The following is a 56,482-nucleotide window of genomic DNA, read 5'->3' as shown; positions in this document are numbered from 1 at the left end:
CCGCGTTCCCGATCCGCGCGCGCTCGTCCACGCACGGGCCCCACGGCCGGTCCCCGTCCTGGGTCAGCGTGACCCGCGCGCCCTGCTCCTCCAGCAGCGCGCGGGCCCGGCGTGCCACGTCGAGGGTGAAACTCCCCTCGGCGTACCCGGCGTCGGTCGAGGTGCCCGTCGTATCGCACTCCTTGCGGCCGTTGCCCACGTCCACCTGTCGGCCGATCTCGGTGGCGTGCAGCCGGTTGCCGTTGTTGTGGCCGGGGTCGAGGACCACGACCTTCCCGCTGAGCGGACCGGAGAGCGCGGGCCGCGCGGCCGGGGCGGAGGCACCCGCCCCGCTGCCGGCCGGCGAGGGCGCGCCCTTCCCGTCGGTCCCGGGGGAGGGGCGGGCGCTGGAGCTGCCGGAGGGGGCGGGATCGGTGGCCCCCTCGTCCTCGCCGCCGGGGCCGACCACCCCGTAGACGATCCATCCGGCGAGCGCGGCGGGCACCACGACGGCCGCCACCGTCGCCAGGCGCCGGACCGTGGAGGAACGCTGCCGGGGTGGGGGGTCCTGGGGGAAGCCCGGATAGTCGTACGACACGACCGCGATGCTAGTGCCTCGGGCGGTGTTCGCCCCGTCGCGGCGCCCCCGGTACGCACGCGCGCCGCACCGCCCGAAAACCCGGGCGCGTCCAGTACGGGAGCTTCCGGCCCGGCACCTCTCCCGGCTCCCGGCCGAGGGGCCCCCAGAGAGCACGTACCGGACGCTGCTCCCTGCCGGTCGACCGTCGCCCGCCCCGAGGACACCGCCGCGCACGTGGCGTCGCCGGTTTCCGGCCGCCCGGCCGCCCGGCCGGACGGGCCGGTGGACGTCGTCCTCACGTTGACCTCTTGTGCGGGGCGCCCAGAAGCCACCGGGGCCCTTGGTCAGGAGCCGGGTGACGAGCCGCTCCAGCGCGACGGGCGCGAGCGGTGGGACCCGCCGTCCCGGTGAAGAGGCCGGCTTTCCCCCGCCGTCCGCGCCGGTGCGGCACGCGTACTCGTGGTCGCCGGTCCGCCGCGGGGACGCACCCGCCTCCGTCGCGCCTTTCCGCCACCTCGTCGGGAAAATGGTGTGCAGCCCCTCGGATTCTCCAAGTACGGTGCTGCGCATGGGTTCTCTGTGACACTCCCCGCGCGGCCGCGTTGAGCCCGGCTCCGCCGTCGCGCGCTCTCCTCCGTGCTTCCGCTCCTCCTGTGCTGCCGTCTGCCCGGCGTGCCACGGAGTGTTTCCGGCGGGCGCGGACGTCGTCCATTCACCCGCGCCGATCGGCCCGGCCGAGAACAGGGGACTCGATGCTCACCGCACAGCTATCTCTTCAGAACGTCACCCGCCGCTACGACGATCACGTCGTGCTGGACGACGTGTCCTTCAGCGTCAAGCCGGGTGAGCGGGCCGGTGTGATCGGCGACAACGGAGCCGGAAAGTCCACCCTCCTGCGACTGATCGCCGGGCAGGACCGGCCCGACGACGGTGAACTCACCGTGATCGCACCGGGCGGCACGGGCTTTCTTGCCCAGTCGTCGGCCCTGCCGCCCGAGGCCACCGTTCAGGCCGCAGTGGATGAGGCCCTCGCCGACCTGCGTGCACTCGAAGCGGGGATGCGCCAGGCCGAAGCCGGACTCACGGGCCTGGCGGGGGCGCAGCTCACCGCCGCGCTGGCTGCCTACGCCGGTCTGGTCGCCCAGTACGAGGCGCGCGCCGGCTACGAGGCCGATGCCCGGGTGGACATCGCCCTGCGCGGGCTCGGCCTGCCGGGTCTGGCCCGGGACCGGACCCTGGGCACGCTGTCGGGCGGTGAGCGAGCACGGCTGGCGCTGGCCGCGACCTTGGCGTCCCAGCCGGAGCTGTTACTGCTGGACGAGCCGACCAATGACCTGGACGACCAGGCGGTGGGCTGGCTGGAGGCACACCTGCGGGCGCATCGCGGCACGGTGCTCGCGGTCACCCACGACCGCGTGTTCCTGGAACGGGTCACCACCACGATCCTGGAGGTGGGCGAGGGCAAGGTGACGCGTCACGGCGACGGTTACCACGGCTACCTCGCCGCCAAGGCCGCTGAGCGACGGCGCCGTACGCAGGAGTACGCGGACTGGTGCGCGGAGCTGGCCCGCCATCAGGAGCTGGCCGCGACGAACGTGGCACGGCTGGAGGCGATCCCGCGCAAGGCGCCGCTTTCCGTGTTCGGCCACGGCGGCTTCCGTGCCCGCGGCCGTGGTCACGGGGCGATGGTCCGTATCCGCAACGCGAAGGAGCGTGTCGGGAGGCTGACGGGCGATCCTGTCGCGCCGCCGCCCGAACCGCTGGTGTTCGCCGCCCGGATGGCCACCGCCGACGGTCGGACGTCGCAGGCCGCGGCGGAACTCACCGGAATCCGCGTCGAGGGCCGGCTGCATGTGCCGTCGCTGCGGATCGGCGGCGCGGAACGGCTGTTGGTCACCGGGCCCAACGGGGCGGGCAAGACAACGCTCATGCGGGTGCTGGCGGGTGAACTGCGGCCCGATGAGGGGGCGGTGCGCACGCGGGGCCGGGTCGGGCACTTGAGACAGGAGGAGACACCCTGGCCGCCCGGCCTGACCGTCCCCCAGGCGTTCGCTCACGGCCGCGGGGGCGAACTGGACGAGCACACTGAGCAGCTGCTGTCCCTCGGCCTGTTCGGCCCGGCCGACCTGCACCTGAAAGTAGGCGAACTGTCCTACGGACAGAGGCGCCGGATCGAACTGGCCCGCCTCGTCAGCGAGCCCGTCGACCTGTTGCTGCTGGACGAGCCCACCAACCACCTCTCCCCGGTCCTGGTCGAAGAACTGGAAGGAGCCCTGGCCTGTTACCGAGGCGCGGTCGTCGTCGTCACCCACGACCGCCGGATGCGAACCCGCTTCACCGGCAGGCACGTGGAACTGAACGCCGGCCACGTCGCACAGTTCCAGGAGACCGCGGCGGGCTGAAGCCCACAGGCCACCGGCGGCATCGGGGCATCGGGGTATCGGGGCGACCGGCCCCTGGTCGCGCGCGGTGCACGACACCTCGGCGCCCACGGCAGCGGCACCGACGCCCCGCCGGCCGCTGCCCCCACGCGGCGCGCGTCCTGGGCGACGGCACGCCCGACACCCTCACCACCGCGCCGAGCAGCCGTCGGGGCCCGGCGGCACGCATCGGCTGTCCGGCAGCGATGCGGTCGTCCGTGGAACGAAAGCGACGGCGGCGAGGCCGCGGGCACCGTAGCGCCGAGCGGCTTCGGCGACGTCGCCCCGCCCCCGGGGGGCACCATCCCGGACCGGCGAGGTGATCGAGGCAGATCACTTCTCCGCTATCAAGGATCAGGCGGCAGAGACCGCCGCGCGCCTTCGGCTCTGGCTCGATTCGCTCAAGGACCGTACCGTCCAGCATTTCGATGTAAAAGGAGCAGTCGAATGCGTGAGACGTGAATGCGTGAGACGTGAATGCGGGAGACGTAAACACGTGACACGTGAATGTGGTCAGCCGTCAGGGAGTCAGCCATCGGGGCATGGCCCCAACAGGCAAGTCAAGACTTACCTTTGGGGAGCTGTGCTCGTATGGTGTGGGTCGAGTCGAAGGAGCTTCTTGTTGTCGAAAAGAAATGATTCCGCTGTGCGTGCGGTTGCGTCGGAGCAGGATTATGTGTCCTCGTTGTACGCGTTGCTCACCGAGCGGATTTCCGAGGCGCGAGCACAGAGGGCGAGTGTGCTGAGGGCCCCGGCCGGCGGCGCCGGTGAGACATACGAGAGGGAAATCGCCGCCGAACGTCTGGCCAAGGAGATCGGCCGGCTGGAGGGCGCCGAAAAAGGGCTGGTCTTCGGACGCGTCGACTGGACGGACGGCACCACCCTGCGCATCGGGCGGATCGGACTGCACACGGAGGAGGACGACCTGCCGCTGCTCGTGGACTGGCGCGCGAAGGCGGCGCGGCCCTTCTACGAGGCGACACCGGTCCACCCCATGGGCCTGCGGCGCCGCAGGCATCTGCGCGTCGAGGACCGCACCGTCGTCTCGGTGAGCGACGAACTGCTGGACGGGACCGCCCCGGCCCACGAGGACGTCGTGGGGGACGGCCCGCTGACCGAGGCCCTGACGGCCGGGCGCACGGGCAAGATGCACGCCGCCGTCGCGACGCTGCAGGCCGAGCAGGACGAGATCGTCCGCTCCCCCCACCGAGGGGTGACCGTGGTGCAGGGCGGGCCCGGCACCGGTAAGACGGTCGTCGCCCTGCACCGGGCGGCCTACGTCCTGTACGCCTTTCCGCGCGCCGCGGAGGAGGGAGTCCTGGTAGTGGGGCCGAACGCCCGGTTCCTCGACTACATCTCCCAGGTCCTCCCCTCACTCGGAGAGAACGACGTGGTCCTGGCGACCTGCCAGGAACTAGCCGGAGTGTCCTCGGAGGCGTTGGACCCCCTCGACACGGCACGTCTCAAGGGCGGTTCCGGCCTCGCCGACGCCCTGGCGGGCCTGCTGCGCACCCACCAGGCCCCGGCCGGCGACTTCACCGTGCGGGTCGGTCGGGAAGCGGTCCACCTGTCCGGGACCGAAGTGGCCGCGGCACGCGTCGCCGCCGTGGCGGCCGTACCGGGGCACAACCCCGCGCGCCAGGTCTTCAAGGAGCTCCTGGCCGATGCCGTCGCCGATGCGATGCGGCGGGACATGGGCGACGTCCTGGAGCGGATCGACGCCGACACCGAGAAGATGACGGGCCTGAACCTCGACCGGTTCACGGGAGCCGCCCAGCGCCGTGCCGAAGGCGCGGCCGACCCGGAACCGGCCCACGCACTGGACCTGGACGCCGTCCGGGCCGACCTCCTCGACGACACCGGCGTCGACCGGGCGGTCGAGGCGCTGTGGCCGCGGCTCCTGCCGGGCGGCCTCGTTAAAGAGCTGCTGACGAACGCCGGCGCTCTCGCCGAGCACCTGCCCGGCATGACCGAGCAGGAGCGGTCCCTGCTGTTGCGCGGTCCGGACGACCCGTGGACCGCGGCCGACGTCCCGCTGCTGGACGAGGCGGCGAGCCTGGTCGAGGGTCCGCCCGAGCGGACGTACGGGCACGTCGTCGTCGACGAGGCGCAGGAACTGACCGCCATGCAGTGGCGGATGATCGTCCGCCGCTGCCCCGCACGAGCGATGACACTGGTGGGAGACTTCGCCCAGGCAGGCCCGCTCACGACAGCACGCGACTGGACGCAGGCGCTGAGTCCCCACGTCGGACCGCGGTTCACCCTGCACAACCTGACCGTCAGCTACCGCACCACCCAGGAGATCCTGGAGAGCGTCCAGGACCTGCTCAAGCGGATCGCTCCGGATCAGAAACCCACACGGTCACTGCGAAGCGGCGAGAGCCCGCGCTCCGTGGCCACGTCTGAGGACGGGGCGGTCACCGCCGTCGTCCGGGAACTCCGCGCGCAGAGCACCGCGCACCCGGACGAGCTTCTGGCGGTGATCTGCGCGGACACCAGGGTGGGCGAGCTGACGGCCCGGGGCGTCGGGCACCACGCACGCGTCGTGCCGGCGTCCGAAGCGCGCGGCCTGGAGTTCGACGGGGTCGTCGTCATGAACCCCGAGGAGATCGTCACGGCCCGCCCCGGTGGGGAGAGGGACCTGTACGTGGCCCTGACCCGGGCCACCAAACGCCTCTGCTCCGTCACCGCTCAGCCCGCCCAGCGGCTCCACGCCCGCGTCGCCACCGAGGGCGCCTCCGGCGGTCACAGCAGCCGGTCGACGAGCCCGTCGGTCTAGTCCGGAGTGGGTTCTACGCCGGACAGGGCGCGGATGTTGGTCGGGGCGAGGCCGACGTCCGGCACGTCGAGCGCGGCGGGGGACTCTTGCCGCGTTCGACGGCGCGGTCGAGCACGGGCCGCGTTCGCCGGACGAGTGTGCCGCGCGGGCCGGCACGTGCCTGCTTGCCCGGCCGGCCTCGCTGACCGGCGCTGGTGAGGGCGCTGTGGGGCGGGCCCGACGCTCCCGCACCACATGTTCGCCGGGCGACAGCCACCACGGTTCCGGCTCCGGGCCACGACGAGGCACCGGCCCATCCGCGGCAGCGGCCGCACACCGGAAAAGGACGGCCCCCGGGCGCAGGACAGCGTGCCCGCCCCGGACACGCCCGGCCTCCCGCGCGGACGTCACGCCCCGGGACGGCCGGCCCCGGCCGCTGGTCAGGCCGCCGGGGCCGCCGCGCGGCGGCGCAGGACGCGCAGCGAGTCGACCGTGCGCACCTCGTCGAACTCCCCGGACTCCACCGCCCGCCGCCAGATCCGGTACGGGGCCTGGCCGCCGTCCGCCGGATCGGGGAAGACGTCGTGGATCACGAGCAGCCCGCCCCCGGCGAGCTTCGGGGACCAGCCCTCGTAGTCGGCGCTCGCGTGCGCGTCGGTGTGGCCGCCGTCGACGAAGACCAGCCCGAGCGGCTGCCCCCACAGGGCCGCGACTCGCGGGGAGCGGCCGACGACCGCCACGACGTGCTCCTCCAGACCCGCGCGGTACAGCGTGCGGCGGAACCGCGGCAGCGTGTCCATCACGCCCAGTTCCTCGTCCACCGTCCGCGGGTCGTGGTACTCCCAGCCGGGCTGCTGCTCCTCGCTGCCCCGGTGGTGGTCCACCGTCACCACGCTCACCCCGGCGGCCCGCGCCGCGTCCGCGAGCAGCAGCGTGGAGCGCCCGCAGTACGTACCGATCTCCAGCAGCGGCAGCCCGAGCGCCCCCGCCTCGACGGCCGCCGCGTACAGCGCGAGCCCCTCGTGGCGCGGCATGAACCCCTGCGCGGCCTCGAAGGCGGCGAGCACCTCGGGAGAGGGCTGGGGCGAGGGCTCGGGGGAGGGGGACGACTGGGGCTCGGGCATCTCGGGCATGCGGTCTCTCTTCTCCACGCCACGCCGCGCGGGGCGGCGTGCCGGTGTGCACGGTGATCGGTACGCCGCATCGTGTCCTACGGCGCCCGGTGTCCGCGCGCCGGGGCCCAACCCGCGCACCCGCCCCGCCTCAGCCGCTGCCGACCGGCTCCGCCCGGTCGCGCCGGTCCCGCAGCGGCGCCAGGACGAGCGGTACGACGCAGGTCGCGCCACCCCCCTCGTACGACACGGCGGCGGCGCGCGGGGTGTGGCCGCCGGCCCGGCAGGCCACGACGTACGGACCCGGGACGAAGGCCGGCAGGGCGTAGCGGCCCTCCGCGTCGGTCGTGGTGAGCCCCGCCTGCCGGCCGCGCCGGTCGATGAGCGTCACCGTCGCGCGCGCCATCGGGGTGCCCCGCGCGCTGCGCACCCGGCCGCGGAAGCCGCTGAAACCGTCCGGGATCAGCGCCTCGTCCGCCCGCGCCGCCGACGCCGTGACCAGCGTCAGCCGGGCCGCCTTCGCCGCGCCGGGCAGGAACGCGGCGAGGACCATCCCGCCGAGCACCGCGCACGCCGCGATCACGAAGGAGGTGCGGACAGCGCCGAGCGAGGGCACCGTCGTACCCCCCGAGACCACCGTCATGTGGGCGAGCACCATGCCGATCACGGCGCTGGAGACCGAGGTGCCGATGGACCGCATGAGGCTGTTGAGGCCGTTCGCCGCGCCCGTGTCCTCGGGGGGCACGGCCGCGATGATGAGGGCGGGCAGCGAGGAGTAGGCGAGACCGATGCCCCCGCCGACCAGGACCGAGATCAGCACGGTCTGCCACGGGGTGTCCAGCAGCCCGAGTCCCGCGCCGTACCCGACCGCGATGACGCCGAGGCCCAGCAGGAGCGAGACCTTCGGCCCGCGTTTCGCGGCGATCCGGGCGTACAGCGGGGCCGTCAGCATCATCGTCAGCCCCAGCGGCGCCACGCACAGCCCCGCCACGACCATGGAGCGGCCGAGCCCGTAACCGGTCGACTCGGGCAACTGGAGAAGCTGCGGCAGTACGAGGGAGATCGCGTAGAAGGCGACCCCGACCATGACCGAGGCCAGGTTCGTCAGCAGCACCTCCCGGCGCGCCGAGGTCCGCAGGTCCACCAGCGGGGCGCTCAGGCGCAGTTCCGACCAGCCCCAGCCCAGCAGGATCAGGACGGCGGCGGCGAACAGCCCGAGCGTGCGGCCCGAACCCCAGCCCCACTCGCCGCCCTTGGTGACCGGAAGCAGCAGACACACCAGGCCCAGCGTCAGCCCGAGCGCGCCCGGCAGGTCGAACCGTCCCTCGGCGCGCAGCGCGGGCTCCGGTACGCACAGCAGCGTCAGCACGATCGAGAGCAGGCCGAGACCGGCGGCGCACAGGAACAGGGCGTGCCAGTCGGCGTGCTGGGCGACGAGCGCCGCGCCCGGCAGCGCGAGACCACCGCCGACCCCGATCGAGGAACTCATGAGCGCCATCGCCGAACCGAGCCGTTCGCGGGGCAGCTCGTCGCGCATGATCCCGATGCCGAGCGGGATCGCGCCCATCGCGAAGCCCTGGAGGGCCCGGCCCACGATCATCACGGCCAGCGAGCCGGTGAACGCGCACACGAGGGAGCCGCACACCATCACGGCGAGGCTCAGCAGCAGCATCCGCCGCTTCCCGTACAGGTCGCCGAGCCGCCCCATCACGGGGGTGGCGACCGCGCCCGCGAGCAGCGTCGAGGTCATGACCCAGGTGGCGTCGGCCGGGGCCGCGCCGAGGAGCGCGGGCAGGTCCTTGATGACGGGCACGAGCAGGGTCTGCATGACGGCCACCGCGATACCGGCGAAGGCGAGGGCCGCGACGGTGGCACCGGGGCGGGGACGCGGCCGTGCGGCGGCCCGTCCGGATATCCGGGGCGGGTCCTGGCGGGACGCGTCGGGCGAGGGCGAGGGCTGCGACATCTGAGGGGGCCTCCCGGGGGTGAACGGCCACGGCGGGCCGCCCCCGGCCGGTCGCGCCGGAGGGCGGCGATAGATGCGGAGTGAAAGCGGTTCGGTACGGAGCGTAGGGCCCCGTGGCGGGGAAGGCGGGGGGCGATCTTGGTCGCACGGAAGCGGGAGGGGCGTTCAGCGAGGCCGGCCGTGCGCCCCCTGAGGCCGGTTGTCGCCCCTCGGTGGCGGCTTGTCGTCGCCTGAGACCGGTCGTGCGGCGCGCGAGGGGCGCACGGACGGGGTGGACGAGGCGGGACGGCTCACGACGGACGGACGACGGCACGCGCGGTGCGTGGCGCGGAGGGGGCGGAGGGCGCGGGTGGGGCGGACGGCACCCGGTGGGCGTGGTGCCGGGGGGCCTGTCGCGGGCGCGGGGCCGCGCTCCCGGCCCGCCGTCCCGGCGCCGCGTCCCCGGAGCCCCGCGCGAGTCCCGCCTCAAGGGGCGGGGCGTCAGCCGTCGGGGCGTCAGCGGCCCGGGCACCACCGTCGAGGCCGTCGACGGCCTCGGCGGCCGCCGCATCAATGGCCGTGCGCTCGCCCCCCGCTCCCTGCGAGCATGGCGCCCATGCGTACCCCAGTCGAGCAGCGTCGAGGCCCGTCCGCCGTGGTGCACCGTCTGCGCCGTGCCACCCCCGCGTGGGCGGTGGTGCTCGCCGCGTGCGCGGGGCAGTTCCTCGTCGTGCTCGACGTGTCGGTCGTCAACGTCGCCCTGCCGTCGATGCGCGCGGGTCTGGGGCTGAGCGTCACCGGGCTCCAGTGGGTCGTCAACGCCTACTCGATCGCCTTCGCCGGTTTCATGCTGCTCGGCGGCCGGGCCGGGGACCTCTTCGGGCACAAGCGCATGTTCCTGGCGGGCCTCGGCCTGTTCACGCTCGCCTCGCTGGCCGGCGGACTCGCCCAGGCCGAGTGGCAGTTGCTGGCCGGCCGCGCCGTGCAGGGCCTGGGCGCCGCCGTGCTCGCCCCCTCCACGCTGACGCTGCTGCTGGCCGCCGTCCCCGAGGGGCCCGCGCGCGGCCGGACCGTCGCCACGTGGGCGGCCGTGGGCGCCGGTGGCGGGGCGGCGGGCGGACTCGTCGGCGGCGTGCTGACCGACGCGCTCTCCTGGCGCTGGGTCCTGCTCATCAACGTGCCCGTCGGGGTGCTCGTGCTGACCGCCGCCGCCCTGTGCCTGCGGGAGAGCGGACCGAGGGACCCGCGCCGCCTCGACCTGACGGGCGCCGTCCTGGTCACGGGCGGTCTCGCCGTCCTCGCGTACGGCATCGTGCAGACCGAGGCGGCCGGCTGGACCTCCACCCGGACCCTGGTGCCCCTGCTGGGCGGGCTCGCCCTGCTGCTCCTGTTCGTGCTCGTCGAGAACCGCGCGAAGGTGCCGCTCGTGCCGCTCGCCCTGTTCCGGCCGCGTTCCGTGTGGTCGGCGAACACCGGGATGTTCGTCTCGGGCGGCGCCATGGCCAGCATGTGGTTCCTGATGACGCTGTACGTCCAGAACGTCCTCGGCTACACCCCGCTGGAGGCCGGGGTCGCGCTCATCCCCAGTTCGCTCGCCGTCGTCCTCGGCTCGAAGGCCGCCCCGTGGGTCATGCGCCGCCTCGGCCTGCGCACCACCGTCGTCCTCGGACTCGTCCTCGCGGCCGGCGGGTTCCTGTGGCAGTCCACGATGTCCGCGCGGGGGGACTACGTCCACGACGTCCTCGGGCCCGGCATCCTCATGATGCTCGGCGCGGGACTCACCACCACCCCGCTCGCGACGCTCGCCACGACGGGGGCCGCACCCGAGGACGCCGGACTCGTGTCCGGGCTCGTCAACACCTCCCGCACGATGGGCGCCGCCCTCGGGCTCGCCGTCCTCTCCACCGTCGCCGCCGCCCGCACCGCCAACGGCACGGACCCGCAGGCGCTCAACTCCGGCTACGCGCTGGCCTTCCGGGTCAGCGGCTGCGTCCTCGTCGGCGCCGTCCTGCTCCTGCTGCTGACCCTGCCGAGGCCGCCGCGCCCGGCGCCCGTGGCCGAGGCCGCCGTCGCGTCACCGGCGCCGGGGGACTGAAACACCTTCCGGGCCGCCCCGCTGCGCCCGCGTCACAGCCAGCCGCGCCGGGGCGCCTTTCGTACGGCCTCCGTCCGGTTGCGGGTGCCGGTCTCGCCGCTTCCCGAGGACAGGTTGCGCACCGTCGACTCCGGCAGCCGCGGCCGCAGGGCCGTGCCCGCGACCGCCGCGCTGCCGGTGGCCGCTTTGAGCGCCTGCGTCTCGCGCGGGTCAGCGGACCGGGGCCCGCGCTCAGCGCCGCCGCCGGGCCCCGCCTCGTGTCGTCGTCATGCCCCGACCCCAAGGACCGGGCCCGCTCCGCCAGTGGAGGCGCTTGTACGGTCTGCGGCAGGACAGATGTCACGGGTGCCCCCTGGCGGCACACCGGCCGCCCCGGCGCCCCGTGACGGTGCACGCCGAGGAGCCGCCCGCCATGCCTTCCCCCGTCGACCCCGGCCGCGTCCTCGCCGCCGCGCCCCGCGAGCGCACCGCCCACTGGGAGCACAAGGACGTCCTGCTCTACCACCTCGGACTCGGCGCCGGGCCCGGCCAGCCGCACTGGACCCTGGAGGACCGGCTGCGGGTCCTGCCCTCCTTCGCGACCGTCGCCGGCGGGGCCGACGTCCTCGGCGCGCTCGACGTCCCCGGCCTCGACCTCGACCTCGCCCGCGTCCTGCACGGTTCCCAGGCCGTCGAGATCCACCGGCCGCTGCCCCCCGCCGGGACGGCCCGCACCCGCACCCGGATCACCGAGGTCCACGACAAGGGCTCGGCCGCCGTGTTCGGCGTGGTCACCGAGGCCGCCGACGCCACCGGACCGCTGTGGACGGCCCGCTCCCGGCTCTTCGCCCGCTCAGCCGGCGGCTTCGGCGGCGAACGCGGCCCCGCCCACCTCCCCGCCCCGCCCCCGCCGCGCGCGCCCGAGGCCGTGCGGACCCTCCCCGTACGGGAGGACGCGGCGCTCCTGTACCGGCTCTGCGGCGACTGGAACCCGCTGCACTCCGACCCCGCGTACGCCGCCCGCGCCGGGTTCGGCCGCCCCGTCCTCCAGGGCCTGTGCACCTACGGCATGACCCTGCGCTCCCTCGTCGACACCCTGCTCGCGGGCCGGCCCGAACGCGTACGGCGCTACGCGGCGCGCTTCACCGGCGTCGTGTACCCGGGGGACCACCTGAGCGTGCGGATGTGGCGGGACGCGGGGGCCGGCGCCCTCACGGAGACGGGCACGGGGGCGCGGGCGGAAGGGGGAGCGGGGCCGGACAGCGGTGCGGCCGCCGGGCGGATCGTCGCCGAGGTGTGGGCCGCCCCGGGGCCCGGCCCCTGCCCGGAGGGCGCTCCCGGACCGGACGGCTCCGGGACCGGCGGTGGAACGGCGCGCCCCGTCCTGGGGGAGGTGGTGCTGGAGTACGGGGCGCAGGACTGACCTACGGCAGGGGCCCCGCGACACGTGCGTCGCGGGGCCCCTGCCGTGCGGAACCGGGCCCGTGGAGCGGCCCGGACGGCGCCCCTCAGGCGGCCGCCTGCTCCCGCGTGGCACCCTGCTCGCGCCCCGCCGCCTCCACCGGTTTGCGGTGGCGGCCGTGCGACTGGCGTGCCGCGCCCTCTCCCTGCTGGGAGGAGGCGGGACCCCGATGACGGCCCGGTCCCCCGGTCCCGTCCGCCGTGGTCAACGGCTCTGTGGCGTGCTCGACGCCGGCTTCGGTCATAGGAACGTCACCCCGTAGTACTCGTTCACATGCACAACAGCCCCGGGATTTTCTCACGCCCCGTCAGTCACCTGCTCAGGGGGGCCTCCTGTGCGGGGACGGGCCCGCCGCCCTCCGGCCCGGCCGGGCCGGAGGGCGGCGCGGTGGTCCAGGTGATGCCGGAGGGGTGCTCCCGAGCGGGGTGGCCGCCCGTGGTGGACCGGGAGTCCTGCGGGGCCGGCTCGACCCGGACCGCCCGGCCCGTCGTGATCAGTCCGGTCCTCATGGCCGCCCCCGCGAACCGGACCCCGGACGCCAGCGTGGACGGGCCCGCGACCCCGGCGAAACCGGAGACCGCCGTCACCGACAGGGCGAAGGACGTGGGCTGCTCGGGCAGTTGCACCTCGGGGTCCGGGGGCGGGGGCGGCGCCCGGTGTCCCTGTTGTCGCCGCGTCGGCAGGGGCGCGGGTGACGGTGGCGCGGCCTGCGGGGGAGCGGCCTGCGGTGGCGCGGCCTGCGGGGGAGCGGTCGACGGCAGCGGGGGCCGAGGGGGCTGTGGCGCCGGGCGCACCCCGGCGGGCGGACCCGCCGGTGCCTCCCGTGCCGCCCGCGCGGTGGCGTCGGCCACGGGGTCCGCGGCGAAGTCCGCCGCCTCCGCCCGCGCGAGGGGGGCCGGTGGACCCACCTGCGGCAAGGGACGCGTGGCCGAGTCCGGCATGTCGCCGGTGCGTTCGTGGGTGTGCGGACGGGGGACGGGTGGAGCGGGAACCACCGGAGGGGACGAGGCCGAGGCCGAGGCCGAGGCCGGGGACGGGGACGGGGCCGGGAGCGGTCCCGGCCGCGTGGACCCGGCCGGCGCCTCCACGGCCCCCTCCCGCTCGCCCGGTCGCTCCTGCCGCCGGTCGTGGAGCCCACCTGCGGAGGAGCCGGAGGGGCCGGAGAAGCCGGAGAAGCCGGAGGAGCCGGACGAGGCGGGGGGCCCTCCGGCGTCGTGCCGCCCCGGTACGCGGTGCTCCGGCGCCGGGTGCCCCGGCTCCGAGTGCCCCGGCGTCCGCGCGGCGGTGCTCTCCTCGCGGGCGGCGTCCTCGTCGGCCGCCGCGCCCAGCGCCACCTCGCCGGTCTCCGAGCCGGAGGGCCAGGTGACCCGGGCGAGGCCGCAGGAGCCGTCCTCCGTGACCTGCGGCAGCCGCAGCACTCCCTCCCTGGTCCACAGCCCCGAGCCGGTCAGCCAGCCACGCGGCGCGGGCAGTTCGTGCAGTTTGCGGCCCGCCGGGCGCCAGACGCCGATCCAGCTCCCGCCGGTGACCCCGTCGACGCGGAAGGCCACCGCGCTGTGCTCGGGCAGCAGGTCCTGACCCGGCTGGATGGCGAAGGGGGTGAGCGCCCGGTCCCCGGCCGCGAGGCACTCGGGGAACCTGACCGGGAGCGAACTGCCCAGCACGCCCCAGGCCAGCCGGTCCTGACCCGGCGCGTCCGAGCGGATCAGCAGGAGTCCGCTGTCGATGTCGGCGAGCAGAAGCCGGTCGTTGCTCGCCGGGGCGATCTGGAGGAGCGGCGACACCTCCCCGCCGCGCTCCAGGTCCACGGCCACCGCCTTGACCACGCCGTCCTCCCCGGCCCGGTCCACCGCCAGCATGCGGCCCGCCCGGTCCAGCCACACCCCGCCCGTGCAGTGACCGGGGATCTCCGCGATGTGCTCGGGACCGAAGGCGCCCCCCGCCACGAGCCACACCGAGGTCGAGCGGAGCCCCGGCGCGAGCGCGTAGGCGCGCTGCGCGACCGCGGCCGGGGGAGGCGGCAGCAGGGACAGCGATCCCGGCGTGCCGTCCGCCCGCAGGCACTCGACGGCCCCGAGCGGCAGTTCGCCGGTCTCGGGGCCGGTGGGGTAGAGCAGCGAGAAGAAGTGCGTCGCGTCCGAGGAACGGTGGATCAGCACCCGTCCGTCCGGCATCGGCAGGACCTGCGACCAGGGTTCCTCGGGGCGGGCCGTGGGCAGCACGACGGCGTACGGCTCGGGGCCGCCGAGTGTCCACCGCTCCGCGTACCGGGACACGCCGCGGCCCTCGCCGGACCCGTGCGCCGCCCCGGCCCCGTCCGCCGCGCCCGGGAGGGCCCCCGGTCCGGGCGGCCCGCCGGTCCGGTCCTGAGCGGCTGCCTCGTGCCGGGCGTGCGGGGACGCCACCAGCCGGGCCGCGTACGAACCGTCCGCAGCGATCACGAACCCCGTGCCCCGTCGTGCGGTCTCACTGACCGTCATCGCTCTGTCACCTCCGGCGACGAAGCTAATTACCGCGAGCCCTTCCGGAGGTACGGCACCCGCGACTTCACACCAACGGGTGGCGATGTCCGAATTCGGCTGAGGGGAGAGGGGTGGGTGTGCTGCGCAGTGATCGCATGCGTAAAGTAAGGCAAACCTAAGTCGTCGCTCGGTGGCGGCTGTGCGAGTTCCCTGGAGTTCTTTTCCATGTCCCTACGCCGTCGCGGCACCGCCGCCGTCTCCCTCGCGGTGGCCGCCGCGCTGTCCCTCGCCGCCTGTTCCAGCGATGACGGGGACGGTGGTTCCGCCTCGTCCTCCGCCGGGTCGGGCGGCGGCGCGAAGGCGGACGGCAGCGGCTCGAAGTCGGTCGCGACCGGTGGCGACGAGTTCGCCTCGGCCGCCGCGAAGACCGCGAAGATGGGGACCACCGCGAAGAGCGGCGAGTTCCCCCGTACCGTCGAGCACGCGATGGGCGAGACCACGCTGAAGTCCGCGCCCAAGCGGGTCGTGGTGCTCGACGTCGGCGAGTTCGACAACGTCGTCTCGCTCGGTGTGAAGCCGGTCGGCTACGCGCAGACCGACGGGGCCGCGATCCCGTCGTACCTCAAGAAGGACGCGGGCAGCCCCAAGAGCGTCGGGCAGCTCAACAGCCTGAACCTGGAGGCCATCGCCAACCTCCACCCGGACCTCATCCTGGGCAGTCAGCTGCGCGCCGCCAAGCTCTACCCGCAGCTCTCCAGGATCGCGCCCACCGTGTTCTCCATCCGTCCGGGCTTCACCTGGAAGGAGAACTACCTGCTCAACGCCTCGGCGCTGGACAAGACCGCCGAGGCGAAGGCCAGGCTCGCCGCGTACGACGAGCACGCGGCGAAGGTCGGCCGGGCGATCGGCTCCGACAAGCCGACCGTCACGATGCTGCGCTACATGCCCGACCGCGTACGCCTCTACGGCCAGGCGTCGTTCATCGGAACGATCCTCAAGGACGTCGGGGTGCCCCGCCCGAAGAACCAGCGGATCAACGAACTGGCCACCGAGATCAGCCCCGAGAAGATCGACTCCGCCGACGCCGACTGGATCTTCACCGGCGTGTACGGCGACGCGAGCAAGACCGACCGGGCCAAGGCCGAGGACAACCCGCTCTGGAAGAAGCTGCCCGCCGTCAAGGACGGGCAGGCGAAGAACGTCCCGGACGAGACTTGGTACCTCGGGCTCGGCGTGACCGCCGCCAACCTCGTCCTCGACGACCTCCAGGGCTACCTGGCGAAGTAGCGGCGGGCGGGGCCGTACCCCGGCCGGCCCCGCATGGACCGTGTTCCCCCGGGCCGGCCGGGGTTCGCGCCCCGCCCGTCGCCCTGCGTCCGCGTCTCCTCACTCCCCGTGCGCGACTGCGTCGGCGGGTCCGCTTGCAGGTAGCCTTTCCCCGTGCCACGTCTGTCTGAAGTCATCGCCGCGCTCGACGCCCTCTGGCCGCCGGACCGCGCCGAGTCCTGGGACGCCGTCGGTACGGTGTGCGGGGACCCGGACGCCGAGGTGGACCGGGTGCTGTTCGCCGTCGACCCGGTACGGGCCGTAGCCGAGGAGGCCGTACGGCTCGGGGCCGGACTGCTCGTCACCCACCACCCGCTGTACCTGCGCGGGACGACGACCGTCGCGGCCGGGACCTTCAAGGGCCGCGTCGTCCACGACCTCATCAAGCACGACGTCGCGCTGCACGTCGCGCACACCAACGCCGACACCGCCGACCCCGGCGTCAGCGACGCGCTCGCCGGGGCGCTCGGCCTGCGCGTGCTGCGCCCCCTCGTACCCGACCCGGGCGACCCCGAGGGCAGGCGCGGACTCGGCAGGGTCTGCGAGCCGCCGCGGCCCATGACCCTCGGACAGTTCGCGGAGCTGGCCGCTCGCGGGCTCCCCGCCACCGCGCAGGGCGTCCGGCTGGCCGGCGACCCCGGCGCGCCCGTCCGTACCGTCGCCGTCAGCGGCGGCTCGGGCGACAGCCTCTTCGACGCGGTGCGGGCGAGCGGCGTGGACGCCTTCCTCACCGCCGACCTGCGCCACCACCCGGCCTCGGAAGCCACCCAGCACAGTCCTCTCGGGCTGCTCGACGCCGCGCACTGGGCCACCGAGTGGCCCTGGTGCGAGCAGGCCGCCGCCCAGCTCGACGAGATCTCCGACCGCCACGGCTGGGAGCTGCGCGTGCACGTCTCGAAGACGGTCACCGATCCCTGGTCCACCCACTTCGATTCCACAGGAGCCCCCAACTGAACGCCGCGCCCGCCGACCAGATCCGCCTTCTCGACGTCCAGGCCCTGGACACCCGTCTCGCCCAGCTCGGCCACCGCGCCGAGTCGCTGCCCGAGCACGCCGAGATCGCCGCCCTCACCAAGGACGCCACCCAGCTGCGCGACCTGCTGGTCGCCGCCCGCACCGAGGAGGGCGACACCGCCCGCGAGCAGACCAAGGCCGAGCAGGACGTGGATCAGGTGCGCAAGCGCGCCACCCGCGACCAGCAGCGCCTGGACTCCGGCACCGTCACCTCCCCGCGCGACCTGGAGAACATCCAGCGCGAGATCGTGTCCCTCGCCAAGCGCCAGGGCGACCTGGAGGACGTCGTCCTCGAAGTGATGGAGCGCCGCGAGGCCGCCCAGGAGCGGGTCGCCGAACTCACCGAACGGGTCGCCTCCGTCGAGGCCAGGATCCAGGACGCCACCGCGCGCCGCGACGCCGTCGTCCAGGAGATCGACGCCGAGGCCGCGACCGTCGGCAAGGAGCGCGAGGTCGTCTCCGGCTCGGTCCCCGCCGACTTGCTGGCGCTCTACGAGAAGCTGCGCACCCAGAGCGGCGGCGTCGGAGCCGCCCGCCTCTACCAGCGTCGCTGCGAGGGCTGCCGGCTGGAGCTGAACATCACCGAGGTCAACGAGGTCAAGGCCGCGAGGCCGGACGAGGTCGTGCGCTGCGAGAACTGCCGCCGCATCCTCGTCCGCACCTCCGAGTCGGGGCTGTGAGCGGGGGAGACCCCCGCACCGTCGGCGGGCGCCCGGCGCCCGCCGACCTGGGCAGCCCCACCACCTTCGTCCTGCTGCGGCACGGCGAGACCGCGCTCACCCCCGAGCGCCGCTTCTCGGGCGGCCGCCCCGGCACCTCCGGGCCCGCCCTCTCCCCGGCGGGCCGGGAACAGGCCGGCCGCACCGCCGCGGCGCTCGCCCGCCTCAAGGGCACGGACCGCGCGATCGAGGCCGTGATCAGCTCTCCGCTGACCCGCTGCCTCCAGACCGCGCGGGCGGCGGCGGACCTGCTCCACCTGCCCGTGCAGGTGGAAGAGGGCCTGCGCGAGACCGACTTCGGCCAGTGGGAGGGGCTCACCTTCGCGGAGGCCGGGGACAGCGACCCGGAAGCCTTCCGCGCCTGGCTCGCCGACCCCGGCACCCCGCCGCCCGGCGGCGAGAGCTTCCGCGCCGTCGCCGCCCGCGTCGAGGAGACCCGCGAGCGGCTGCGCGCCCGGTACCCGGGCCGCACACTGCTCCTCGTGACCCACGTGACCCCGGTCAAGACGCTCGTACGGCTCGCGCTCGGCGCCCCGCCCCAGTCCCTGCACCGCATGGAACTGGCCCCCGCCTCACTGACCCGGCTCGCCTACTGGGCCGACGGCAACGCGAGCCTGCGCGGCTTCAACGACACGCACCACCTGGAACCGGACGCCGCCCCGCCGCCGGTGTGAGCGAGCGCGCGAGCGACGACCGGCCGGGGGGGGGGGCTCGGCCAGTCACCGGCCGGGGTGACTGGCCGGGGTGCTCAGGCCGTGCCCAGGGCCGCCGCCTCGCGCGCCAGGGCCTCGACCCGGCCCCAGTCCCTCGCCGCGATCGCGTCGGCCGGCAGCATCCACGAACCGCCCACGCAGCCCACGTTGTCCAGCGCGAGGTACTCGGGCGCCGAGGCCAGGTCCACCCCGCCGGTCGGGCAGAACCGCGCCTGCGGCAGCGGGCTCGCGAGCGCCTTGAGGTACGGGGCGCCGCCCGCCGCCCGCGCCGGGAAGAACTTCATCTCCGTGACCCCGCGCTCCAGCAGCGCGACCACCTCGGAGGTCGTCGACACCCCCGGCAGGAAGGGCACGCCGGACGCCTTCATCGACTCCAGCAGCGTGTCCGTCCACCCCGGGCTCACCAGGAAGCGGGCGCCCGCCCGCACCGAGGCGTCGACGTTCCCGGGCGAGATGACCGTCCCCGCGCCCACGACCGCCTCCGGCACCCGCTCTGCGATCTCCCGTATCGCGTCCAGCGCGACCGGCGTGCGCAGCGTGACCTCGATCGCGGGCAGTCCGCCCGCCACCAGGGCGCGGGCCAGCGGGACCGCGTCCGCGAGGTCCTGGACGACGACGACGGGCACGACGGGCGCGAGTTCCAGCACGGAGGGGGAGGCCGAGGGGGAGGCGGAGGGGGACGAGGGAGAAGTCATGGCCTCATCCTGCCTCGGCGTGTGCGCAGGGCGCAAAGCCCGTTGCGCAGGATGCAACGGGGGGGGTGACGGGGGTGCTCGCGACACGATGCCCCGGCACCTCCCGGCACCTCCCGGCACCTCCCGGCACCTCCCGGCACCTCCCGGTCAGCGCACGCCGGTCGCCGCGCCCCCTTCAGTTCCCGCCGCCCCCGTGCACGTCGGTCACGACGACGTCCAGCGCCCACGGCCGGCCGGCGGTGGCGGGGGCGCCGCCCTCCACGACGTGGCCCAGGTCGCGCAGCGCCGTCACGAGTTCGGCCGGCGAGCCGGGCAGCCGGCCGTCCGCGAGCAGGTCCCGCACGATCCGCCCCTTCGTCGCCTTGTTGAAGTGGCTGACCACCGAGCGCTTCTCGACGCCGTCGACGGTGCGGGCGTGCAGCACCCGCACCGTGGCTGTCGCGCCGGCCAGTCCGCCCTTCGGCTTCCACGCGGCGGCGTACGCGGCCGAGCGCAGGTCCAGCACGAGCCCGCCGTCCGCCGCCTCGGGCAGCACCTCGTCCATGACCGGCCGCCAGTACGCGGCGAGCGGACCGGCGCCGGGCAGCCGCACACCCATCGACAGGCGGTACGAGGGGATGCGGTCGCCCGTGCGGACGGCGCCCCACAGCCCCGAGAACACCAGGAGGGACCGGGCGGCCCGCCGTCTGGCCGCCGCGTCCAGCGAGGCCAGGCCGAGGGCGTCGTACAGCACGCCCGTGTAGATCTCGCCGGCCGGCCGGGTCCCCGCCTCGCGCAGCCCCGCGTTCTTCGCGACCTCGCCGCGCAGCCCCTCGCCGACGCCCAGGACCTCGCGCGCCTTGACCTCGTCCCCGGAGCACAGCTCCACGAGCTCGTCCAGCACGGCGGCGCGGGCCGTGTTCAGGCCGGGCAGCGAGAGCCCCGCGAGATCCACCGGGGCGCCCCGGCCGGCGGCGGCCTTGCCCTCGGACGGCGGCAGCAGTACCAGCACGGTGTTCTCTCTCCTCGGTCACTCGACGGGCCCCGCGCCAGGGTAAGCGAACCGGCCCGGGGCGTCTGTCACGGCCGGGGCGCCGGGGCCAGAGCGGCGACCAGGGCGTCCGGCTCGTCCGCGTGCACGTGGAGGCGGCGCACGTACCGGGGCGGGCCGAACACCGGCTGGACGCGCACCGGGGCGGCGAGTTCCAGGGTGACGGTGGTCTGCGAGGCGACATCGAGTTCGAGCGCCTCCGGATCGGCGGCCCGCGCCCCGGCGAGCCGCAGCTGACGCCGTACGGCGAGCACGGCGGTACGCGGGATCAGTACGTCCGTGCCGAGCCCGCGCCGTATCCGTACCGTCTCCTCGTCCACGACGTGCGGACGCGTCACCGCCGCCGCCTGGACCCCCAGGAGCAGGGCCAGCGTCCACACGTCGGCCACGAGCACCACGAGGTGCGCCACCGGCCAGGGACGCAGCAGCAGCGCGAGCATGACGGTCTCCACGACGGCCACGAAGACCAGCGCCCACATCGTCGAGGCCTGCGCCCGCGCGTACCCGAAACCGGTCCGCCCGGCGCCCAGCCCGTGCCGCCGCCCGCTCACCCACCGCCCGAGGCTCACCCAGATACCCCACTCGTGCGCGAGCAGGCGCAGCGCCAGCGGAGCGCGGTGCGTCGTGGAGTCCCCGGCGCTCACCGGTCCTCCTCCGCCCCGGGCGCCGCGAGGTCCCCGCCCCGCTCCGGCCCCGCGATCAGCTCCATCGCCCGCAGGAAGGCCGACATCTGGGCCGGGGCCAGCTCCGCGCGCAGGGCGTCCAGGAAGGACACGGCCCCGGGCAGCGCCGTACCGGCCCGCGACACGGCCGCCGCCCCGGCACGCAGCTCGCCGAGCAGCGCCGGGGGCAGCGCGCCGACCAGGGCCCGCGCCACCTCCTCGATCCGCCCGGCCGCGCCGGAAGCGGCCGGATCGGTGTCCGCGAGCCCGCCGAGCAGCGCGTACACCTCCCGCATCCGCTCCTCGGCCCCCGGCGCGGCGGTGAGCCGGTCGTAAGCCGCCGCCATGTGCTCCCGGGTGCCGGGCGGGGCGCCCGTCTCCAGCAGCGCCAGGACGTCCCGGTCGAGCGCGGCGACCGCGGCCCCCGCCGGGTCGAGGCCGGCGGGTACGGCGCCGGGGCGTACGGGTCCGTCCAGCGCGTACGTCCCCTCGGCGACCTGGGCCCGCAGCCGGGCGAGCCGCTTCCGCCGCTCCCGCAGGTCCGCCTCCTGGCGGGCCAGGTCGGCGTCCAGCTCGTCCAGCACCTCGGCCAGCTCGTGGCCCGCGTCGTCCGCGAGCGCGTCGCGCACCTCGTCGAGACCGAGGCCCAGCTCGCTCAGCCGGCGGACCCGCGCGAGCGCGACGGCGTCCCGCAGCCCGTAGTCCCGGTAGCCGTTGCCCCGCCGCGCCGGCTCGGGGAGCAGCCCGATGTGGTGGTAGTGCCGCACTGCCCGGGGGGTCACCCCGACCAGCGCGGCGAGTTCTCCGATCCGCATGCGGCCAGTAGAAACCCTGCCGCCGCGTCAAGGTCAAGGACGGTCGTCCGCCGGCCGGCGGGTCGCGCGGTGCGCGAAGGCGCGGTTGATCCACGCCGTCACCGGCACCCCGGCTCGACAGCCGGCACCGCGCGGGCCTGACAAAGTGAACCCCTTTGCGCGAAAGGGGAATTGAACGATCGGTCCGCGCACAGGACAGCAGGGGGAGGCCGGGGAGGCCGGGTCCGGTGGGGAATCCGGTGGGGAAGGGGAATGCGGGCGTGCGGCGGCGTCGTCCGCGGCGTGACGGGCGCGCGGAGCGAGGGCCGCGAGGGACCCCGTATCATGGCGGCACGGCAGACGAGCCGGGCGGACGGCCGCGTGAACACCCTCCGGGATGTTCCCGAGGAACGTCCGGACTCCACAGGGCAAGGTGGTGGCTAACGGCCACCCGGGGTGACCCGCGGGACAGTGCCACAGAAAACAGACCGCCGGGGACCTCGGTCCCCGGTAAGGGTGAAACGGTGGTGTAAGAGACCACCAGTGCCCAGGGTGACCTGGGCAGCTAGGTAAACCCCACCTGGAGCAAGGTCAAAAGGGAGCACCCAGGTGCTCCTGCGCGGACGTACGAGGGCTGCCCGCCCGAGTCCGCGGGTAGACCGCACGAGGCCGGCGGCAACGCCGGCCCTAGATGGATGGCCGTCTCCCCGGCCGCCGCGAGGCGACCGGGCGACAGAATCCGGCGTACAGCCCGACTCGTCTGCCGCCACCTGCGGCGTTGCCTGGGAAAGGGCCTCTGACCTGCGTCGGAGGCCCTTTCCGGTCTTTCGGGGGCTTGCCGCGTCAGGCCGCGAAAAGTCCCTAGGAAGTCCGGGGCAGGCAGAGGTACCGCCTCGCCGGCCTCGCGACTGCTAAGCGGATTGCTGGATCTTCCGTAGGCTGTTCTTGATCGTCTGGAGTTCGCCCATCAGGCGATCTACTGCGGCATCCAGGACGAGGAGCGAGTCCTGTGCTGACCAGAACCGGAGCGTTCGTTCCAACTCTTCCCGCCAGAAGGTGGCATCGTCCTCAACTTTGAGCTTGAGATGCCGGGCCAGGTCGGCAAATCCCGCGCCTGGTGCGTGTGAACTTTCGGAGATAACGAGCGCCGAGAGCATCGGCCTGCCGTGCTCGACCTCGTACATGCTGACGTGGCCGAGGGCCGGGAACATTGTCCGGAAGGGGGGCCGGCTCATCCCGGTGTTGATCCCCTCTGGGTCAATCACGAGGCCGAGCGCCTTGTAGCTCAGACAAGCATCCATGGGCTTCGTCGGGTCGGCAGCCCGACTCCGGTCCAGCAGTACACGGTGGATGGCCTTCTCGTCTGGCGTGAGTGTGATCACGAAGACTCCTCGTGGGGAGGTGGCCCGTAGGCCAGTTGGTCCGGAGACGGTGCCGCCCGTGGGCGACGGATCGACAGTAGGGCCTCAGCTCCGGTCGATGCCAGGGTTCGCGCGAACCCGGCCGTTGCGCCCGGATCGCCTGGGCGCGCCGGGCGAGTGCCGGGCGCGGTCCCTCGACGCCGGTCGCGGGGGCTACTGGGGAGTCAGCGCCGTGCAGCCGGTGCCGTAGTAGTAGCCGGTGCCCAACGATGCCAGGCTCTGGCAGGTAGTGCGCAGGTTCGACCCCGCGTAGTAGATGTTGCCGCTGGAGGGGAGGGGGTTCCAGTTGTAGTAGCTGTCCACGTTCATGGTGTAAGGGCCGCCCGTGTCAGTGAACGGGTCGCAGTTCTGGAAGGAGAACACCACGAGAGAGCCGCAGTGGATGGTGGTGGCTGCCTGTGCCTCGCCGCTGCCCATGACCAGGCCGGACAGCGCCAGGGCCGCGGTGGCCGCCGCGCTCGCACCGATGCGGATCCTCGCTCGTAAACCTGACATGCTTCCTCCGTCGGCTCGGGGCTCAAGGGTAGGGGTCCAGGCCCGGCAGCACAGCCCCGTGAAATACGCCAGACGGCGCGAACCCGCCGTCGGCGCACCCGGTTCGAAGCCGAGGGAACCCGGGCGGGGGCACTCCGCGACGACAGACGACGGAGACGGCCGACGGAGACAGACGACGGCCGACGGAGACAGAGACGGCCGACGATCGTCACCCGCTGCCGACGACCCGCTCCACCTCGTCCAGCGCGAGACGCCACGGGAACTCGCGTGCGTTCCCCCGCTTCGGTGGGTGCGGCTCACCCGGCGGCGAGAACACGCGCACGCCTTGCTCCCGCAGCGTCTCCAGCGCGCGTGCGACGGCCGGCTGGGCGTCGAGCGCGGTGCTCCAGAAGTGGGCCGCGACCACGGGGACCCCCAGGTGTACCGCCTCGGCCGGGATGCCGAGCGCCACCGTGTCGGTGATACCCGCCGCCCATTTGCAGGCGGAGGTCGTCGTCATCGGCGCGACGAGTATCGCGTCCGCCTTCGGCAGGGCGTCCGGCTCGTGCGGCAGCTTGTACCGCGACCGCACGGGGTGCCCGGTCAGCTCCTCCAGTTCCCGCGTCCGCGGTCGCCACCAGTGGGCCGCCGAGGGGGTCAGCAGCAGGCAGACGTCCCAGCCCTTCGCCTGAGCCGCCCGAACACCCGCGTCGACGTACCGCGTTGGGCCGGCCGCGCACGCGATCAGATACAGCACTCGTGTCATGCGCGGAGACCACATCGATCCGCGGGGCGCCGCAACCCGGCCGGCGCGGCCGGTGGCCCGGCCCCTCACACGGCCGCCCCCACCGGCTCCGTCCTCTCCGCCCGGCGTACCGGGGCCTGGCGGGCTATGCCGATACCGGTGTAGCCGCAGATCACGGCGATGATCACACCGAAGTAGTTCAGGAAGGCGTAGGGGGCGTACGCCATGGTGGCGACCCCCAGCGTCGTGGACATGTAGGTCGCGGCCTCGGTCCAGGGCACCAGCGGGACGAAGACGGTGCCCGAGTCCTCCAGGGTGCGCGAGAGGTTCTTCGGGGCGAGTCCCCGTTCCGGGTAGACGTCGCGGAACGCCTGGCCCGGCACGATGATCGTCAGGTACGAGACCCCCATCGCGAACGCCGCGCCCACGGAGGACAGCGCCGTCGCCAGGATGATTCCGCCCGTGCGGCGGACCCGGGCGAGCAGGCGGTGCATGAGGACGTCGAGGCAGCCGGTCTCGGTCAGGATGCCGGCGAAGGCGAAGCCGGCGAGGCCGATCAGCATCGTCGAGGCCATCGACGCCATGCCGCCCCGGTTGAGGAGGGTTCCGGCCGCCTGGGAGAGCTGCCCGGGGTCGATGCCCCCGTGACCGTCCAGCATCGACGTGGTGAAGCCGGTAGAGGCGGAGGCGCATATCTGCCGCAGGGAGAAGCCCTGGAAGACGCCGCCCAGGAGCCCCGCGACCGCCGAGGAGGCGATGATGGTCGGCAGCGGCGGCTTCTTCATGATCGCGCCCACCAGGATCACGGCGGGCGGCAGCAGGAGCAGCAGGTTGAAGTGGAAGCCCTGCTCCAGGAGGTTCTGGAGCGCCTCGGTGCGCTGCGCGGCCTGACCGTCGGCGTGCTGGGTGCGGCCCAGGACCAGATACAGGACGCAGGAGAGCACGGCGGCCGGGCCGGTCGTCCACAGGAGGTGCCGGATGTGCTCGAAGAGCGTCGAACCGGCCACGGCGGGCGCCAGGTTGGTGGTGTCCGACATCGGGGACATCTTGTCGCCGAAGTAGGCGCCCGACACGATGGCGCCCGCCGTCATCGGCAGGGACACGCCGAGCCCGCCGGCCACCCCGATCAGGGCGACGCCGACGGTGCCGACGGAGCCCCAGGAGGTGCCCGTCACCGTGGAGACGACCATGGTGATCAGGAACGACAGCACCACGATCCACGAGGGCTGGATGGCCTTGAGGCCCCAGTCGACGATCATCGGGATCGTGCCGCTCAGCGTCCACGTGCCGATGAGCATGCCGATGGAGACGAGGATCAGCAGGGCCGGCATCGCGGCGTCGATCTTCGACCGGATGCCCACCAGCATCCGGTCCCAGCCGACCCCGAGCCGCCAGGCGATGACGCCGGTGACGGCACAGGCCGCGACGAGCAGCACCACGGGGTCCAGGTCCAGCCAGACGGTGCCCGTGATCATCAGGGTCAGCATCAGCACCACGGGCAGCGCGGCGACGAACAGCCCGGGGACACGGCGCTCGCGCGGGGGCGGTGCCGCGACGGGGGAGTCGGTCATGGGGGTACTCCAGTGGCCCGGCGGGGGCCGGACGGGTCGGTACGGGGGGTAGGGGAGGGGCGGCGGACGCGGGCGCCGGCGGCGGGAAGGCGTACGGGGGCGCGCCCTGGCGCGGGCCCGCACGCCACGGAGGGGACCCGCACGCCACGGAGGGGGCAAGCCCGCGAACGGGCTTCAGCGGTCGGTCGGGGAAGCCGTCAAACGGTCGGAGGGGAGGCCGTCGCGGGGCCGGACGGGGAGGTCCTCGCGCGGTCGGTCAGAGAAGCCGTCATATGGGCCTGCACTTGGTCGAGATGGTCGCGCATCAGCGCGGCGGCCCGCTCGCCGTCGCCGTCCGCGACGGCCTCGGCGATCTCCTCGTGCGCGTCCAGCGAGTCGGCGGTGTGCGCCGCCGGGACGTCCAGCGGACTGCGCAACAGGATGATCTGCTGCTGCGCCCGCCACACCTGCTCGGTGACCCGCGGGCTGCGCGCGGTGTCGGTCAGGGTCCGGTGGAAGTCGAGGTCCAGCCGGTGCACGAAGCGCCGCCCGCCCTGGATGGTCCTGCGGGCGCGGGCGCAGGCCGCGCGCAACGCGGCGACGTCCCTGTCCTCGCGACGCTCGGCGGCCATCCGCGCGGCGGCCGTCTCCAGCGCCGTACGCAGTTCGAACAAGGCGCGTACGTCCTCGGGCCCGGCGCTGAAGACCGTGGCCCCCCGGTTGGGCTGATGCACGAGCAGACCCTCGCTGACGAGCTGGCGCACGGCCTCGCGCAAGGGGCCACGGCTCGTGCCGAGCTCCCGCGCGAGCACCACCTCGTTGACGCGGGTGCCGGGCGGCAGGTGCCCGCCGAGCAGACGTTCGCGCAGCACCTCGGCGATCTGGACGGCGAGGCCGCGCTGCAGTGTCTCGCTCACGGGGCGGTACCTCCCAGGACCGGCGAACTGTTGACAGTCGCCAGTTGACAGGGGTGTTTCCGCAGCTGTCAAGAGGTGCCCGTGCGATCGACGCCACTCTCGACATCCGCTGCCACGAAGTGATAACTGTCGACAGTTGACTTTTCAGCTGGGAGAGGCGGACACAACCGATGCACCACGTGGTGGCCGAGGTCTGGCGCGGGGACTTCCTGGAGTCCGTGCACCACGGGACGGTCCTCGCGACCGCCCCGGACGGTTCCGAGACCCTGCGGATCGGGGACGCAGACGCCCCGATGTACCCGCGTTCCTCCAACAAACCGCTCCAGGCGCTCGGCATGCTCAGGGCCGGCCTCGGGCTGGACGGCGAACTGCTGGCGCTGGCCTGCGCCAGTCACTCGGGGGAGGACATCCACCTGGAGGGCGTGCGCGCGATCCTGGCCGGTGCCGGGCTCGGCGTCGGGGCGCTGCGCTGCACGGCGGCGCTGCCCATCGGGGAGGGCGCGTTGCGCGCGTACCTGGCCGGCGGCGGTGAGCCCTCCCCGCTGACGATGAACTGCTCGGGCAAGCACGCCGCGATGCTGGCCACCTGCGTACGCAACGGCTGGGACACCGCCGGCTACCTCGACCCCGCGCACCCGCTCCAGGTGAGACTGCGCGAGACCCTGGAGGAGACGGCGGGGGAGCGGGTCTTGGCCACCGGGGTCGACGGTTGCGGCGCCCCGCTCTTCGCCCTCAGCCCGCGGGGCCTCGCGCGGGCCTTCGGACGCCTGGCCTCCGCGCCGCGGGGCAGCCTCGAACACCGGGTGGCGCGGGCGATGAACACGTACCCGGAGTACGTCGGCGGCACCGGTCGCGACGTGACACGGCTCATGGGCGCCCTGCCGGGGGCCGTCGCCAAGGACGGCGCCGAGGGCGTGTACGCGCTCGGCCTGCCCGACGGCTCGGCGGTGTCGCTGAAGATAGCCGACGGCTCCCAGCGGTCCCGTCCCGTGGTGATGGTCGCCGCCCTGCGGCGCCTGGGGGTGGACGTGGACGGCGACGAGACGCTGAGCGCGCTCGCCACCGCCCCCGTCCTCGGCCACGGCGAACCGGTCGGGGCGATCCGCCCCACGTTCTGACGGGCTGACGGGACCGCCGCGCGAACGGGGCGGGCGTACGGATACGGGTACGGGCCGGGGCCGGGCCCCGGGTACGGGCCGGGGCCGGGCCCCGGGTACGGGCCGGGCCGGCCGGGCCCCGGAAGTTACGGCCGCCGCACCTCGAACTGGAAGCAGCCGTACTCCACGGCCCGTACGTGCACCAGGGCCACCTCCGGTTCCCCGAAGGACTCCGCCAGGGCCCGGTCGAAGCCCGCGTCCGCCCGCGTGGGGATCTCGAAGAGGCGGCCGCCGACGATGTGGCCCCGCGCGTCGTAGCGCCGGAGGGTGCGCAGGGCGCCGGGCCGGGCGAAGGGGTAGCCCCGGCCCGCCTCCGGGCCCGCGCACGCCTCGGCGTGGACGAACACCGGCCCCGCCTCGTCGTACGCGCCCGGCTCGGCGCCGCTCGCCCTCGCCCAGCGGCGCAGCGGCGCGTAGGAGACGAGGGCCACCCGCTCCCCGGCCTCGACGGGGCGCAGACAGCAGCGCAGGGGGCTGCCCACGCAGTCGACGGGAACGCCCTCGGCGTTCGCGGTGAAAGGGCGGGTCCCGCGGCCGCAGTCGTCGGTGACGCGCAGCTCTCCGAGCGCGGCGGGCGGGACGGGAAGCGGCTGGTAGGCGATCGTCATGCGGCCAGTCTCCGGGCACGGGCGCCGGGACTCCGGCAGGAATCCGACGTGGGACCCCGGCGAACCGTGTGACCTGCCGCGTCCGGCGAACCCGCGCGACCCGCCTGGCCCGGCGACACCGCGTGACCTCCCGGATGCCCGCCGGGCCCGGCGGGCGAGAGGGTCGCTCACCCCCGTGGCCACGGCCTTCCGTCGAGTCGTTCGATGGAGCGGTTGAGGTGGCTGAGCGCCTCCACGAGGCCCGCCACCTCCTCGGGGGTCCAGTCGGAGAGCACCTTGGCGAGACCGGTCCGGTTCCTCTCGCGGTCGGACTCCAGGCGCTCCTGGCCCTCGGCGGTGATGGCGAACTTGCGGGCGATGCCGCCCTCCGGGTCGGGGATGCGCTCGACGACCCCGGAACGCAGCATCGCCGCCGTCTGCCGGTTGAGGGTGGACTGGTCCAGGCCGAACGCCTCGCTGAGCTGGCCGATGGACATCGGGCCCTCGGCCTCGATGCGGGTGAGCAGGATGTAGGCGCTGCGGTCGAGGCGCCAGTCGGCGCGCGGCGTGATCAGCTGCGAGTACCGGCTGAGCAGCGTCGTCTCCAGCTCGATCCGGTCAAGGGGCAGGTCCACCAGGCGTCGTTCCTTCGGCTCCGTGCGGGCAGCCCTGAAAGGGGCCCACTCAGTCCTACCGTATCAGGATATGTATGTATTCTGCACGTGCTATGCATCATGCATATAACCTGTATATTGCATGAGCTGTGCATGATGCGCAGCCCTCCGTGCCAGTGGATTCCCAGAGGGAGTGCCCCGTGGAAAGAACCGAGCCCGCAGCCCGCACCGGCGGTGTTGTCGGCATCCTCGCGCTCGGCGGCATCGTGGCCGCGCTCACCCAGACCCTGGTGGTCCCGCTCATCGCGGAACTGCCCAAGCTGTTCGACACCACCGCCTCGAACGCCTCCTGGGTGATCACCGCCACGCTGCTCGCGGCCGCCGTGGCCACGCCGGTCGCCGGACGGCTCGGGGACATGTACGGCAAGCGGCGCATGCTGCTCGCCTCCCTCGCCCCCCTCCTCCTCGGCTCCGTGGTCTGCGCCCTGTCCACCTCCCTCCTCCCGATGGTCGCCGGACGCGCCCTCCAGGGGCTGGGGATGGGCGTCGTACCGCTCGGCATCAGCCTGCTGCGCGACGTGGTGCCCGCCGAGAAGCTCGGTTCCTCCATCGCGATCATGAGCGCGTCCATGGGCGTGGGCGGCGCGCTCGGCCTGCCGTTCTCCGCGGCCATCGCCGAGAACACCAGCTGGCGCGTCCTGTTCTGGGTCGTCGCCGCCCTGGCCGTCGGCGTCGGCGCGCTCATCGCCGCCCTCGTGCCCGGGGACCACAACCGTCCCGCGCCCGCCGGATTCGACCTGCTCGGCGCCTTCGGCCTCGGCGCCGCGCTCGTGTGCCTGCTGCTCGGCGTCTCCAAGGGCGCCGACTGGGGCTGGGGCAGTGGCAGGACCCTGGGCCTGCTCGGCGCCGCCGTCGTCCTCCTCGCGGTGTGGGGCTGGTGGGAGCTGCGCGTCAAGGACCCGCTGGTCGACCTGCGCGTCACCGCCCGGCCCCAGGTGCTCATGACCAACGTCGCCTCGGTGCTGGTCGGCTTCGCGATGTACGCCCAGTCCCTCGTGGTCCCGCAGCTGCTCCAGCTGCCCAAGGCCACCGGCTACGGCCTCGGGCAGTCGATGCTCGCCATGGGCCTGTGGATGGCGCCCGCCGGGCTCATGATGATGGTGATGTCGCCCATCGGCGCGAAGCTCTCCGCCGCCAAGGGCCCCAAGGTCACCCTCGCCTTCGGCAGCTTCGTCGTCGCCCTCGGCTACGGGCTGTCGGTCCCGGTGATCGGCACCGACTCGCCGTGGGGACTGCTCGTCGTGACCCTCGTCTGCAACTCCGGGGTCGGCTTCGCCTACGGGGCGATGCCGGCGCTCATCATGGGCGCCGTGCCCCAGTCGGAGACCGCGTCGGCCAACAGCTTCAACACACTGATGCGCTCGATCGGCAGCTCCGTCTCGGCCGCCGTGATCGGCGTGGTCCTGGCCCAGCTCACCACCGACTTCGGCGGCTACGCGCTGCCCTCCGAGTCCGGTTTCCGCACCGCCATGCTGATCGGCTGCGGGGTGGGCCTCGTGGCCGCCGTCGTCGCCGCCGTCATCCCCGTCGCGGCCACCGCCCCGCGCCCGAGCGCCACGCCCGACGCCGCCCCGGAGGACGCCGTCGAGGCCAAGGCGTAGGGGCACCCGGCTTCCCACGGCGCGTCACCTCCCGTCCTGCGCCTGCCCGTACGCGCTGGTCCACCGCTCCCCGCGCCCGTCCGCACGCACGTACGGACGGGCGCGGGCCCCGGGGGCCTCGGGAGGCGACGGCCGAGGTGGCGGGCGTTTCCGGGCGGGCGGTGGAGGCGAAGAGGAAGGGGCGCGCTCCACCCTCGCGGACCGGGAGCGCTAGTCTGCGCGCGAGATGACCGATTTCGCTGACGAGGCCCGCTCCCGCACCGCCCGGCTCCTGCGCATGGCCGCGCCGGGCGACGACCGGGACGGCATCATCGAGTACGCCACGACGACCCCCGACCCGCCCCTGATGGGCCGGCACGGAATCCGCACGACCGGCTGCGCGCGCTGCCGGCGCACCATGTGGCTCCAACGCGACCTCTGGGTGTGCGCCTCCTGCGGCTGGGTGCGCGAGGAGGGCGACCGGCAGGGGGAGGCGGGGGCGGTGTGACGGGGCCGGGTGCCGGGCACGCGGGGCCCCGCCCGGGTCCGATCGGTCCGGGGCGCGGTCAGTGGCCCTCGGGGTGGCCGTGGCGCACTTGCTGACGCAGTTCCTTCTCCACGTCGTGACGGTTCAGCCCCTGGTCCTTCGCCCAGTCGGTGACGGCGAGCTGCACCTCGGCCGAGGCGTTGAACCACACGCGGCGCTGCCGCTGAAGCTCCTCGCCCTCAAGGTGTTCCAGCCTCCGCCCCTCGTCGTCGGCCGACTTCTGCAGCGTGATCAAGTACTCGGGTAGGTCCACGGCGGCACCCTAGGGCCGGCCCGGCGGGCGCGCGCGACGCGGCGGGGGGACGCTGAGCCGCGCGGGGGACAGGGTCACCCCGCTGGCGGGCGCGGCCCCGGCCCGCGCGAGCGCCTCGCCCCCACCGCGGGGCCGGGCGCCGCCGACCGCCGCGGGGCGGGTGCCTCGCGCGGCGCGCACCCGGACACCACGCGCGCGAACGCGGCAGGCCCCCGGAGTCCCGTACGCGGTGGCGACACCGCCGCCGTGCCCGTGGAAGCGTGTCCCGACTCCCCTGCTCACAGCGCGGGTTGAGCGAGGTGCCCCCTTCCGGCGCGCCGTACGGGGTGTGGCCGGGCGGGTACCCGTCCACACCCGCCGTCCCGGTCCCTAGGGGCGTCGGCCCGTCACCACCGTCGCGTACAGCTCCTCGGACACGGCGACGGCGGGGAGCAGGCCCGCCGCGCCGAGGACGCCGAGAGCCGTGTCCGCCTGGCGTTCGCTCGTCTCGACGAGGAGGTGGCCGCCCGGGGCCAGCCAGGCCGCGGCCCGCGCGGCCACCCGGCGCAGGAGGTCCAGGCCGTCGGCGCCGCCGTCCAGCGCGACCCGGGGTTCGTGTACCCGCGCCTCGGCCGGCAGCAGGGCCAGCTCGCCGGAGGGCACGTACGGGACGTTCGCGGTGAGGACGTCGATCCGGCCGCGCAGTGCGCCCGGCACCGCGTCGAAGAGGTCGCCCTCGTGGACGGTGCCGCCCACCCCCGCCACATTGCGGCGCGCGTAGACGAGGGCGCCCGGGTCCACGTCCGCGGAGTGCAGGACGCAGCCGGGCCCCAGCGCCGTGGCCAGCGCCAGGCCCACCGCTCCGGAACCGCAGCACAGGTCGAGGACCACGGCGGGACGCGGGGCGAGCTCCAGCGCCCGGTCGACCAGGAACTCGGTGCGGCGGCGCGGGACGAAGACCCCCGGGCCCACCTCGACGCGTACGCCGTGGAACCGGGCGTGGCCCACGACGTGTTCGAGGGGCTCACCGGCGGCGCGCCGCCGCACGAGCGCGTCCAGGGTGTCCGGACGGTCACCGGCGGACGCGAGCAGCAGCCGCGCCTCGTCCTCGGCGAAGACGCAGCCGGCCGCGCGCAGACGGCTCACGACCAGGGGAAAGGCAGGGGGAGTGGGGGCTACGGACATGAGGGAGACCTCCCGGGATCACTGGATCACCTGAAGAGGGCGTTCCCGGTCCTCACCGCCGGGCGGCGCGGGCCGCCGGGGTACGAGGAGGGAGCGCCCGTCCGGTGCTGACGGAAATCGGACTCACCTCCTCGGCCGTGGGCGGACGTGCGCCCGACACCCTACGGCATCCCCGGCCGCCCCGGTCCGCCCATCGTGTCCGGCACGCTGCGCACCGGGGTGCCCCACACCCGGACCACCTCGTAGTCCGTGAACTCCTGCACCAGCCGGTACGCCGGTCCCGGGCGCGGGCCCCGGCGCTCGGCGGCCAGGAAGCGCTCCGCCTCGCCCCGGTCGTGCCGGGGGGTACCGCACAGCTGCCAGGACTGCCCGTTCCACACCTCGGGCAGCCAGCGCTCCCTGGCCCGGGGGCGCTCCTCGCGCAGCCCGTAGCGCGAGACCACCGGCACCTGATGCTCCTCGCCGCCGCGCGGACCGGCGGGCGCACCGCCGTAGCGGCCACGGCGGGCCGAACGGCGACGGGTCTCGCACAGCAGGCACCCGTCCACGGCGCTCTCGTCGACCGGCCCGTTGGGGTGCTCGGCGCAGCGCGTCGTCGGGGCGGGGCCCTCGACGGCGTTCTCCAGCAGTTCGAGGGCGCGCCGGACGTCGGTGGTGATCTCCCGCAACCGGGCGTCGGGCACGTCCTGCCCCAGCTGCTCGCCGTGCTCGCCGAGCAGCCGGAGGGCCCGGCCCAGGGCGGAGAGCTGTGCGTGCTGCATCGTGCGGTGCTCCTCGTGCGGAGGGGGCGGAGAAACGTCGGCGTACCCGGGACACCACGTGGGGCACACGGGTACGCCCGTATTGTCGTACATCCGGGAGCCGCCGTGCGCGGGCCCCCGTCGCCGGGCGGGCTCGGAGCACGGGGACGAGCGGGCGGGCGCCACGACGGCGGGGGGGGGGGGGGGGCCCCGCGGGGCGCCCCCCGGGGCCCCCCCCGCCCCCGCCCCGGGGGGGGCGGGGGCCGGGGCGCGCCCCCCCCCGCGGGGCCGGGGGGCGGCCCGCGGGGGGCGGGGGGGGGGGGCCCCGGCGCGCCGCCGCCCCCCCCCCCCCCCCCGCCCGGGGTTCTCCCGCGCTCAGGTCGCGGGGGCCTCGCCGGCCTCCGGGGCCGGCGTCTCCTGCTGCGCCTGCTTGACCCGCTTGCCCCGCTGGGCGACCACCGTGAGCGTCGCGGCGGCCCCGCCGATGAGGGCGGCGGGCACCATCCAGTGCCGGTTCAGGGCGTGGCCCAGCTTGTGGTCGAGCGAGTAGCGGCCCGGACCGGCCACGGAGAGCGCGGCGGCGGCGAAACCGAGGAACGCCGGGTACTCGTAGCCGCCGCCCTGGGCGAAGAAACCGTTGGGGGAGTGCACCGCCGCGGCCCCCGCCATCGTGCCGGCCGCGGCCGCGCCCGCCGCCGGGGTCGCGAGGCCCACGGCCAGCAGCGCGCCGCCGCCCGCCTCGCCCAGTCCGGCGGCCAGCGCGTTGAGCTTGCCGGGCGCGTACCCCATGGCCTCCATGGCCTGGCCGGTCGCGTCGAGACCGCCGCCGCCGAACCAGCCGAACAGCTTCTGCGAACCGTGCGCGGCGAGTACCCCGCCGGTGCCCAGTCGCAGCAGGAGCAGCCCCAGGTCACGCCGCTTGGCGCCCCGGTCGAAACCCTTCACGTGACACTTCACGTGTGTCTCCTCGTCATCGAAATGGCCTTGGCAGTGACACCCGCCCCGGGCGCGCACCCGGATGTCCTCCCCCGACCACGGTCCGCCTTCGCACCGCCGCGCACCCGGCCACGACGGCCGAACGGGTGATGATCAAGAGGCTACGCCCCTCCCGTCCCGCGCGTACCGGAACACCGGTCCGGGCAGAGCGGTCAGTCGCGCGGGATGCGCACCGCCGTCCCCGCGACGCGGACGCGCGCGTCGCCCTGCCGCAGGGACACCGTCACGGTTCCTGGCCGTCCCAGGTCCTCGCCCTGGCGCAGGGTGAGTTCGGCGTCCCCCTCCACCCGGCCCAGCGCCCGCAGATACGCCCCGAACGCGGCCGAGGCCGCCCCCGTCACCGGGTCCTCGACGACCCCGCCGACCGGGAAGGGGTCCCGGGTGTGGAACACCCCGGTGCGCGGGTCGCGCCACACCAGATGCACCGTCGTCAGGTCGAGGCGCAGCATCAGCGCGCGCAGCCGCCCGAAGTCGTAGTCCAGGTCGGCGAGCCGCTCGCGGGTCGCGGCGCCCAGGACGAGGTGGCGGGCGCCGGCGTAGGCGATCCGGGGTGGGAAGGCCGGGTCCAGGTCGGCGGCGGGCCAGCCGAGCGCGGCCAGCGCCTCCGCGAGATCGGCGCGGTCCACCTCCTCGACCGCCGGTTCGACGCTGGTGAGGGTGGCGCGCAGATCGCCGCCCACCGTGTCGACGGCGACCGGTACCGGGCCGGCCTGGGTGAGGAAGAGGAAATCGCCCGCGCCGTCCCGCTCGGCGAGCGCCACGGCGGTCGCGACGGTGGCGTGGCCGCAGAAGGGGACCTCGGCCCGGGGGCTGAAATACCGCACCGTGTGCGTGCGCGCCGGGTGCCCGGCGGGCGGCTCGGTGACGAAGGCGGTCTCGCTGTAGCCGAGTTCGGCCGCGATGGCGAGCCGCCGGCCGTCGTCCAGCCCGGCGGCGTCCAGGACGACCCCGGCCGGGTTCCCGGCGGCGGGCTCCGAGGTGAAGGCGGCGTAGCGGGCGATCTGTGTCATGCCGGGTGCAACCGGGGGCCCCGGTGCCGCATTCCCCGCCGCCGCGAACGCGGTGGCGAGGGAGTGTGCGGACGCCCGGGGCCCCTTCCGTCCCGTCCGCCGGACGGCGCGGACGCCCCGGGGCGTCCCTCGGGCCGGCTGCCGGGTCAGTGGCAGTTCTGCTGGCCGTTGCCCGTCTTCCCCCACGAGCAGGAGTCGCGCGGCGAACCGGTGGGCGTGAGCAGCCGGGCCTTGTCCCCCGTGTTGTTCCAGACGTAGGAGCCGCGGTTCCAGTACACCGTCCCGGGAACGTTCTTGCCCTTGCCGGTCCTGACCTTCACCGTCTTGCCGGCGCCGATCCGGTAGCTGCCGAAGGTGTAGGTGTAGCCGGTGTTGTCCTTCAGCTTGTAGCCCTTGAGCTGCACCGCCGACTTCGTGTTGTTGTGGATGTTGACCCACTCGGCGTTCAGCGAGGCGTTGCTGCGGGTGTCCTTGCCCGGACTGTCGAACTGCACCAGCCCGATGTGCAGCCCACTCTGGTGCGCGGCCTCGGCGGGCGCGGCGGTGAGCAGGGCGCCGGCGGCGGCGAGGGCGAGGGCCGTGATGCGTATGCGCAAGTTGTGCTCCGTGTGTGCGTGTTCGGTGAAGAAGGGCTGATTATATGCCCAAGGAAACGCTGTGCGGGGGGAGTTGTCCTTTTCCGGCGCCGACCGGGCGGGATTCCCGTGGTGGGCGGTTCGTCCCCGCGCTCCGGCCGGGGTGCCGCTCCGCGAGATTCATTCGGTGGACATGCCGAGGCCGCGTGGCGGACGGGACCTCGTCCCCGGCGGCCCGTCAGATACTCCTCATGACTACCGCCCCGGAACTCCGTACCCTCGCCCGTCAGTTCGGCCGGCGCCGGTTCCTCACCGTGACGGGGGCCGCCGCCGCGCTGGCCTTCGCGACCAACCTGCCGGCCGCCGGTTCGGCCGCCGCCGCGGCGCTGGACCCGGCGAAGATCGCGAAGGACCCGTTCACGCTCGGAGTGGCCTCGGGGGACCCGCTGCCCGGCTCCGTGCTGCTGTGGACGCGGCTCGCGCCCAGCCCGTACGAGAGCGACGGCGGGCTGCCCCCTTCCCGGGTCACCGTGCGCTGGGAACTCGCGTACGACAGCCGCTTCACCCGGATCGCGAAGAAGGGGAGCGCCGTCGCCCACCCCGAGTTCCAGCACTCCGTGCACGTCGAGGCGAAGGGCCTGGACGCCGACCGCGTCTACTACTACCGCTTCCGCGCCGGCCAGTGGATCAGCGGCACCGGCCGCACCCGCACCGCCCCCGCGAACAACGCGCGACTCACCGAGATGCGCCTGGCCGCCGTGTCCTGCCAGGCGTACCACGACGGCTACTACACGGCGTACGGGCACCTCGCGAAGGAGGACCTCGACGTGGTCTTCCACCTCGGCGACTACCTGTACGAGTACGCCGTCACCGCCGTCGGCGGCAACCGCAAGTACACCGACCGCAGGCTGCCCGCGCACTACAACCGGGAGACGGTCACCCTCGACGACTACCGGCTGCGCTACGGCCTGTACAAGTCCGACCCGGACCTGATCGCCGCGCACGCCGCGCACCCCTTCGTCGTCACGTGGGACGACCACGAGACGGAGAACAACTACGCCGGCGACACCCCCGAGAACGACGTCCCGCCGGAGGAGTTCCTGCTGCGCCGGGCCGCCGCCTACCGCGCGTACTGGGAGCACCAGCCGCTGCGCCTGCCGCAGCAGCCCGAGGGCGCCGACATGACGCTGTACCGGCGCAGGCACTACGGGCGGCTCGCGCAGTTCGACATCCTCGACACCCGCCAGTACCGCAGCGACCAGGCGTACGGCGACGGCTGGCAGGTCCCCGGACCGGAGTCCGAGGACCCGGCGCGCACCCTGACCGGGGCGACCCAGGAGCGCTGGCTCATCGACGGGTGGCGCGACTCGAAGGCCACCTGGAACGTCGTGCCGCAGCAGGTCACCTTCGCGCAGCGCAAGGACCGCGCGACGCCCGGCCACAAGCTGTCCATGGACTCCTGGGACGGCTACCCCGCCTCCCGGCAGCGCCTCCTGGACGGCTGGCGCTCCACCGGCAAGGACAACCTCATGGTCCTCACCGGCGACGTCCACGTGCACTACGGCTTCGACATCAAGGCCGACTTCGACGACCCGGCCTCGAAGACCCTCGGCACCGAGATCGTCACCAGCTCGATCACCAGCGGCGGCGACGGCTCCGACAGACCCGCCAACTGGGACACGTACATGGCGGCCAACCCGCACCTGAAGTTCTACAACGGGCGGCGCGGCTACGCCCTCGTGACCCTCGGCCAGGACGCGGCCCGCGCCGAGTGGAAGACGGTGCCGGCCGTCACCACCCCCGGCGCGCCGCTGACCACCGCCGGCACCTTCGTCACCGAGGCCGGGAACCCCGGACTCAAGCCCGCCTGAGCCAGGGGGCACCGGAGGACGTCCTGCGCGGCGGACGTCCTCCGGTGCTCTCGCGCCGTGTCGTGGCGTACGTCCTCCGGTGCTCTCGCGCCGCCGTGTCCCGGCGTACGTCCACCGGTGCTGTCAGGCCCTCTCGTAGCGCACGCCCACCTGTTCCCGCACCCGGTCCAGCGTGCGCATGACCGCGAGCGTGCCCTCCAGCGGTACGAGCGGCGACTCCTTCTCGCCCGCCCGCAGGCACCGCATGACCTCGGCGGCCTCCGGGACGTAGCCCGTGCCGCCCTCCTCGGCCGAGGCCAGGAACTCCGACGGCTCGGCGCCCGCGCGGTGCAGCACGAAGCTCTCCGGCGCGTGGAAACCGCGCGGGATCTCGACGCGGCCGTGCGAACCGACCACCGTCGCGCCCGTCCCGCTCGCCCCCGTCACCCCGCAGTGCAGCAGCGCGTGGGCGCCGCCCTCCCAGGACAGGAGCATCCCGGTCTGGAGGTCCACGCCCCGGTCCGAGAGCAGGGCCGTCGCCCGCACCCCGGAGGGCTCGCCCAGCAGCAGGTGCGCGAAGGACACCGGGTACACCCCGAGGTCGAGCAGCGCCCCGCCGCCCTGCGCCGGGTCCACCAGCCGGTGCCGGGGCGGGAACTCGCCGCCCAGCGCGAAGTCGGCCTGCACCGCCCGCACCGTGCCGATCGCCCCGTCCCGCACGAGTCCCACGAGGCGGCGCACCAGCGGATGGACGTACGTCCACATCGCCTCCATCAGGAACAGCCCGCGCTCCCGTGCCAGGTCCACGAGTTCCACCGCCTGCCGCGAGTCGAGCGTGAACGCCTTCTCGCACAGCACGGCCCGGCCGCCCTCCAGGCACAGGCCCGCCGCCTCCCGGTGCGCGGAGTGCGGGGTCGCCACGTACACCACGTCGACCTCCTCGTCGGCGGCGAGCGCCGCCCAGGAGCCGTGCGCGCGCGGTATCCCGAAGCGGTCCGCGAAGGCCCGCGCCGCCTGCGGGGTGCGGGAACCGACCGCCACCACCTCGGCGTCCGGCATCGTCAGCAGATCGGCCGTGAAGGCCGCCGCGATCCCGCCCGTCGCCAGTACACCCCAGCGCACGCGCCCGTCCCGCCCGCGTTTCGCCGTCATCTCGTCACCAGTCCCTCGGCACGGGCGGACACCACCGCCTCCGGCTACCGGCGAGTACGCCCTCGGGCCCGCCGCCGCGGAGTGAAACGGCTCGTCACAGCCCTCCTCGAACGGTCTTCACCACCCCGTCCGAGCTGAGAGCATAGGTAACCGATTCCACCAAGGGGAGAGGCGAAATGCCCAAGCGCGCCCAGGGCACGCGACAGGACCGTACCGACCGACCGATACCCAAGGCCGCAGCGTCGCCCCCGGGGCTTCCCGCCCAGCGCCGCGCCGGCCTGCTCGTCACCCTCGTCCTGGGCGGACTGACGGCCGTGCCGCCGCTGTCCATGGACATGTACCTCCCCGCCCTGCCGAAGGTCACCGAGGCGCTCGACTCGCCCGCGGCGACCGTGCAGTTGACGCTCACGGCCTGCCTCACCGGGATGGCCCTCGGGCAACTCGTCGTCGGTCCCATGAGCGACCGGTGGGGGCGGCGCAGGCCGCTGCTCGCCGGGCTGGTCGTCTACGTGGCCGCCACCGCCGTGTGCGCCTTCGCGCCCGACGTCGGCCTGCTCATCGGCTTCCGGCTCCTCCAGGGCCTGGCCGGGGCCGCCGGCATCGTCATCGCCCGCGCCGTCGTGCGCGACCTGTACGACGGCCTGGAGATGGCCCGCTTCTTCTCCACCCTCATGCTGATCTCCGGCGTCGCGCCGATCGTCGCCCCGCTCATCGGCGGACAGGTGCTGCGGTTCACCGACTGGCGCGGGATCTTCGTCGTCCTGACCGTCGTCGGGGCCCTGCTGACCCTCGTGGTGCTGCGCCGCCTGCCCGAGACCCTGGCCCCCGCCGACCGGCACACCGGCGGCACCCGCGAGGCGCTGGGCACCATGCGCGGGCTGCTCGCCGACCGCGTCTTCACCGGGTACGTCCTCGTCGGCGGCTTCACCTTCGCCGCGCTGTTCGCCTACGTGAGCGCCTCGCCGTTCGTGATGCAGGAGATCTACGGGGCCTCCCCGCAGACCTTCAGCCTGCTGTTCGGCGTCAACTCGGTGGGGCTGATCGTCGTCGGCCAGATCAACGGACGTGTCCTGGTCGGCCGGGTCAGCCTGGAGAAGGCCGGGGCCGTCGGCCTCGCCCTGATCACCGCCGCCGCGCTCGCCCTGCTCCTGATGACCTCCGGACTCTTCGGCACGGTGGGCCTCGTGCCGGTCGCCGTGGGACTCTTCGTCCTGATGTCCTCGATGAGCCTCGTGCTGCCCAACGCCCAGACCCTGGCCCTGCAACGCGCCCCGCACGCCGCCGGTTCCGCCTCCGCGCTCATCGGCACCTCCTCGTTCCTCATCGGCGCCGTCGCCTCCCCGCTCGTCGGGATCGCCGGCGAGCACACCGCCGTACCGATGGCCGTCGTGCAGCTCACGAGCGTGCTGATCGCCCTCGGCTGCTTCCTGACGCTGTGCCGGACCGGCGCCACGCGCCCGCCCGCCGGGGTGCGCACCGAGATCCTCCCGGCCCCCGCACACGAGGCGCGGCCCCGTCCGGTGGAAGGGGTGAGCGAGGACTGAACATCCCGCGACTGCGGTACGGCAGCCCCGCACGCGCCGGACTCGACCCGCAGGAGACGAACCTCCTCGTCCAGGAGGCGCGGGCCCTCACCGAGGGCCCGCGCCCCTGGTGCGCGGGGCTCGTCGTGCTGGCCGGACGCGGGCCCGTCGTCGCCGTGGAGGCGGCGGCGGGCTGGGCGCTGCGCTACCGCGGCTGGGACGAGGAACGCGGCGGGCCGGTCGAACTGCCGCGCGCCGAACGGGTCGCGGTGACCCCCGCGACCCCCTTCGACCTGGCCTCCCTCACCAAGCTCTTCACCGCCTTCACCACCCTCCAGCAGATCGAACGCGGCACCCTCGGCCTCGACGCCCCCGTCGCGGACCACCTGCCGGACTACCCGGCCGCCGCGCACCACGGCTTCACCGTCCGGCAGTTGCTCACCCACACCACCGGACTGCGGCCCGAACTCCCGCTGTACGACCTGCCGGACCTCGCGGCGCGGATCGAGGCGCTGCGCGTGGAGGAGCCCGTGGCCGAGACCGGCACCCGGATCTACTCCGACCTCAACATGCTGATCCTCCAGCAGCTCCTCGAACGCGTCACCGGACGCCCCCTGGACCGGCTGATCGAGGAGTGCGTCACCCGGCCCCTCGGCATGACCGCGACCCGCTTCGGGCCCGCGCCCGGGGCCGCCGCCACCGAGGACCAGCGCCGCCCCTGGGCCAAGGTGGACCGCGGCCCGCTGCGCGGCGTCGTGCACGACGAGAACGCCTGGGCGCTGGGCGGGGTCGCCGGGCACGCCGGGCTGTTCTCCACCGCCCGCGACCTCGGCGTGTTCTGCCGCACCCTGCTCGGCGGCGGCTCCTACGGCACCGCCCGGGTGCTCGGCGCCGACCACGTCGCCCTCATGCTCGACCTCGGCCTCGGCTTCGAGGTCGACCGGCCCTGGTTCATGGGCGAACTCGCGGGCCCGCACGCCGCCGGGCACACCGGCTTCACCGGCACCTCCCTCGTCGTGGACCGGGCCACCGACACCTTCCTGGTGCTGCTCGCGACCACCGTCCACCCGCGCCGCACCACCCCCGACAGCACCCCGCGCGCCCGCGCCGCGACGCGACTGCGCCGGGCCGTGCGCGGAGCCGGCTGAGGGTCCCGGCGCACCCCGGGCGCCCCCGCGCCCCGGCCGCCGGGGGACCGGCCCGTCCGGCTGCCTAGAATTCCCGGGTGAACCACCCCCTGCCCCCCGCCTCCGCCGCCCCGGCCGACCCCGCGAGCGCCCTGCGCGCCGCGCTCGCCGGGCTGCTCGACGGACTGCCCCCGCGCGGCGCCGCCCAGGCCGTCGAACGGCTCATCGCCACCTACCGGGGCCGCACCCCCACCGACGCCCCCGTCCTGCGCGACCGCTCCGACGTGGCCGCCTACGCCGCGTACCGGATGCCCGCGACCTTCGAGGCGATGAGCGCGGCCCTCGGCGCCCTCGCCGACGCGGCCCCCGGCTGGCGCCCGGCCGGGCACACCGACGTCGGCGGCGGCACCGGAGCCGCCGTCTGGGCGGCCGGGGCGACCTGGGGCGGGCAGCGGCCCGTGACCGTACTGGACTGGGCGCAGCCCGCGCTCGACCTCGGCCGGGAGCTCGCCGCCGCCTCCCCGTTCCCCGCCGTACGCGCCGCCCAGTGGCGCCGCAGCCGGATCGGAGCAGCGCTCACCGTCGAGAGCAGTGATCTCGTCACCGTGTCCTACGTGCTCGGCGAACTCACCGAGGCCGACCGCGCCGCCGTCGTGGACGCGGCGGCGGCAGCCGTCACCACCGGGGCCGTCGTGATCACCGAGCCCGGCACCCCGGAGGGCTACGCACGCGTCCTCGCCGCCCGCGAACGGCTGCTCGCCACCGGATTCCACGTCGCCGCGCCCTGCCCGCACGACGCGCCCTGCCCCATAGCGCCGGGCACCGACTGGTGCCACTTCTCCGCGCGGGTCGCCCGTTCCTCCCTGCACCGCCAGGTCAAGGGCGGCTCCCTCCCGTACGAGGACGAGAAGTTCAGCTACGTCGCCGCCACCCGCTTCACGCCGCGGCGGGCCCCCGCCCGCGTCCTGCGCCGCCCCCAGATCCGCAAGGGGCAGGTCCTCCTGGAGTTGTGCGAACCCGGGGGGATGCTGCGCCGCGCGACCGTCACCAAACGCCAGGGCCCGCTCTACAAGGACGCGAGGAACGCCGACTGGGGCGACCCCTGGCCCCGGTGAGCCCCCGGACGAGGCCCCCGGTGCGCCCCGCCGCGCCCCCGGTGACCCCCGGGTGACCACCGGTGCGCGGGGTCCGCGGACCGGACCGGAGTCCGCCGCTTCGGCGAAGGGTGGCACCATGGAGCGCACCAGGACGACGTGAGGGGATTGATGGGCGCAGCGTTCGGCCGACGGTCAGACGGGCAGAGCCGGTTCTCCCAGTGGTGGCAGCGGGGAGCGAGGCACCGGCCCGAGCAGGACCAGGGAGACGGGGAACGCACCGCCCTGCTGCTCGCCGCCGCGGCGGCGGGACTGCCCCTGGCCCCCGCCGCCCACCCCGACGGCTACCGCTGCTCCTGCGACCGTGTGGGATGCCCCACACCGGGCCGGCATCCCGTGTCCTTCGCCTGGCAGACCCAGTCGACGCACGACCGCGCCCAGGTCGAACGCTGGGCGGCGCACGCCCCCGAGGCCAACTTCATCACCGCCACCGGCATGGTCCACGACGTCCTCGACGTGCCCTACGGCACCGGGGAGCAGGCCCTGCGCCGGCTGCGGGAGAACGGCGTCGAGGTCGGCCCGGTCGCGGTCAGCGACGACGGCCGCATGCTGTTCTTCACCACGACCCGGGGCACCCCCGAGGACGAGGACGAGTGGTGGCCCTGCGAACTGGACTGCCATCCCGAGACGATGGACGAGCACCCCGGCCTGCGCTGGCACTGCCGCGGCAGCTACGTCCTCGTCCCGCCCGCCCGGCTCCCCGGTGAGCCCGGACTCGGTGTGTCCTGGCTGCGCGGCCCCGAACACCCCCTGGTCGACCCGCTCAGCCTGCTGGACGCGCTGACCGACGCCGTGGCCGTCGCCGCCGGCGGGGCGAACGGCGAGGCCGACACGGCGAGCTGGCCGCACGGCGGACGGTGACCTGAGAGGCGGCCCCCGCCGGCCCGGCGCCCCGGGGCCGCCCGCTCGCCCTCAGCCGCCCTGCGCCCCGGTCACGCCCTGGAGCCGGTTCAGGAAGACCGCCGGCCCCGACTTCGGCACCACGACCGCCTCGTTGGAGGTGTACTCCAGCGTGTAGGACCGCTTCACCGCGCCCTTCAGCAACGGCTTGACCCCGGTGGGCAGCGTGATCCGCACGCCGGGTGCGGCGGTGCGCCGCTCGTAGTGCCGGGAGGCGAAGAACACGAGCCTCCCGCCGTCCTTCGTGCGCAGCGCCCACGGCCGGTACGCCCCGCCGGCCGCCGCCTCGTCGGCGTACTGCGTCGTCCAGCCCGGCCGGTTCGCGGCCTTCTCGCGGTCCGCGCGCCAGCGCGTCGTGTGCTGACCGGGCGCGAACCGCCCGCCCCGGCCGTCCTTGAGGTACTGGACGTAGCGCGCGCTCAGGTCGCCGGGCGGGGCGGGCACCGGGTGGCCCGCGCCGTCCTCGCGCAGGGCGGGGATCTCGTCGGGCGTCAGGATCGACAGGTAGGTGGCGCGCCAGGCCGCCTCCGGGCCCGAGCGGGTGAACACGAAGAACCAGCGGGTGTCCTGGCCCGCCACCCCGTCCCGGTCCCGGTTGGTGTCCGTGTCGGCGACGAACCAGCGCGGCCAGCCCCGCTGCCGGGGGATCAGGTAGCGCACGTCGGACACTTCGAGGGGGACCGCCTCCGGCGCTCCCCCGGGGTGCCCGGCGCGCCGGCTGCGCAGGCCGTCCTGGGTGATCGCACCGAAGGGACCCGCGAGCACGTCCTCGTCGAGCGCCGGATCGAGGGCGCGCGCCGCCGCGTTGTACGCGCCGGTGAACTCCTTGAGCGCCCGCGCGGCCTCGGCCCGCGTCGCCGTCGGGACGAAGGCGTCCTCGCCGTGCACGGTGACACAGCCGCTCGCCGTCAGCGCGAGCGTCAGCAGGGCCGCGCCCGTCGCGGCGCGCCGGCCCCGGCGAAGCCCCCTCGCCCGCCCGCCCGCACCGTCAGGCCGAGACCCCGGGACCCGCCTCGCCGGCCCGCTCTTCGGCAGCGCGCTCATGAGTTTCCTTCACCCTCCCCGCAGTGCTGTTCTGGCCGCGCCCGAACCCTACCGGGGCGAAGAAGAACAGGAGGACCGGTACGAGGTACAGCGCCCACACCGTGACCTGGAGGACGGTCGGGTCGGGCTGGAAGTTGAACACGCCCTTCAGCAGCGTCCCGTACCAGCTGTCCGGCGGGATCGCGCCGCTGATGTCGAAGGCGAGGTGCGTGAGGCCCGGCAGCGCGTCGGCCTCCTGGAGGTCGTGGAAGCCGTAGGCGAGCACCCCGGCCGCCACCACGACCAGCATTCCGCCGGTCCAGGTGAAGAACTTCGCGAGGTCGATGCGGACCGCGCCCCGGTAGAACAGCCAGCCGAGCAGGACGGCGGTGGCGAGGCCCAGCACCACCCCGATCAGCGGCCCGTGCGTCCCGTCGCCGGAGGCGCGCACCGAGGCCCACACGAACAGCGCGGTCTCCAGCCCCTCCCGGCCCACCGCGAGGAAGGCCGTCAGGACCAGCGCGCCGGTGCCCATGACGAGCGCCTGGTCGAGTTTCCCGTGCAGTTCGGACCTCAGGTGCCGGGCGGTGCGCCGCATCCAGAACACCATCCAGGTCACGAGGCCCACCGCGAGGACCGACAGCGAACCGCCCAGCCCCTCCTGCGCCTCGAAGGTCAGCTCGCGGGAACCGAAGGTCAGCGCGCAGCCGAAGCCGAGCGCGAGGAGGACCGCGACGGCGATCCCGGTCCAGACCGGCCGCAGGGCGTCCCTGCGGCCGGTCTGGACGAGGTACGCGACGAGGATGCAGACGACGAGGCTCGCTTCGAGCCCTTCGCGCAGCCCGATGAGGTAGTTGGCGAACATGGCGTCCTCAGGAGGAGTCGGTGGACCGGGGGGAGGGCCGGCCGGAGAACAGCGTGCTGCCCCACCAGTCCCGCGCGTCCCGCACCCCGGGCGGGATCGCGAACAGCGCCGAACCCACGTGCTGGATGTACTCGTTGAGCGCGTCGTGGCGCGCGAGCGCCCGCTGCACGGGCACGAAGCCGGTGCGCGGGTCGCGCTGGTAGGCGAGGAAGAACAGGCCCGCGTCCAGCCGGCCGAGCCCGTCGGTACCGTCCGTGAAGGAGTAGCCGCGGCGCAGGATGCGGTGCCCGCCGTGCGCGTCCGGGTGCGCGAGACGCACGTGCGCGCTGGGCTTCATCGCCTTCAGGAACGGCGCGTCCCGCTCCTTCGACTTCCCCGCCGGGGCGCCCTCCCGCTTGTCGCGGCCGAACACGTCCTCCTGCTCGGTGAGCGAAGTGCGGTCCCACACCTCGATGTTCATGCGGATACGGCGCGCCACGAGGTACGAGCCCCCGGCCATCCACGCGGGACCGTCCTGCGCGCCGGCCCATACGTGCTCGTCCAGGGCCGCGGCGTCCTCGCCCGAGACGTTGCTCGTGCCGTCCTTGAAACCGAACAGGTTGCGCGGGGTCTGCGCGCCCGGCGTCGTCGAGGAGGTCTTGCCGAAACCGAGCTGGGACCAGCGCACCGCGACCGTGCCGAAGCCGATCCGCGCGAGGTTGCGGATCGCGTGCACCGCGACCTGCGGGTCGTCGGCGCAGGCCTGCACGCACAGGTCGCCGCCGCCACGGGCCCGCTCCAGGTGGTCGCCGGGGAAGGCGGGCAGCTCCTGGAGCGCGTCCGGGCGGCGCCCCGACAGGCCGAAGCGGGAGAACAGCGAGGGGCCGACGCCGAAGGTCAGGGTGAGCCGCGAGGGCGCGAGGCCGACGGCCTCACCGGTGTCGTCGGGCGGGGCCTCGGGCAGCCCGAAGGCGCCCTCGCCGACCGGGTGCCCGGCCGTCATCCTGGCCGCCGCCCGCGTCCACTCCTTGAGCAGCGCGACCAGTTCGGCGCGGTCCCGCGTCGTCACGTCGAAGGCCGCGAAGTGCAGCCGGTCCTGCACGGCCGTCGCGATGCCCGCCTGGTGCGCGCCGTAGAAGGGCACGGCCGTCGTGCCCGTGTCCCGCGGCGTCGAGCCCAGCGCCGCCGCCGTCCCGCCGGCCGCCGCCGCGCCCAGCACGAGGCCCGCGCCACCCCAGCCCAGCAGGGACCGGCGCGAGGTCCCCGGCCCGGCGGGCGCCTCGGCACCCTCCGGGACCGGCGCGGGCTCCTCACCCGTGCCCGCCGCCGTGTTCCGCGGCTCCCCGCTCACGCCTGTCACTTCCCGACGACGGCCGCGGCGAGCTTCGACAGCGGCTCGGCCAGCGCGTTGACGCCGTCCGAGAGCTTCTTGCGCTGCGCCTTGGTGACCTTGTCGTACGCGGTGAACGCGTAGGAGGCGGGGGAGGGGCGGTAGGCGTCCAGCTCCTCGTCGAGCGCGGCGAACCGCTTGTCGAGGACGGCGGTGAGCCCCGCGTCGTTCTTCGAGGCGACCGGCTTCAGCAGCTCGTACGCCTTCTCCGCGCCCTCGACGTTGGCCTTGAAGTCGACCAAGTCGGTGTGCGAGTAGCGCTCCTCCTCACCGGTCACCTTGCCGGTGGCGACCTCGTCGAGCAGGTCCTTCGCCCCATTGGCCATCGAGGTCGGGGTGATCTCGGCGCGGCCCACCCGCCGCTGCCAGTCCTTCAGGTCGGTGTCGAGCCGCGTGGCGAGCCGCTTCTCGGCGGCGCCGATCCTCCCGTCCTGCCACAGCGCCTTCTCCAGACGGTGCCAGCCGGTCCACTTCTGGCCCTTCTCCAGGCCGTCGGCGCGGGTGTCGGTCTTCGGGTCGATGTCGCCGAAGGACTCCGCGACCGGCTCGGTGCGCTCCCAGCCGATCCGGGAGGGCGCGTACGCCTTCTTGGCCGCCGCGAGGTCCCCGGCGCGCACCGCGTCGGTGAACACCTTGACCTTCGGCAGGGTCTCGTCGGCCTGGTCCTGGGCGTAGTTGCGGTAGTCCAGGACGGCCCGGTCGAGCTTCGGGTCCCGTCCGGCGGCCGGGGCGGCGCCCGTGACGTCGAGCTTCTGCCGTACGCCGTGGCCCTTCATGCCCGGACGGCAGGCGATCTCGTAGGAGCCGGGCTTGATCTCGGCGGTGAGCGTGTAGGAGGTGCCGGGGCCGATGTTCTCCTTCTCGGAGACGATCCGGCCGTCGGGGAAGACGACCTCGACCTCGGTGGCGCGCTCGCCCTTGTTCTGGATCGCGAGGGTGACCTTCCCGGCCTTCGCGGTCTTCGCCGTCGTATCGCAACGGCTGTCCGCCGCCGTCACCTTGATGGCGCCGTCGCCCTCCTTCGCCTCGCTCTTCTCGGTGCAGCCGGTGAGGGCGCCCAGAGCGGTCGCCCCGGCGAGGGCGGTGAGTACGGAGAGACGGAGGGCTCGCATGGGGTGCTCCAGGGACAAGGAGGCGGCGGAGCCGTGAGCGCCGCCGGAGAAGGAGGGTGCCCTGCCGGGCCGGCCCGCGGGGCGGCGACAGACCGGGCCGCCCTGTGAGGCAGCAATAACTTAGCCCAGCCTTACCTATCCAGAATCCCCCCTTCCAGTGATTCACGTCTCATCTCCCGACATGCGGCAAAGATGTGGTCAAGCGGTTCTGCGGGAATCGTCAAGAGGCGCCTCGGGCGCGGCGATTGGGACCGCGCCCGCCCCTCGTGCACGAGCCCGCGCCGCGCCGCCCGTCCCTCAGCCGCGTACCGGGAGCACCAGCGGGACGCCGGTCGAGGGGTGCGGCAGGACCTCCACCTCCTGCCGGTACACGCGGGACAGCAGCCCGGGTTCCAGGACCTCGGCCGCCGGGCCGTCCGCCGCCACCCGGCCCTCGTGCAGCACCGCGACCCGGTGCGCGTGGGCCGCCGCGAGCCCGAGGTCGTGCAGCACCACGACGACCGCGTCCCCGGCCGCCGCGCGCTCCCGGCAGACCCGCAGGACGAGTTCCTGGTGGCGCAGGTCCAGCGCCGCCGTCGGCTCGTCCAGCAGGAGCAGCGGGGCGCGCTGGGCCAGCACCCGGGCGAGCGCCACCCGGGCCCGCTCCCCGCCCGACAGGGCCGAGAAGGGCCGCGGCGCGAAAGCGGCCACCTCGGTCGCCGCCATCGCCGCGCGCACCGCCGGCTCGTCCTCGTCCTCACGCGGGGTACCGCTCCAGGGGGCGCGGCCCATCCGCACCACCTCCGCCACCGCGAACGGGAAGGACAGCGCGGCCGACTGCGGCAACACCGCCCGCCGCATCGCCAGTTCGGCCGCCGTCCAGGCGTCGGCCGGCCGGTCGAGGACCAGCACCCGGCCGCCCGTCGCCGCGACGTCCGCCGCGAGCGCGGCGAGCAGCGTCGACTTGCCGGCCCCGTTGGGTCCCACGAGCGCCAGCACCTCGCCGGCGCGTACGGTCAGGTCCACCCCCGAAAGGACGTCCCGGGCGCCCAGCCGGACCCGCAGTCCCTCGGCCGCGGCCACGACCTGCCCGGGGCGCACCGGGCCCGGCACCTCCCGCCGTCCACGCCTCCCGAGGAGACCCCGTCCACGCCTCCCGAGGAGACCCCGTTCGCGCCTCCCGAAGAGGCCCCGTTCGCTCCTGCCCGGCCTCCCGGACAAGCCCGGCCCGCTCATGCCCAGCCTCCCTGCCCGCGACGGGTCCTGCGCAGCAGCCAGAAGAAGAACGGGCTGCCCAGCAGCGCGGTCAGCACGCCGAGCGGAAGCTCCGCCGGAGCCGCCACCGTGCGCGCCGCGAGGTCCGCGCCCACCAGCACCAGGCCGCCGCCCAGCGCACTGCCCGGCACCAGGAAGCGGTGCCCGGGTCCGGCCGCCATCCGCAGCAGGTGCGGCACGAGCAGCCCGACGAAGGTGATGACACCGGACACCGCGACCGCCGCCGCCGTCAGCAGCGCCACGACGAGCACGAGCACGATCCGCAGCCGCTCGACGTCCACCCCCAGGTGCCGCGCGGGCCGTTCCCCGAGGGCCAGCAGGTCCAGCCTGCGGGCGTAGAACGGGGCGAGGGCCAGACCGGCGAGCGCGCACGGCAGCACGGCCAGCACCTTCGGCCAGGTGGCCTGCGCGAGCGAGCCGAGCTGCCAGAAGGTGATCTGGGTGACCTGGGCGCTGTCCGCGAAGAACACGAACAGGCCGATCAGCGCGCCCGCGAAGGCGTTGACGGCGATCCCGGTCAGGATCAGCGTCACCACCTCGGTCCGCCCGCCCGCACGCGAGAGCACGTACACGAGCAGTACGGTCACCAGGCCCGCGACGAAGGCGAAGGCGGTCACCGTCCACGTCCCGAGGAAGGTCAGGCCCAGCGAGATCGAGGCGACCGCGCCGACCGCCGCGCCCGAGGAGACCCCGATGACGCCCGGCTCGGCGAGCGGATTGCCGAACACGCCCTGCATGAGCGCTCCCGCGCAGCCGAGCGAGGCGCCCACCAGCAGCGCGAGCGTCACGCGCGGCAGCCGCACGTTCCACAGCACGCTCTCCCCGACCCGGTCCAGCGCGTGGCCGCCGAGCCCGGCCCGGTGCAGCAGCGAGGACACGAGATCGCCGAGCGGGATGTGGTACGCCCCGGTGCCCGCCGAGAACAGGCACAGCAGGACCAGCCCCACGAGCAGAACGAGCGTCAGGACGCGGGCGCCGCGGTGAGGTCCGGAGCCGGTCCGCTTCCCCGCCGGCCCTCGCGGGGGAACGGGTGCGGCGGGGGAGAGGGTCGGCGTCCCCCCGTCCCGCGCGGGGGCCGGACTCACGAGGACGCCTTCCCGTACAGCTGCTCCACGATCGAGGCGAGCACCTCGTCGGTGCGCGGGCCGTAGTTGAGCAGCACGCCGTCGTCCACCGAGACGACCCTGCGGTCCAGTCCGGCCGGGGTCTCGGCGACCCCGGGGATCTTCAGCAGTCCGTCCACGCCGTCCACCGACTCAAGCCCCTTCGTCATGACGAGGATCGCGTCCGGGGCGGCCTTCGCCAGCGCCTCGCTGGTGATCGCGGTGAAGTCCTTGCGCAGGCCGGACTCCTTGCCCGCGTCCCGCGCCCCGGCCGCCTCCAGCAGCGAACTCGCGCCCGACTCGGCGCCGCCCAGCAGGTACACCGAGGCCGTCCCGCGCAGATAGAGGAAGGCCACGCGCGGCCGGTCCCCGGCCGCCCGGCGTGGTATGCGCTTCCGCACGGCGGCGATCCGGGCGTCGGTGCGCTTCTTGAGGGCCGCGCCCGCGTCCGGCAGGCCGAGCGCCCCGGCCACCTCGTCGATCCGCCGGTCCACGTCGTCCAGCCCCTTCGCGGGGGCGAGGACGACGAGCGGTATCCCCGCGTCCCTGATCTGGGCGATCGCCTCGGTGGGCCCGGTCGTCGTGTCGGCGAGCACCAGCGTCGGCCGCAGCGACAGCACGCTCTCCGCCGAGACGTCGTGCGCCCGCGTCACCACCGGCAGCTTTCCCGCCTGCTCGAAGGTCGCGGTGACGTCCTTGGCCACGACGTGCTCACCGAGGCCGAGAGTGAAGACGAGTTCACTCAGACTCCCGCTGAGCGGGACGATCCGCGAGACGTCCCGGACGGTGACCTCGTGCCCGTCGGCGGAGTGGACCCGGGCGGGCAGCTCTGGCGTGAAGGAGCCCTGGAGGGGCTCGATCCGGTCGGGCCCGGGACGGGCGGCCGAAGCGGTCGTCGCCTTTTTCGCCGGCGTCCCGTCACCCCCGCCGCAACCGGCCAGCGCGAGTACGCCCACGAGCGCGGCGGCGGCCGCCCGGACACCGGCGGCCCTCCGGGTTCGCAACACCACGCGATCAACCATCCTGTCATGCGTTTTCGGCCGGGATCTCACACCGAACCTCGGTGCCCCTCCCGGCAGTTGAGGCAGTCCGGGCGGAGCCGGGACTGATGCGCCCCCGGGGGTTCCCGGGACGGCGGGTATAGCTTAGGTTAGCCTTACCTTATTGACCAGGGCTTTGCCGGGGTGCCCTCCGGCCCCCCTGCCCTGTACACGTTGTGAAGGTGTCATGAAGCCGCTGCCCCGCCCCGCGTGGCGAACCGCCCCGCACTGCGCCGCCCTCGCCGTCCTCACCACGCTCGCGGCGCTGCTGCTGCCCACCACGGGCGCGCAGGCCGCGGAGCGCACGGTGCGCGGCGGACGGCTCGACTGGGGCATCAAGTCCTCCTTCCAGTCCTACGTCACCGGCCCCATTGCGCAAGGGAGTTGGAGTCTTACCGGCGGGGCCGCCACGGTCGGCGGCAGCCAGTTCCGCTTCCACTCCGCGACCGGGACCTACGACCCCGGCTCGGGCGCCCTGCGCGCCGGTTTCTCCGGCGGGGTCCGCTTCCTCGGCCACCGGAAGTCCTCGGGCGCCTACGAACTCGACCTGACGATCAGCCGGCCCACCGTGCGGGTGTCCGGCGGCACGGGCACGCTGTACGCCGACATGACCAGCAAGGCCAGGGGCAGCGGACAGGTCAGCACCCGCAGCCAGGTCCCGCTCGCCTCCCTCGGCCTGTCCGGCATCGACACCCGGGGCGGGGCCGGCACCCTCGGGCTCGCCCGCCTGCCCGCGACCCTCACCGCGCAGGGCGCGAGCGCCTTCGCCGGCTACTACACGGCCGGTACCGCCCTCGACCCCGTCACCCTCTCCGTCGACGTCCTCGCCGAGACGCGTGCGGGCGCGGGCGCGGGGAAGGGGGCCAAGGCCACGCCCACCGCCGAGCCGTCCTCGTCCCCCGGCAAGAAGAAGGACGGCGACCCGGCCGGGGGGAAGCCGAAGGCGAGGTCCGCGCGGATCGAGGACGCGGCCGTCGACTGGGGGGTGCGCAGGACCTTCCGCGAGTACGTCACCGGACCGATCGCCAAGGGCGCCTGGAAACTGGCCTCCGGCGCGCGGGACGGCGGCGCCCTCTTCCGCTTCCCGAAGGGCGAGGGCACGTACGACCCCGGGAAGGGCACCCTCGACGCCGACTTCGCGGGCAGCGTCCGGTTCACGGGTGAGCACGGCCTCGACCTCACCCTGCGCGAGGTCCACGTCGACATCGCGAAGGGCCGGGGCACCCTGCGCGCCACCGTCGACTCCCCGGACCACGCGGCGAGGAAGCTGCCCCTCGTGACCTTCGCGGCGGGCGCGATCGAAACCGGGGCCGGCGGCGGTCTCGCCACCCTCACCGAGGCCCCCGCCCGGCTCACCCCCGAGGGTGCCGAGGCGTTCGGCGGGATGTACCGGCCGGGCACCGCGATGGACCCCGTGTCACTCGCCGTCGCCCTCGACGCGGACGCGAGCCTCCCGCCGCTGCCCGACCTCGGCAGCGACGCCACGCCCTCGCCCGCCGCCGCCCCCGCGACCTCCGCGAGCCCCGGCACCGGGGCCGCCGCGCCCACCGCCTCCTCTTCCTCCGCCACGGCCCTCCCCGTCGGCATCGGCGCCGGCGCGGGTGTGCTGCTGCTCGCGGCGGGCGGCTACTGGCTCGTCCGTCGCCGCCGCACGGCCGCCCCGCAGCCCGAGGCCACCGCCGTGCCGGGCTCCCAGGGCTGAGCGCCGCACGGCGCACGCCCACCCCACCCACCGCAGCCCGCCCACCGGGCGGGCCCACTCCTAGGAGAACCACGACCATGGCAGCCACCAGACGCCGCCGGCCGACCGCGCTCGCGGCGGCCGTCGCGACCGCCGTCACCCTGGGCGCCACCGCCCTCGCCCTGCCGGGCGCCTTCGCCGCCGACGCCTCCTCCGGGCCGCCGGCCTCGATCGGCCTCAAGGACGCCACCCTGGACTGGGGCGTCAAGAAGTCCTTCCGCACCTACCTGCTGTCACCGGTCGCCAACGGAAAGATCACCGTGGGCGACGGCGTACGGCAGGCCGCGGGCAACGGCCCCTTCACCTTCTCCGGCGGCACCGGCACCTACGACACGCAGACGCACGGCACCCGGACCTCCTTCGGCGGCAGCGTCCACTTCGAGGGCCACGAGGGCGTCCTCGACATCACCCTGACCGACGTCAAGGTCACCACGACGACGACCGGCGGCGGCATCTCCGCCGACGTCACGACCGTGAAGGACGGCAAGTCCACCACCGACGACGACGTGGTCCTCGCCGACCTGGCGCTGAGCGGGATACGGCCGGGCGGCGGCGCGGGCGGCGCCATGGTCTACCAGGACATCCCCGCGACCCTCACCGCACGGGGTGCCGCCGCCTTCCAGAACTTCTACAAGGCGGGCGCCGAACTCGACCCCGCGACCCTCTCCGTCACCCCCGAGGCGGCCGGAGGGCCGACCGGGAAGCCCACGGACGACCCGACCTCGAAGCCCACCGGGACGCCGACCGGGAAGCCCACGGACGAGCCCAGCGGGAAGCCCACGCAGGAGCCCACAGGGAAGCCCACGCAGGAGCCCACCGGGAAGCCGACCGAGGCGCCCACCGGTTCGTCCTCGGCCAAGCCCACCGACCCGCCGGGCGGCTCGTCCGCCCCGAGCACCGGCCCCGGCCAGAAGCCCGCCGAGGGCATCACGAAGGGCAGTCTCACCTGGGGCCTGAAGGAATCCTTCCGCTCCTACGTCGAGACCGGCGGCGGCGCCGAACTCGCGGGCGGCGCCCAGGCGAAGAACGGCGTCTACGACTTCCCGTACGCCTCCGGCACCGTGGACCCCGAGGGCGAGCGCGCCGACGTGGCCTTCGGCGGCAGCGTGCGCTTCACCTACCAGGCGCACGGCATCGACATGAGGTTCAGCGACATCAAGATCGACGCGAAGGGCCCGGCCGGCACGCTGACCCTCGACGTGACCACACCTCAGGGCGCCAAGGACGACGTGGAGTTCGCGAAGCTCGACCTGTCCAGGGCCCGCTACACCGCGAAGAACGACCTCGTCGTCCTCGACCGGGTGCCCGCGACCTTCACCGCGGCCGGTGCGGCGGCCTTCGCCAACGACACGACCGGCTCGATGTACAAGGCCGGACAGGCCATCGACCCCGTCACCGTCACCCTCGCGCTCTCCGACGCGGCCGCCCTGCCCACGGGCACCGGCGGCACCGGCACACACGGCGGTACGGGCACGGACGCCGGGACCGGCACGACCGGCGGCACCGGCACCGGCACCGGCTTCGGTACGACCGGCGGCACCGGTACCGGCTTCGGCGCGACCGGCGGCTCCCTCGCCTCGACCGGCTCCGGTCTGCCCGCCGGCCCGCTGCTCGGCGGCGCGGGCGCGGTCGTCGCGGCCGGAGCGGGGGCCGTGTACCTCTCCCGCCGACGCCGTACGGCCCAGTCCTGACCCTCCGGTGTCCCCCGCGCCCGCGGCGCGGGGGACACCGCGCGCGGGCCCGGCGCACGCGAGGAGGAGCGGCGCGTCCGCGCGGTTTCCCGGTGCCGGGCCCGCCCTGTTTCAATGCCGCCATGACCGCACCACGAAGGCCCGAGCCCGACGTCCTGCGCGTCTTCTGCGACGCGAAGGGCGGACACGGAAACGAACTGGGCGTCGTACGCGACGGCTCCGCCGTGCCCTCCCGCGCGCAGCGGCAGGAGTACGCCGCCCAACTGGGCTTCAGTGAAACCGTGTTCGTCGACGACCCGGAGCGCGGTGTGGTCGACATCTACACCCCGGGCGTCCCGCTGCCCTTCGCGGGACACCCGCTGGTCGGCTGCGCCTGGCTGCTGGACCTGCCCGAGCTGCTGCCCGCGGTGGGGCCGGTGGACGCGCGCTTCGACGGCGAGTTCGCGTGGATCACCGCCGACCCGGACTGGGCCGCCGACCGCGTCCCGGTCCGCTACGGCTCGGTCGCCGAGGTCGAGGCGCTGCCCGTCCCCGAACCCGGCCACGGCTGGCAGTACGCCTGGGCCTTCGAGGACGAGGCGGCGGGCCGGGTGCGGGCCCGCGGGTTCCCCGGCCGCGTCGACGAGCGCGGCGCCGGTGGCTCCGGTGGAGCCGGGGCTCGTCGTGGGGGGAGTGGCGAGGACGAGGCGACCGGTTCCGCGGCCCTCGCCCTGAGCCATGCCCTCGGCCGCGCCCTCAACATCACTCAGGGTCGCGGCTCGCAGATCCTCACCGCCCCCGGGCCGGACGGGCGCGTCGAGATCGGCGGCCGGGTGCGGCTGGTGTCCGCCGGAGGCTGGACACAGGCGCCACCATGCGAGTGAACTGACCGTTTCCCTGCGGTACTTCGCGCCGCCGGCATGCGATGAAGGGAGGGCAGCCGGGGCAGTCCCGGGGCTAAGAACCCGAGAGAAGAGAGAACCATGCGCGCACCGCACGCCGGGCACCGCGTCACCGCCGTCCTCGCCGGCGCCCTGATGGCAGGCGCCGCCTTCGCGACTCCGGCCCTCGCGGCCGCTCCGAAGGACGCTCCCGCCACGGGCGTCGTGACCGCCGAGCAGACCAAGGCCGCCTACCCCAAGGGCAAGGTCGTCTCCCGTCTGCCGCTGTCGATCCGCGAGAGGCCGACCACCGACTCCGCCTACCTCGGCAGCTTCGAGCCGGGCACCGTCGTCAGCCTCCGCTGCAAGGTCCACAACCAGAACGTCGACGGCAACGACCTCTGGTACAAGCTGTCGGAGCGCAAGGGCTGGGTCGCCGCCCGCTACGTGAAGAACCTGTCGTACGTCCCGTACTGCAAGTGACCCACCCGCCGTACGCGACACGCTGACCGCGTCGCCGGGCCCACCCAACCGGGCCCCCCCCGCCGGCCCGCCCGGCCGGGGGGGGGCCCGGGGGGGGGGC

The 56,482-nt window shown here is 74.6% G+C and carries 50 protein-coding genes and 1 other RNA gene (1 of these 51 running past the window's edge); 21 read left to right on the top strand and 30 right to left on the bottom strand.

All coding sequences use genetic code 11. From position 1 onward, the window contains the following. On the bottom strand, window positions 1-577 hold the 5' portion of the coding sequence (locus tag ACFYMP_RS02275) for an N-acetylmuramoyl-L-alanine amidase (RefSeq protein WP_388849067.1). 389 nt of this gene lie to the left of the window's left edge; only the first 577 of its 966 coding nucleotides appear in the window; it begins with the start codon at window positions 575-577; its stop codon lies beyond the left edge, outside the window. Between the two features lie 734 nt (window positions 578-1,311). Between ACFYMP_RS02275 and ACFYMP_RS02270 the strand changes: the two genes are divergently transcribed. Together ACFYMP_RS02270 and ACFYMP_RS02265 are read left to right on the top strand one after the other, a co-directional pair. After that, complete coding sequence (locus ACFYMP_RS02270; protein ID WP_388849064.1) at window positions 1,312-2,961, top strand: TlrC/CarA/OleB/SrmB family ABC-F type ribosomal protection protein; 1,650 nt, start codon at window positions 1,312-1,314, stop codon at window positions 2,959-2,961. 694 nt (window positions 2,962-3,655) lie between these two features. Continuing rightward, window positions 3,656-5,758 (top strand): HelD family protein, encoded by a 2,103-nt coding sequence (locus ACFYMP_RS02265; protein WP_388849061.1) that lies wholly within the window; start codon window positions 3,656-3,658, stop codon window positions 5,756-5,758. Window positions 5,759-6,177: 419 nt separating this feature from the next. On the opposite strand, the gene ACFYMP_RS02260 is transcribed toward ACFYMP_RS02265, so the two are convergent. Together ACFYMP_RS02260 and ACFYMP_RS02255 are read right to left on the bottom strand one after the other, a co-directional pair. Then, entirely contained in the window at window positions 6,178-6,870 is a 693-nt protein-coding gene (locus ACFYMP_RS02260) for a class I SAM-dependent methyltransferase (RefSeq protein WP_388849058.1), read from the bottom strand. A gap of 130 nt (window positions 6,871-7,000) precedes the next feature. Next, window positions 7,001-8,815 carry an MFS transporter gene (locus ACFYMP_RS02255; RefSeq protein WP_388849055.1) on the bottom strand — a complete coding sequence of 605 codons (1,815 nt, stop codon included), beginning with the start codon at window positions 8,813-8,815 and terminating at the stop codon, window positions 7,001-7,003. 595 nt (window positions 8,816-9,410) lie between these two features. Here ACFYMP_RS02255 and ACFYMP_RS02250 point away from each other — a divergent pair. Further along, window positions 9,411-10,889, top strand: a complete 1,479-nt coding sequence (locus ACFYMP_RS02250) for an MFS transporter (protein WP_388849052.1) — start codon at window positions 9,411-9,413, stop codon at window positions 10,887-10,889. 412 nt (window positions 10,890-11,301) lie between these two features. Next, complete coding sequence (locus ACFYMP_RS02245; protein WP_388849049.1) at window positions 11,302-12,291, top strand: MaoC/PaaZ C-terminal domain-containing protein; 990 nt, start codon at window positions 11,302-11,304, stop codon at window positions 12,289-12,291. Window positions 12,292-12,376: 85 nt separating this feature from the next. Here the strand turns inward: ACFYMP_RS02245 and ACFYMP_RS02240 are convergent, their stop codons facing one another. Next, on the bottom strand, window positions 12,377-12,574 hold the full coding sequence (locus ACFYMP_RS02240) for a hypothetical protein (RefSeq protein ID WP_388849045.1): 198 nt from the start codon (window positions 12,572-12,574) through the stop codon (window positions 12,377-12,379). Window positions 12,575-12,641: 67 nt separating this feature from the next. After that, the gene (locus ACFYMP_RS02235) at window positions 12,642-14,810 is read right to left on the bottom strand and encodes a hypothetical protein (protein ID WP_388849042.1); all 2,169 of its coding nucleotides are present in this window, start codon (window positions 14,808-14,810) and stop codon (window positions 12,642-12,644) included. Between the two features lie 207 nt (window positions 14,811-15,017). On the opposite strand from ACFYMP_RS02235, the gene ACFYMP_RS02230 reads away from it, so the two are divergent. From ACFYMP_RS02230 to ACFYMP_RS02215, 4 genes are all read left to right on the top strand, one after another. Then, entirely contained in the window at window positions 15,018-16,079 is a 1,062-nt protein-coding gene (locus ACFYMP_RS02230; protein WP_388849039.1) for an ABC transporter substrate-binding protein, read from the top strand. 153 nt (window positions 16,080-16,232) lie between these two features. Further along, window positions 16,233-17,072, top strand: a complete 840-nt coding sequence (locus ACFYMP_RS02225) for a Nif3-like dinuclear metal center hexameric protein (RefSeq protein ID WP_388849036.1) — start codon at window positions 16,233-16,235, stop codon at window positions 17,070-17,072. Further along, entirely contained in the window at window positions 17,069-17,812 is a 744-nt protein-coding gene (locus tag ACFYMP_RS02220) for a zinc ribbon domain-containing protein (protein ID WP_388849563.1), read from the top strand. Before ACFYMP_RS02225 ends, ACFYMP_RS02220 begins: the two co-directional genes overlap by 4 nt. Continuing rightward, window positions 17,809-18,525 carry a histidine phosphatase family protein gene (locus ACFYMP_RS02215; protein ID WP_388849033.1) on the top strand — a complete coding sequence of 239 codons (717 nt, stop codon included), beginning with the start codon at window positions 17,809-17,811 and terminating at the stop codon, window positions 18,523-18,525. Before ACFYMP_RS02220 ends, ACFYMP_RS02215 begins: the two co-directional genes overlap by 4 nt. Window positions 18,526-18,599: 74 nt before the next feature. Here the strand turns inward: ACFYMP_RS02215 and eda are convergent, their stop codons facing one another. The 4 genes from eda to ACFYMP_RS02195 all read right to left on the bottom strand — a co-directional run bounded on the left by eda (window position 18,600) and on the right by ACFYMP_RS02195 (window position 21,766). Beyond that, window positions 18,600-19,259: a bifunctional 4-hydroxy-2-oxoglutarate aldolase/2-dehydro-3-deoxy-phosphogluconate aldolase gene (eda, locus tag ACFYMP_RS02210; protein WP_388849030.1), complete on the bottom strand. Its 660-nt coding sequence runs from the start codon at window positions 19,257-19,259 to the stop codon at window positions 18,600-18,602. Between the two features lie 175 nt (window positions 19,260-19,434). Continuing rightward, window positions 19,435-20,250: a peroxide stress protein YaaA gene (gene yaaA / locus ACFYMP_RS02205; protein WP_388849027.1), complete on the bottom strand. Its 816-nt coding sequence runs from the start codon at window positions 20,248-20,250 to the stop codon at window positions 19,435-19,437. Window positions 20,251-20,318: 68 nt separating this feature from the next. Further along, on the bottom strand, window positions 20,319-20,933 hold the full coding sequence (locus tag ACFYMP_RS02200; protein ID WP_388849024.1) for a hypothetical protein: 615 nt from the start codon (window positions 20,931-20,933) through the stop codon (window positions 20,319-20,321). Next, window positions 20,930-21,766, bottom strand: coding sequence for a MerR family transcriptional regulator (locus tag ACFYMP_RS02195; RefSeq protein WP_388849021.1), 837 nt, complete (start codon window positions 21,764-21,766; stop codon window positions 20,930-20,932). The genes ACFYMP_RS02200 and ACFYMP_RS02195 overlap by 4 nt, the downstream gene beginning before the upstream one ends. Window positions 21,767-22,106: 340 nt before the next feature. Between ACFYMP_RS02195 and rnpB the strand changes: the two genes are divergently transcribed. Then, window positions 22,107-22,508, top strand: an RNA gene (rnpB, locus tag ACFYMP_RS02190) — RNase P RNA component class A. Window positions 22,509-22,656: 148 nt separating this feature from the next. On the opposite strand, the gene ACFYMP_RS02185 is transcribed toward rnpB, so the two are convergent. The 5 genes from ACFYMP_RS02185 to ACFYMP_RS02165 form a co-directional block, all read right to left on the bottom strand. Beyond that, on the bottom strand, window positions 22,657-23,127 hold the full coding sequence (locus ACFYMP_RS02185; RefSeq protein WP_388849018.1) for a hypothetical protein: 471 nt from the start codon (window positions 23,125-23,127) through the stop codon (window positions 22,657-22,659). A 192-nt stretch (window positions 23,128-23,319) separates the two neighbouring features. After that, a complete protein-coding gene (locus ACFYMP_RS02180; RefSeq protein ID WP_388849015.1) occupies window positions 23,320-23,661 on the bottom strand; it encodes a hypothetical protein in 342 nt (113 codons plus the stop codon). A gap of 208 nt (window positions 23,662-23,869) precedes the next feature. After that, window positions 23,870-24,406, bottom strand: coding sequence for a flavoprotein (locus tag ACFYMP_RS02175; RefSeq protein ID WP_388849012.1), 537 nt, complete (start codon window positions 24,404-24,406; stop codon window positions 23,870-23,872). Window positions 24,407-24,471: 65 nt separating this feature from the next. After that, window positions 24,472-25,956 (bottom strand): Na+/H+ antiporter NhaC, encoded by a 1,485-nt coding sequence (gene nhaC / locus ACFYMP_RS02170; RefSeq protein WP_388849009.1) that lies wholly within the window; start codon window positions 25,954-25,956, stop codon window positions 24,472-24,474. A 197-nt stretch (window positions 25,957-26,153) separates the two neighbouring features. Beyond that, window positions 26,154-26,852 carry a GntR family transcriptional regulator gene (locus ACFYMP_RS02165; protein ID WP_388849006.1) on the bottom strand — a complete coding sequence of 233 codons (699 nt, stop codon included), beginning with the start codon at window positions 26,850-26,852 and terminating at the stop codon, window positions 26,154-26,156. 170 nt (window positions 26,853-27,022) lie between these two features. On the opposite strand from ACFYMP_RS02165, the gene ACFYMP_RS02160 reads away from it, so the two are divergent. Beyond that, entirely contained in the window at window positions 27,023-27,970 is a 948-nt protein-coding gene (locus ACFYMP_RS02160; RefSeq protein WP_388849003.1) for an asparaginase, read from the top strand. 125 nt (window positions 27,971-28,095) lie between these two features. Here the strand turns inward: ACFYMP_RS02160 and ACFYMP_RS02155 are convergent, their stop codons facing one another. Both ACFYMP_RS02155 and ACFYMP_RS02150 read right to left on the bottom strand, forming a co-directional pair. Further along, window positions 28,096-28,617 carry a DUF1203 domain-containing protein gene (locus ACFYMP_RS02155; RefSeq protein WP_388849000.1) on the bottom strand — a complete coding sequence of 174 codons (522 nt, stop codon included), beginning with the start codon at window positions 28,615-28,617 and terminating at the stop codon, window positions 28,096-28,098. A 167-nt stretch (window positions 28,618-28,784) separates the two neighbouring features. Next, entirely contained in the window at window positions 28,785-29,231 is a 447-nt protein-coding gene (locus ACFYMP_RS02150) for a MarR family winged helix-turn-helix transcriptional regulator (RefSeq protein WP_388848998.1), read from the bottom strand. A gap of 179 nt (window positions 29,232-29,410) precedes the next feature. Between ACFYMP_RS02150 and ACFYMP_RS02145 the strand changes: the two genes are divergently transcribed. Both ACFYMP_RS02145 and ACFYMP_RS02140 read left to right on the top strand, forming a co-directional pair. Beyond that, window positions 29,411-30,871 (top strand): MFS transporter, encoded by a 1,461-nt coding sequence (locus tag ACFYMP_RS02145; protein WP_388848995.1) that lies wholly within the window; start codon window positions 29,411-29,413, stop codon window positions 30,869-30,871. A 226-nt stretch (window positions 30,872-31,097) separates the two neighbouring features. Continuing rightward, entirely contained in the window at window positions 31,098-31,358 is a 261-nt protein-coding gene (locus ACFYMP_RS02140; RefSeq protein ID WP_388848992.1) for a hypothetical protein, read from the top strand. 58 nt (window positions 31,359-31,416) lie between these two features. Here ACFYMP_RS02140 and ACFYMP_RS02135 read toward each other — a convergent pair whose 3' ends face one another. From ACFYMP_RS02135 to ACFYMP_RS02110, 6 genes are all read right to left on the bottom strand, one after another. Beyond that, window positions 31,417-31,650, bottom strand: a complete 234-nt coding sequence (locus ACFYMP_RS02135; protein WP_388848989.1) for a hypothetical protein — start codon at window positions 31,648-31,650, stop codon at window positions 31,417-31,419. 369 nt (window positions 31,651-32,019) lie between these two features. After that, window positions 32,020-32,814, bottom strand: coding sequence for a putative protein N(5)-glutamine methyltransferase (locus ACFYMP_RS02130; RefSeq protein ID WP_388848986.1), 795 nt, complete (start codon window positions 32,812-32,814; stop codon window positions 32,020-32,022). A gap of 161 nt (window positions 32,815-32,975) precedes the next feature. Continuing rightward, window positions 32,976-33,575 (bottom strand): hypothetical protein, encoded by a 600-nt coding sequence (locus ACFYMP_RS02125; RefSeq protein WP_388848983.1) that lies wholly within the window; start codon window positions 33,573-33,575, stop codon window positions 32,976-32,978. Window positions 33,576-33,929: 354 nt separating this feature from the next. Continuing rightward, window positions 33,930-34,511, bottom strand: coding sequence for a DoxX family membrane protein (locus ACFYMP_RS02120; protein WP_388848980.1), 582 nt, complete (start codon window positions 34,509-34,511; stop codon window positions 33,930-33,932). Between the two features lie 191 nt (window positions 34,512-34,702). Next, on the bottom strand, window positions 34,703-35,560 hold the full coding sequence (locus ACFYMP_RS02115) for a PhzF family phenazine biosynthesis protein (protein ID WP_388848977.1): 858 nt from the start codon (window positions 35,558-35,560) through the stop codon (window positions 34,703-34,705). A 146-nt stretch (window positions 35,561-35,706) separates the two neighbouring features. Continuing rightward, a complete protein-coding gene (locus ACFYMP_RS02110) occupies window positions 35,707-36,156 on the bottom strand; it encodes a lamin tail domain-containing protein (protein ID WP_388848974.1) in 450 nt (149 codons plus the stop codon). A gap of 230 nt (window positions 36,157-36,386) precedes the next feature. Between ACFYMP_RS02110 and ACFYMP_RS02105 the strand changes: the two genes are divergently transcribed. Then, window positions 36,387-38,006, top strand: a complete 1,620-nt coding sequence (locus ACFYMP_RS02105; protein WP_388848971.1) for an alkaline phosphatase D family protein — start codon at window positions 36,387-36,389, stop codon at window positions 38,004-38,006. A gap of 123 nt (window positions 38,007-38,129) precedes the next feature. On the opposite strand, the gene ACFYMP_RS02100 is transcribed toward ACFYMP_RS02105, so the two are convergent. Continuing rightward, entirely contained in the window at window positions 38,130-39,137 is a 1,008-nt protein-coding gene (locus ACFYMP_RS02100; RefSeq protein WP_388848968.1) for a Gfo/Idh/MocA family protein, read from the bottom strand. Between the two features lie 176 nt (window positions 39,138-39,313). Here ACFYMP_RS02100 and ACFYMP_RS02095 point away from each other — a divergent pair, with 176 nt between their 5' ends. The 4 genes from ACFYMP_RS02095 (at window position 39,314) to ACFYMP_RS02080 (ending at window position 43,802) form a co-directional block, all read left to right on the top strand. Next, on the top strand, window positions 39,314-40,681 hold the full coding sequence (locus ACFYMP_RS02095) for a multidrug effflux MFS transporter (protein WP_388848965.1): 1,368 nt from the start codon (window positions 39,314-39,316) through the stop codon (window positions 40,679-40,681). Next, a complete protein-coding gene (locus ACFYMP_RS02090) occupies window positions 40,678-41,808 on the top strand; it encodes a serine hydrolase domain-containing protein (RefSeq protein WP_388849560.1) in 1,131 nt (376 codons plus the stop codon). Before ACFYMP_RS02095 ends, ACFYMP_RS02090 begins: the two co-directional genes overlap by 4 nt. Before the next feature lie 77 nt (window positions 41,809-41,885). Then, complete coding sequence (locus tag ACFYMP_RS02085; RefSeq protein WP_388848962.1) at window positions 41,886-42,902, top strand: small ribosomal subunit Rsm22 family protein; 1,017 nt, start codon at window positions 41,886-41,888, stop codon at window positions 42,900-42,902. Window positions 42,903-43,052: 150 nt separating this feature from the next. Next, window positions 43,053-43,802 (top strand): bifunctional DNA primase/polymerase, encoded by a 750-nt coding sequence (locus tag ACFYMP_RS02080; RefSeq protein WP_388848959.1) that lies wholly within the window; start codon window positions 43,053-43,055, stop codon window positions 43,800-43,802. 51 nt (window positions 43,803-43,853) lie between these two features. On the opposite strand, the gene ACFYMP_RS02075 is transcribed toward ACFYMP_RS02080, so the two are convergent. From ACFYMP_RS02075 to ACFYMP_RS02045, 7 genes are all read right to left on the bottom strand, one after another. Beyond that, complete coding sequence (locus ACFYMP_RS02075; RefSeq protein ID WP_388848956.1) at window positions 43,854-44,885, bottom strand: hypothetical protein; 1,032 nt, start codon at window positions 44,883-44,885, stop codon at window positions 43,854-43,856. Continuing rightward, window positions 44,830-45,729, bottom strand: a complete 900-nt coding sequence (gene efeU / locus ACFYMP_RS02070; protein ID WP_388848954.1) for an iron uptake transporter permease EfeU — start codon at window positions 45,727-45,729, stop codon at window positions 44,830-44,832. The genes ACFYMP_RS02075 and efeU overlap by 56 nt, the downstream gene beginning before the upstream one ends. A 7-nt stretch (window positions 45,730-45,736) precedes the next feature. Further along, on the bottom strand, window positions 45,737-46,954 hold the full coding sequence (efeB, locus tag ACFYMP_RS02065; RefSeq protein WP_388849558.1) for an iron uptake transporter deferrochelatase/peroxidase subunit: 1,218 nt from the start codon (window positions 46,952-46,954) through the stop codon (window positions 45,737-45,739). A 110-nt stretch (window positions 46,955-47,064) separates the two neighbouring features. Beyond that, the gene (efeO, locus tag ACFYMP_RS02060; protein ID WP_388848951.1) at window positions 47,065-48,210 is read right to left on the bottom strand and encodes an iron uptake system protein EfeO; all 1,146 of its coding nucleotides are present in this window, start codon (window positions 48,208-48,210) and stop codon (window positions 47,065-47,067) included. Between the two features lie 297 nt (window positions 48,211-48,507). Further along, window positions 48,508-49,290 (bottom strand): heme ABC transporter ATP-binding protein, encoded by a 783-nt coding sequence (locus tag ACFYMP_RS02055; protein ID WP_388848948.1) that lies wholly within the window; start codon window positions 49,288-49,290, stop codon window positions 48,508-48,510. A 131-nt stretch (window positions 49,291-49,421) separates the two neighbouring features. Further along, the gene (locus tag ACFYMP_RS02050; RefSeq protein ID WP_388848945.1) at window positions 49,422-50,549 is read right to left on the bottom strand and encodes a FecCD family ABC transporter permease; all 1,128 of its coding nucleotides are present in this window, start codon (window positions 50,547-50,549) and stop codon (window positions 49,422-49,424) included. Beyond that, a complete protein-coding gene (locus ACFYMP_RS02045) occupies window positions 50,546-51,589 on the bottom strand; it encodes a hemin ABC transporter substrate-binding protein (RefSeq protein ID WP_388848942.1) in 1,044 nt (347 codons plus the stop codon). Before ACFYMP_RS02045 ends, ACFYMP_RS02050 begins: the two co-directional genes overlap by 4 nt. A 205-nt stretch (window positions 51,590-51,794) precedes the next feature. On the opposite strand from ACFYMP_RS02045, the gene ACFYMP_RS02040 reads away from it, so the two are divergent. From ACFYMP_RS02040 to ACFYMP_RS02025, 4 genes are all read left to right on the top strand, one after another. Then, window positions 51,795-53,309, top strand: a complete 1,515-nt coding sequence (locus ACFYMP_RS02040; RefSeq protein WP_388848939.1) for an HtaA domain-containing protein — start codon at window positions 51,795-51,797, stop codon at window positions 53,307-53,309. A 77-nt stretch (window positions 53,310-53,386) separates the two neighbouring features. Then, entirely contained in the window at window positions 53,387-55,039 is a 1,653-nt protein-coding gene (locus ACFYMP_RS02035; RefSeq protein WP_388848936.1) for an HtaA domain-containing protein, read from the top strand. Window positions 55,040-55,161: 122 nt separating this feature from the next. Then, window positions 55,162-55,902: a PhzF family phenazine biosynthesis protein gene (locus ACFYMP_RS02030; RefSeq protein ID WP_388848934.1), complete on the top strand. Its 741-nt coding sequence runs from the start codon at window positions 55,162-55,164 to the stop codon at window positions 55,900-55,902. Window positions 55,903-56,001: 99 nt separating this feature from the next. Further along, window positions 56,002-56,382 carry an SH3 domain-containing protein gene (locus tag ACFYMP_RS02025; RefSeq protein WP_388848931.1) on the top strand — a complete coding sequence of 127 codons (381 nt, stop codon included), beginning with the start codon at window positions 56,002-56,004 and terminating at the stop codon, window positions 56,380-56,382. The last annotated feature ends 100 nt before the right edge of the window (window positions 56,383-56,482 follow it).

Source organism: Streptomyces sp. NPDC007088 (genome assembly GCF_042869355.1).
Classification (GTDB): Bacteria; Actinomycetota; Actinomycetes; order Streptomycetales; family Streptomycetaceae; genus Streptomyces.
Note: the sequence above shows the minus strand (reverse complement) of the source record. Positions and strands in the feature narration are given on the sequence as shown.

Bases quoted from the DNA above. Each gene is read 5' to 3' on its own strand.
- ACFYMP_RS02180 (WP_388849015.1), bottom strand. From the start codon at position 23,661: ATGTCAGGTTTACGAGCGAGGATCCGCATCGGTGCGAGCGCGGCGGCC.
- ACFYMP_RS02155 (WP_388849000.1), bottom strand. From the start codon at position 28,617: ATGACGATCGCCTACCAGCCGCTTCCCGTCCCGCCCGCCGCGCTCGGA.
- ACFYMP_RS02040 (WP_388848939.1), top strand. From the start codon at position 51,795: ATGAAGCCGCTGCCCCGCCCCGCGTGGCGAACCGCCCCGCACTGCGCC.
- ACFYMP_RS02100 (WP_388848968.1), bottom strand. From the start codon at position 39,137: ATGACGGCGAAACGCGGGCGGGACGGGCGCGTGCGCTGGGGTGTACTG.
- nhaC (WP_388849009.1), bottom strand. From the start codon at position 25,956: ATGACCGACTCCCCCGTCGCGGCACCGCCCCCGCGCGAGCGCCGTGTC.
- ACFYMP_RS02270 (WP_388849064.1), top strand. From the start codon at position 1,312: ATGCTCACCGCACAGCTATCTCTTCAGAACGTCACCCGCCGCTACGAC.
- ACFYMP_RS02130 (WP_388848986.1), bottom strand. From the start codon at position 32,814: ATGTCCGTAGCCCCCACTCCCCCTGCCTTTCCCCTGGTCGTGAGCCGT.
- ACFYMP_RS02255 (WP_388849055.1), bottom strand. From the start codon at position 8,815: ATGTCGCAGCCCTCGCCCTCGCCCGACGCGTCCCGCCAGGACCCGCCC.
- ACFYMP_RS02175 (WP_388849012.1), bottom strand. From the start codon at position 24,406: ATGACACGAGTGCTGTATCTGATCGCGTGCGCGGCCGGCCCAACGCGG.
- ACFYMP_RS02195 (WP_388849021.1), bottom strand. From the start codon at position 21,766: ATGCGGATCGGAGAACTCGCCGCGCTGGTCGGGGTGACCCCCCGGGCA.
- ACFYMP_RS02260 (WP_388849058.1), bottom strand. From the start codon at position 6,870: ATGCCCGAGATGCCCGAGCCCCAGTCGTCCCCCTCCCCCGAGCCCTCG.
- ACFYMP_RS02115 (WP_388848977.1), bottom strand. From the start codon at position 35,560: ATGACACAGATCGCCCGCTACGCCGCCTTCACCTCGGAGCCCGCCGCC.
- ACFYMP_RS02030 (WP_388848934.1), top strand. From the start codon at position 55,162: ATGACCGCACCACGAAGGCCCGAGCCCGACGTCCTGCGCGTCTTCTGC.
- ACFYMP_RS02160 (WP_388849003.1), top strand. From the start codon at position 27,023: ATGCACCACGTGGTGGCCGAGGTCTGGCGCGGGGACTTCCTGGAGTCC.
- efeU (WP_388848954.1), bottom strand. From the start codon at position 45,729: ATGTTCGCCAACTACCTCATCGGGCTGCGCGAAGGGCTCGAAGCGAGC.
- ACFYMP_RS02235 (WP_388849042.1), bottom strand. From the start codon at position 14,810: ATGACGGTCAGTGAGACCGCACGACGGGGCACGGGGTTCGTGATCGCT.
- ACFYMP_RS02045 (WP_388848942.1), bottom strand. From the start codon at position 51,589: ATGGTTGATCGCGTGGTGTTGCGAACCCGGAGGGCCGCCGGTGTCCGG.
- ACFYMP_RS02125 (WP_388848983.1), bottom strand. From the start codon at position 33,575: ATGCAGCACGCACAGCTCTCCGCCCTGGGCCGGGCCCTCCGGCTGCTC.
- ACFYMP_RS02035 (WP_388848936.1), top strand. From the start codon at position 53,387: ATGGCAGCCACCAGACGCCGCCGGCCGACCGCGCTCGCGGCGGCCGTC.
- ACFYMP_RS02240 (WP_388849045.1), bottom strand. From the start codon at position 12,574: ATGACCGAAGCCGGCGTCGAGCACGCCACAGAGCCGTTGACCACGGCG.
- ACFYMP_RS02025 (WP_388848931.1), top strand. From the start codon at position 56,002: ATGCGCGCACCGCACGCCGGGCACCGCGTCACCGCCGTCCTCGCCGGC.
- ACFYMP_RS02140 (WP_388848992.1), top strand. From the start codon at position 31,098: ATGACCGATTTCGCTGACGAGGCCCGCTCCCGCACCGCCCGGCTCCTG.
- ACFYMP_RS02250 (WP_388849052.1), top strand. From the start codon at position 9,411: ATGCGTACCCCAGTCGAGCAGCGTCGAGGCCCGTCCGCCGTGGTGCAC.
- ACFYMP_RS02075 (WP_388848956.1), bottom strand. From the start codon at position 44,885: ATGAGCGCGCTGCCGAAGAGCGGGCCGGCGAGGCGGGTCCCGGGGTCT.
- ACFYMP_RS02080 (WP_388848959.1), top strand. From the start codon at position 43,053: ATGGGCGCAGCGTTCGGCCGACGGTCAGACGGGCAGAGCCGGTTCTCC.
- efeO (WP_388848951.1), bottom strand. From the start codon at position 48,210: ATGCGAGCCCTCCGTCTCTCCGTACTCACCGCCCTCGCCGGGGCGACC.
- ACFYMP_RS02105 (WP_388848971.1), top strand. From the start codon at position 36,387: ATGACTACCGCCCCGGAACTCCGTACCCTCGCCCGTCAGTTCGGCCGG.
- eda (WP_388849030.1), bottom strand. From the start codon at position 19,259: ATGACTTCTCCCTCGTCCCCCTCCGCCTCCCCCTCGGCCTCCCCCTCC.
- ACFYMP_RS02095 (WP_388848965.1), top strand. From the start codon at position 39,314: ATGCCCAAGCGCGCCCAGGGCACGCGACAGGACCGTACCGACCGACCG.
- ACFYMP_RS02230 (WP_388849039.1), top strand. From the start codon at position 15,018: ATGTCCCTACGCCGTCGCGGCACCGCCGCCGTCTCCCTCGCGGTGGCC.
- ACFYMP_RS02245 (WP_388849049.1), top strand. From the start codon at position 11,302: ATGCCTTCCCCCGTCGACCCCGGCCGCGTCCTCGCCGCCGCGCCCCGC.